Raw genomic sequence first — 56100 nt, 5'->3', positions numbered from 1 at the left:
CGCCGATCACGCGGAGCAGCCCTTCACGGTGGCGACGTACTCCGCCGCCACGCCGCGGGGCGGGACCGTCGCCCGCCTGGTGCCGGTCGGGGGCGACGATCCCGTCGGTCCCGCCGTGTCCGGCGCCGTCGCCGTGGTGGACCGGGCCGCCTTCGTACGGGGGTCCCTGCTGCGGGAGCTGACGGCGGCGGGCGCGCTCGGCCTCGTCACGGACGCGCCGTGCAAGGGCGGCGAACCGGACCCGCATGTCGGCCGCATCGAACTCCCCCCGGACAGCCGGCTGTTCGGCTTCAGCGTCACTCCGGCGATGTTCCGCGCGGCGCGCGCGGCCGCCGAGCGGGGCGCGACGGCCCGAGCCGAGGTCACAGTGGACCGTACGGCCGCCATGCCGGTCGTCAGCGGGTTGCTGCCCGGTGACGAGACGGCCGGGGAGATCTGGCTGACGGCCCACCTGTGCCATCCGCGACCCGGCTCCAACGACAACGCCTCCGGCGTGGCCGCCCTGCTCGGCATCGCCGCGGCCCTGTCCCGGGCCCGGCGCGCCGACTCCCGCCACGGCACGCGGCGCCCGATCCGGTTCTTCTGGGGCGCGGAGTTCCTGGGCAACGCGGCGGTGCTGCACGGGCGTTCCCAACCGGGCGGCGGCGGGCTGCCGGACGCGCTGATCAACCTGGACATGGTGGGTGAGGACCAGACGCTGTGCCGCTCACCGTTCGTCGTCGAGCGGCCGCCCGAGACCACGCCGACGCTGCTCGGGCCGCTCGCCGAGCACGTGGTGGAGCAGGTCTTCGCGGCCACCGCCGACAGCCCCGGCACCTGGAGCCCGTCACCGTTCCTCGGGTTCTCCGACCATGCGCTGTACGCCGATCCGTCGGTGGACCGCCCGGCCGTCCAGTTCTGTCATCCCGCGGACCGCTTCAACCACTCGGCGGGCGACTCGCCCGACAAGGTGTCCCCGGTGGAGATGACACGCTCCACGGTGGCCGGGGCCGCCCTGGCCCACCTGCTGGCATCGGACGGCCCCGATGCGGCCACCCGTTCCGCGGTCGTGGAGCGCTGGTACGGGCGAGAGCGGCAGGCGGTGTCGGAACTGCGCCGCGGCACGCCGGACGGGTGGGGGAGCGGCCTCGCCGAGCACGTGGCACGCCGGGGTGCCGCACTGCGCGCCCTGGCGGCCGGGGCGTCGGTGACGGAGGCCGGGGCCCTTTGCGAGCCCGACGGTGCGCGGGCCTCCGACGGCCGCGCGGTGCACCGACGCTGGCCGGGTCCCCTGAACCTGAGGGCGATGCTGGGCGAACTGCCGCCCGCCACCAGGACGGTCCTCACCGGGATGATCGCCGAGGACAAGCACCACCTGTCGGTCCTGTTCAACCTGGCGATCCGGGCGAACGGCCGGCGCGACCGTGACCGGATCATCACCGAGACGTCGTACGGCCTGCGCCGCCCTCTGGACCCGGACACCACGGCCCGCCTCTTCGACGCGTTGCTGGAGTCGGGCTGGCTGACGGAGTCCTGAACCCGGCGCGTCGTCAGGCCGGTCGAGGCACGGCCGCCGGCCTGCGCGCCGCATGCCCGGTGATCGCTTCCACCGCCGCCCCCACCCTGAGTACGGTCGCTTCGTCGAACGCGCGTCCCGCTATCTGCATCCCGAGCGGGAGGCCGGTGCCGGACAGCCCCGTCGGCAGGGCGAGAGCCGGGTGACCGGTGACGTTGAAGGGGATCGTCTGCATCGCGGTGAGCTCGCGCGGTGGCGGCCAGTCCGTCGGGAACGCGTCCAGCCGGGGCGCCGGGGACAAGCCGGTCGCGGTCACCAGCACGTCGTACCGGTCGAAGACGATCCGCTGCACGGCGTCCGCCAGCTCCTGCCGCAGCCGCAACGCCTGCACCAGGTCGGCCGCGCTCAGCCCGGCCGCGGGGGCGATGCGCTGGTAGGTGTAGCGCCCGTACGCGGTGGGGCGCCGCCTCAGTTCGGCCTCGTGGATCGCGTATGCCTCGGCGGCCATGATGACGCGCCCGCACGCGTTGAACCGCCCGTACGGCGGGAGTTCCACCTCGTCCACCAGGGCACCGCTCTCCCCGAGCTCCGCCAGGACCCGCTCGATGGCCGCCGTCACCTCCGGCGAGGTGGCCGGATCGTCCCGGAACCAGCCCGGCGAGTAGGCGATGCGCAGCCCGCGCACACCCTGCCCGAGCCCCGCCACCAGGTCGGGCACCGGCCGCCGGACACTGCCCGGGTCGAGAGGATCGTGCCCGGCGATCACCTGGGTGGCGAGCGCGGTGTCCGCCACCGTCCAGCCCAGCGGGCCGATGTGGTCCAGCGCGTACGACAGCGGGAACGCTCCCCGCCGTGAGACCAGACCGTACGTCGGCTTCAGCCCGACCGTCCCGCAGTGACAGGCCGGTCCGCGCACCGAACCGCTGGTGTCGGAGCCGATCGCGACCCGCACCAGCCCCGCCGCCACGGCCGCGCCGGCACCCGACGAGGACGCGCCGGTGAAGTGCTCGGTGTTCCAGGGGTTGCGGGCGGGCGGGAAGGGCAGCTCCGGGCTCGGACCGCCCAGCGCGAACTCGTGCGTGGCCAGCTTGCCGACCAGGACCCCGCCACCCGCGCGCAGCCGGGACTCTACCTCGGCGTCCTCGTCCGGCACATGCTCGGCCATCAGCCAGGAGTGGCTGGTGGTGCGGATGCCCCGGGTGTCGAAGATGTCCTTGAGCGCGTAGGGGATCCCGTGCAGCGGCCCCCGGTCGAGGCCGGACGCCAGCTCGTGGTCGGCGCGGTCCGCGTCCTTGAGGGCACGTTCCTCGGTGACCGTCACGAACGCGCGCAGCGTCGGGTTCAGCGCCGCGATCCGCTCCAGTGTGTACCGGGTCAGCTCGGCCGAGGTCAGGGCGCCCGAGCGCAAGCGCGCACCGGCCTCGGCGACGGACAGCTCGTGCAGGGCGCGCGGGTCAGACATCCTTCGTCCCCTCGTCGTCGCCCGCCCGCATCCGGTACACGGCCGAGGGCTCGCTGCCGACCGGTCGGTCAGCCATGCGCAACAAGGGGGTGAGCGCCATGAGTTCGGCGTACGAGGCGACGGTCCCGGCCCGCCACTCGGCAGGCACCGGCAACCCCGCGCGCGCCATCACCCGGTCGAACTCCGCGGCGTGATCCCGCCCGGCCGGCGCGTCCTGCCGGTCCTGCCCGGCCGGCCCGCTCACCGGCCCGGCCTCGCGAGGCCGAGGTGGTCGCGCAGCGTCGTCCCCGTGTACTCCGTGCGGAACAGGCCGCGCCGGCGCAGCTCGGGCACCACGAGGTCGACGAAGTCCTCCAGACCACCCGGCAGATACGGCGGCATCACGATGAAGCCGTCCACCGCCCCGCTGTGGAACCAGTCCGCGAGCTCGTCGGCGACCGACTCGGGCGTGCCCACGACCTGCCAGTGTCCCCGGGACCCGGCCACCCGCTTGTAGAGCTGCCGGACGGTGAGCCCCTCCTCCCGCGCCATCCGTACGAGCAGATCGCGCCGCGACCGACCCGAGTTGGACACCGGGATGTCCGGCAGCGGCCCGTCCAGGTCGCTACCGTCAAGGTCGGCATGGCCCAGCTCGCTGGAGAGCAGCCCGAGACCCACCTGAGGGTCGATCAGATCCTGCAGCCGCTCCACCTTCTCCTCCGCCTCGGCCCGGGTACGGCCCACGAAGGGGAAGACCCCGGCCAGGACCTTCACGCCCTCGGGATCGCGACCGAGTTTCTCCGCCCGCGCCCGCACGTCCTCGGTGAAGGCCAGCGCCTGCTCCCGGGAATGCTGCGCCGTGAACACCACGTCCGCGGTCGCGGCGGCCAGATCGCGGCCGGTGTCCGAGGACCCCGCCTGCAGCGTCACCGGGTGGCCCTGCGGGCAGCGCGGCATGTTGAGCGGTCCACGCACCGAGAAGTGCTCCCCGTGGTGGTCGAGCGGCCGGACCCCCGCGGGGTCGAAGAACCGCCCGGCCGCCTTGTCCCGCACCCAGGCGTCGTCACTCCAGGTGTCCCACAGGCCCTTGACCACCTGGGCGAACTCCTGCGCCCTGGCGTACCGGACGCCGTGCTCGGGATGCTCGGGCAGACCGAAGTTGTAGGCCTCGTACGGGTTCTGCGAGGTCACCAGGTTCCAGCCGGCCCGACCCCGGCTGATGTGGTCCAGCGAGGCGAGCATCCGGGCCGAGTGGTAGGGCTCGTTGTACGTGGCGGAGATCGTGGCCGTCAGCCCGATCCGCTCGGTGACGCCGGCCAGCGCGCCGAGCAGGGTGAGCGGCTCGAACTGGGCCACGTACCGGATGGCGGTACGGCTCAGCTCCGCCGTGTCCCCTCCGCGCATGGCCGAACTGTCCGGCAGGAAGAGGAAGTCCAGCTTGCCGCGCTCCGCGGTGCGCGCCAGCTCGGCGTAGTGCCCGATGTCCACCCCGGCGTCGGCGGGCACCTCGGGGTGCCGCCACGCCGCGACGTGATAGCCGGTCGGGTAGAGGAAGGCCCCGAGGCGCATATGAGGGTGCCGTGTCACTGCGTGGTCCGCCCTTCGGGATCAGGGGCTGTGGGATGGGGTGCGGCGGGGTCGGTTGCCGCCGGGGTGCGCGCGGGCGGGACCTGCGCCATGCGCTGCGCCGCCTCCTCGGCCCAGTCCGCGGCGACGGCGAGGACCGAGCTGTTGGAGAACGGCCGGGCGGCGCTCTGCTGGAAAACCCGGAGTCCTTCGGCGGGGGCACCGAGGAAGGTGAGCCGGGGTTCGGTCGAGCCGTCGGGGAGTACGGGGTGGAAGCGGTCGGTGAGGTCCAGCGCGCCCGGCACGAAGTCGTCGGTGCCGGCCGGGCCACGGTTGCGCCAGAGCCGTACCAGACCGGCGTCCAGCAGCGAGCGGTACAGCGGCAGCACGTCACGGCGGGGGTCGAAGGGGTGCACCCGGCCCTCCACCACGGCGTCCACCGACCGGATGACACCGGTGCACCCGCCCGTCACGGTGAACGCCGCGCCGTCCTCACTGCCCGGACGCACTGCGGGCTCCGGCCCGACCGACAGGTCGAGCAGCCCCGCGTCCAGCAGTGCCAGCACCTTGCGCATCGGCTCCAGGCCCGCGCCGTTGGAGAGCCGGTTGTAGTGGCGCAGATGGTTGCGGACGAAACGCCGGTGGGAGTCGGGGGTCAGCCCGCCGAAGTCCACGGCCGCCCCGAAGACGGCGCGCAGATCGCGCCAGACCCCGTCGCAGGCCGCCTTGACCGCGTTGCGCAGGTTGCCCTCCAGGGCGTCCCGGTGATCCCGGCGCAGATAGGCATCGACCCGTCGGGCCCAGTCGGCCCCGTCGTCCCCACGCCGGGCCGAACCGGCGGGCAACGGATCGAGCAGCACACGCCATGCGAACCGACCGGAGTCCTCGTCGGCCCCGTCGTTGCCGTCCCTCTCACCGAGCGGTCTCTCCAAGGCCCGGACCAGTGCGTCCGCGCCCTCCTCGCCCCACGGTCCGCGCCCCGCCAGGAAGTCGCGGTACGCCGGCGTGACCGCGTCGTACAGCTGCCGTACGGCCGCGTCACCGCGCACGGTGCGATGGTGCACCCATGCCATCTCCAGGCAGACCAGCGGGAAGAGATGCTCGTCGAAGTCGAGGGGACGGCGACCGTCCGGAAGGCGCACCCCGACCCGGGAGCGCAGAGCGCGTACCGCGTCGACCGTGAAGAAGACGCCGGTGTGCTCGAGCCGGGCCGGATCGCCCACCTTGGCGTTCAACGGGCGGCCCGAAACCGGCACCCCGCTGGGGCTGACGGCGACGATGACCGACGGCTCGCGGCCGGTCGGTACATAACGCAGCCCGTGCGGCGCCGCGTCCCCGTCGGCCACGAAGACACCGCCGCGCCCCTCGGTGAGCTGGAGGAAGACGTCGATGGCGGTCAGCCCGAGCCCGCGCACCAGTACCGGCCGGCCGGGCCGCACCGCCCGCTCGTCCAGCCGGTCGGCCAGGGGATACGGCGTCGGCACATACCCCGCGTGCGCCGCGAGCCGCTCCTCCTCGCTGCCCGGCGCGGGGGTGTTCCAGGAGTGGCCGGTGACGAACAGGATCTCGTCGGCGGCGAGTTCACGCCCGTCGGCGGATCGCAGCAGGAAACGGTCGCGGTCTTCGGCGCGGGCGCCGGTCCGCGTCACGTCCGTGACCTCGGTGCCGCGCAGTTCGACCGTGACCCCGGGCACGCCCCGCAGCCGCTCCACGTACCGCAGGAACAGCTCGCGCAGGGCCAGCCCGTGGACATAGCGACGGGGCACCTCGTGCGGGCGTAGCGCGAAGTCGGGGTGCTGGGTGCGGGCGTGGCGCTCGGCACACCACTCCTGGAAGGTGGGCCGCAGCCGGGCGGGCAGCAGCTTGCGGGGCGGGTCGCTCGACTCGTCAGGGGCGAAGGCGATCTGCCCGGCGACCCGGTTGAGATAGCCGGTCTGCGGCTGCGCATCGCTGTGCACCTCGCCCGCACCCGCCCGGCCACCCCGCTCGAAGACCACAAGCCGCACCCGCGCGGCCGGCGGCGCCTCGGGCAGAACGGCCGCCAGATGCGCCAGGGCGTAGGTGCACATGGGGCCACCGCCGACCACGACGACGCAGTGCGCGGTCATCTCCTTGCCGTCCCGCCCGGTCAGCCGGCGGTCGGCTGCGCGCCGCCGAGCATCTTCTGGAACCTGCGCAGCAGGGGAAAGGGAACGGTCCGCTCGACGTGGAAGCCGAGCTGCTCGTTGTACGTGTACTCGACCGGGTCCTTCATGCTGAGCTGCGACAGCCCGTGGGCGACCTGCTCCAGGTAGCCCGGGAACTGCGACTGAAGGGCGTAGACCACGCTGTAGTAGAGGTTGCGGCCGAGCGAGAAGCAGGGGTAGCGGGCGTCGTAGTTCTCCAGCGAGTACTTGGGGAAGCAGCCGTCGATGATGCGCTTGGGGCACAGCCACAGCGGCAGGACGAGCGTCGTGTCACCGATCTGCCGCTTCGGGAAGGCCGCCGGCTTCAAGCCCGTGGTGACCCGGAAGAGGTTCTCGCAGACGATGTCCTCGAGGTTCACTCCGGTCGCGATGTACGACGTGCCGATGTCCCGGGCCGCCTTGGACAGCGCGAGCCGGATCATCAGCGTGCCGAGGAACTCGAAGTCGTCGCCCTGGAACTCGCGCTCGAACCGGTCGATCAGATCCACCGAGTCGGCCGGAATGCCCAGCAGTTGCTTCACCTCATCGGCCTCGATCACGGTCAGTTCGAGACCGTATTTCTCGCACAGCGCCTGTGCGCGCGGCACTCCGGCGTCCCAGTCCGGAATTCCCTTGAGGATCACCGGATGGACGGTGATGCCGTGATCGGACAGCTGACTGAGGCCGTACAGCAGGGCATTGCTGTCACCGCCGCCGCTGACGCCGACGACCAGGTCGGCGCCCGCGGGCACGTTCGCGCGGACTGTGTCGCCCACCCGGTCGGCGATGATCTGCCGGCACTCCTCGGGGCTCAGTTTCTTCAGGAAGGACTCGGCGGTGCCGGTCTCGTTGTCGAGACGCTGGTAGATGTACTCAGTCGCCTCTTCACCCGGGTGGTCGCTCTCGATCGTCTTGAAATCCTCGATCGAGAAATTGAAGGGGTTCACGTTCCGATTGAAATAGAGCAGGATTTCGGATGTGTCCTCGAACTCGGCCAGGGTGCGGTCGAGTGACGGCGAAAGACGCAGGTCCCCGCCGGATTCCGGAACGGCATAGGCTGCGACCGCGGACCACGGGACGTGGTTCCGGCTGAGGATGTCGATGAGGCGCTCGTCGGCTGCGCCGCTCAGCGGCTGCCGGCCGTGCGAGGTCACAACAGAAACCGTGGGCAGCGCGCGGGACGAAGAGTCGGTCATGACCTTTTCCTATCCAGCAGTAAGGGTGGGCCGGTCCGCCGTTTTCGCGGGCGGTGTGAAAAGCGTGGATGCGGAACGAAAGGTGCCGGGTGGGACCGCCGGCGAATCGGCGGTCCCACCCGGCGTTTGATTACTGGGCGCCGGTCTCGCAGCTCGCGCCGGTGATGACCTCGAGGCCGTGCTTCGAGGCCGGCACGAAGGAACCGGCAGCGCGGAACGCCTCCAGCTCACGGACGCCCAGGACGGCGCGCTCGGCGGCAACCCCGGAAGGAATGAGCTCGACGACCTCATTCTTCAGGTTGAAGTTGCTGCTCTGCACAGCGGTGGAAACAGCGTTACGCATGTGGACCACCCTCCTTAATTCGATGGACGGGAGGAATTTCCCGCAGTCGGAGGTTAGCCGGATGCCGGTCGAGGCCGTCAAGGCTCAGAGTGGGCCGCCGAACACTTCTGACCTGGGAAATTTCTTTACCCATGACATCTTGACCAAGCGGGGGTGTGTCCGAATTGACCCTCGACGTCCTTTCCGGTGAGTGATCTCGGCGCATAATGCGGCGAACTTGTCTCGCCTGGAGGAGGGCTCGGGCTGCGATTCCAAAATCGCGTCTCACGTGATCCGGTCCTGAAATGTGAACCTGCTAGCATCCGGGCGACGGCAGCATTCGTAACCGGCACCGGGGGAAGGTTCGATGGCAACGCTCGACTGGTCGACGCTGACCCGCAGTCAGACCAAAAGAGATCTGTACGCCCGTGAGACCTACTTCCGTGAAGGTCTGTGCGACGCCGAGGAGGCGCTCGGCGCCGGGGGCCTCGCCACCGTACTGCGGGACACGGCCCTGCTGATGGTCAAGCCGGACGGCCTTGCGGCAGGCAAGCTGCCCCCGGTCCTGGAGTACCTGACCGAGCACGGCTTCACCCCCGTGGCCGTACGGGAGTTCCGCTTCCAGCCGTTCCACTGGCGCGAGCTGTGGCGCTACCAGCTCACGTCGGCCACGCTGGACCGGCTCGCGGTCAACGAGTCGCTGCTCGGGGCGGGCCCCGCGCTGTTCCTGCTGCTGCGCGGTGAGCCCGGCCATGAACTCCCCGGCACCGTACGGCTGTCCACGCTCAAGGGTTCGGCCACGCTGGAGGCCCAGAAGCCCGGCACGCTGCGCAGCCTGCTCGGCCAGCCGAACCGTGTCCTCAGCTATGTCCACGTCGCCGATGAACCGGCGGACCTGCTGCGCGAACTCGGCCTGCTCTTCGACGTCCCAGCCCGCCGGGCGCTGCTCGACAGCCTTGCGTGCGGCGCCCTCACCGCCCAGGACAAGGACGCCCTCGACCAGGCCCTGGAGCGCTTCGCCGCCCCCACCCGCTCCCTGGCCTCAGCCGACGCGCTGAGCAGGGTGGCCGAGTCGGTGGCAGCGGCCGCACCGGGCCCGGCTGCCGAGTCCGCGCGCCACGCTCTTCAGCGTATGGAACGGGGCGAGCGCATCGGGTGGCGCGCATTCCTGGCGGACCTCGACGCGGCGGGGGCATGCCCCGAGCGCTGGGACCTGGCCGTGCTCGGCACGTACTTCATCGTGTACGACGAGCCGGGGCACCCCAAGGTGCTGGCCAATCCCGAGCCCGAGTCGTGGAAGTCGGACGCCGGGTTTTGACGGCGCACGCAGACTGCGGCGACGCGCAGGGACGTGCGAGGGGGAGCGAAGCCGCCGCGCCGCGCCGCGCCGCCGGCCGCCGCGGCATGACGGCGGCGAAGCCCGTGGCCCCGAGACCATGACCGACAACCCGTAGTTCCTTGTTGTCCGTTCGCAGCGAGCCGGAAGAGAGAGACCGCATGACCAGCGCACCCCCCGCACGCGACAGCCGGATGCCGGGCGAGGAGCTGTGGCCCGCCCTGACCGTCTCGGCCACCAAGACCGAACTCTTCGCCGAGGACCTCTACTTCCGCGAGTGCTGGTCGGATGCGCTCGACGTCATCGGCGCGTCGGACGGCTCCGGATCCGCTGAAGCAGCCGCGACGACCGCCGCCGAGCTCGCGCCCCTCGGCCTGTTGAGCTTCAAGTGCGACGGCATGGCCGCCCGCCGCGCCGACCGGACCCTGCGCTACCTCGCCGACCAGGGCTTCAGCATCATCGGCAGCGCTCGAATCCGGCACAACCGGCACTCGATGCGCGAGCTGTGGCGTTACAACTGGCACGTCTACACCACCGACCGGCTTGCCCTGATGACGCTGATGCACAGCGTCACCGACTCCCTGCTGCTGATCGTCCGCGACGACCGGTACGACCCCGCGGTACCCGGCTCGGTCCGGCTGGCCGACCTCAAGGGCTCGGCCGACCCCGAGGCGCGGGGGCCCGAGCACCTCCGTACAGTGCTCGACCCGCCCAACAAGATCATCAACTTCGTCCATGTGGCCGACGAGCCGGCGGACATCGTCCGTGAGGTCGGCATCTTCCTGGACCGGACGGAGCGCCGCGCGCTGCTCACCGAGGTACGCCAGGCCGACGCGACGACGGCCACCCGGCGAGCCTTCGAGGAGGTGGCCCGGCTGGAGGCCACGTTCCCGTCGAACGACTTCGATCTTGACGCCGCCCTCAAGCGTGTCGGGGCGGCGACCGCCCCGGAGTCCCTCGCCCGCATTCGCTCCGCCGTCGCCACGGGCACCCGGCTCACCTGGGACGAGTTGTGCTCCCTCCTCGACCCGGCGGCGCCGGACGTCGACACCTGGGACTTCGTCCGCATCGCCACCGAGGTCCTCGACGCCGACCGCCCCGCCTCGGCGGACCTGCTGCCGCCGAGCTCGGCGGCCCAGTGGCGAGCCGCGGCCACCGGCTGACGGGACACACCGGTCCGCGCAGAGGCGGGTGAGGGGGCGCGGCAGCAACGGGGCCAGGCACGCCCGACCCGGGTGACCGGGCTCAGCCTGTACGGTGGTGTGTCCGGCGTCGACACCGCCCGACCGGGCACTGCCACCCGCGCTCACCGGGAGCGGTGCGGTGGTGGCCCTGGAGTAACGTCGGCTTTCATGACCGAACACCGGGGCACGTCGCGCAGCTGTGCACTCGGCGTCGACCTTCACCTGGAGCCGACCGGTCCCGGCCTGCGCAGGGGCCTGTCCGACGCCCTGCGGGAGGCAGTCCGAACGGGCCGTCTCGCCCCGGGCACCCGCCTGCCCTCCTCCCGTTCCCTCGCCGCCGACCTCGGCATCGCCCGCAACACGGTCGCCGAGGTGTACGCCGAACTGGTGGCCGAGGGCTGGCTCACCGCCCGCCAGGGCTCGGGCACACGGGTGGCCGAACGGACGGTGATCCCACCGACCGGCTCGGCACCGGCCCCGCGTGAAGGCGCCCGCCTCGCCCACGACCTGCGCCCCGGCACTCCCGACCTCGCCGCCTTCCCCCGCACGGACTGGCTCAAGGCCGCCCGCCGCGCCCTGGCCTCGGCCCCGCACGACGCCCTCGGCTACGGCGACCCGCGTGGCCGCCTGGAAGTGCGCACCGCCCTCGCCGGCTACCTCTCTCGCGCACGGGGCGTGCGCGCCGACCCCGAACGCATCGTGGTCTGCTCGGGTTTCGTGCATGGCCTGCAACTGCTCGGCAAGGTGCTGAAGGCGCGCGGGGCGCGGACAGTGGCGGTGGAGTCGTACGGCCTGGCGAGGCAGTGGAAACAGCTGACGGCGGCCGGTCTGGCCACCGTCCCCCTTCCCTTCGACGAACTGGGCACGAACCCTGAGGAGTTGACGCATGAGAGGGCCGGGACGGCCCGGGCGGTCCTCCTCACCCCCGCCCACCAGTTCCCCATGGGAGTGCCCCTGCATCGCGACCGCCGCACGACGGTGGTGGACTGGGCGCGCCACACCGGCGGACTGGTCCTGGAGGACGACTACGACGGGGAGTTCCGCTACGACCGCCAGCCCGTCGGCGCACTCCAGGGTCTGGACCCCGACCACGTCGTCTACCTGGGCACGGCGAGCAAGTCCCTCGCCCCCGGCCTGCGCCTGGCCTGGATGGTGCTGCCGCCGACGCTGGTGGAGGAGGTGACGGAGGCCAAGGGCGGCCTGGACACCTGCGGCGCCCTGGACCAGCTGACCCTGGCGGAGTTCCTCACGTCCGGTGCCTACGACCGCCATGTCCGCGCCGCCCGGCTGCGTTACCGGCGCCGCAGGGACGCCCTGGTCACTGCCCTGGCCACCCACGCCCCTCACCTCCAGGTCACCGGCATCGCGGCCGGCCTCCACGTCGTACTCCGCCTACCGCCCGGCAGGGAACAGTCCGTGGTCCAGGCGGCGACCTGGCAGGGCCTGGCCCTCCACGGCCTGACGTTCTACCGCCACGAGTCCGCCGCGGTGGAGCCCCTGGACGCGCTGGTCGTGGGGTACGGGACGCCGCCGGACCATGCGTGGGCGGGAACGCTGAGGGCGTTGTGCAGGGTGTTGCCGTGAAAAGCCTTTGGGTGGCAGCCCGCTGGCGGGGTCGAAGGCAGCCCCGTACCGGGTGGGGCCCTGCCCGGCCCGCTCCCAGCGATCTCTAGGCTGTCCCCCGAACGACAACCGGATCATCGGGGGAGATGCACATGGCGGAAACACGACGCAGGCTGCGCTCGAGCACGGTCGTGCTCGGCGGCATGGGAGTCGTAGCGGCGGCCCTGACCTCCTGCGGCTCGGAACCCGACCGCCGCTGCGTCGACCGCGACAGCTACACCTACGAGGGCTACAGGATCATCGCGGACAAGAACTGCAACTCCGGCAGCAGCTCCAACTCCTCGTACGCCAAGGGCGGCAAGAAGAAGACCACCGGCTCCGACGCCGCCTGGTACTACGACGCCGACACCGACGACGGCCGCGCCGACTTCGGCACCTTCAGCCGCAGCGAGGCCGTCGACCGCGGCGGCTTCGGCTGCTCGGGCTCGGGCAGCAGCGGCGGCTGAGCAGGAGCCGTACAGATGGAGCGCCGCACGATCGAGCCCCGCCCCGGCTGGCAACAGACCGTCGAGGAACAGGGGCTCATCTACCCCCTCACCCGCTACCCCGACAACTCCCTGCGCCCGTACTGGGACGAGAGCGCCCACTACGTCTTCTCCCTGGAGGAGATCGAGGCGCTGGAAGAGGTCGTCGAGGAACTCCACCGCATGTGCCTGACGGCGGCCGAACACATCGTCACCTCCCGCCGCTTCGCCGACCTCGGCATCACCGACCCGCGCGTCGCGGACGCCATCGCCGAGGCCTGGCGCCGGCGCGCCGAACTCCCCTCCGTCTACGGCCGCTTCGACCTGCACTACGACGGCACCGGCCCGGCGAAACTCCTGGAGTACAACGCCGACACCCCCACCTCGCTGGTCGAGGCCGCCTCGCCCCAGTGGTTCTGGATGGAGGAGCGCTTCCCCGGCGCCGACCAGTGGAACTCCCTCCACGAACGACTCGTCGCCGCCTGGAAGAAGCAGTCCGCCCTGCTCCCGCCCGGTGCTCCTCTCTACTTCGCCTACTCCTCCGCCGACGAACTCGGCGAGGACATGATGACGGTCGCCTATCTCAAGGAGACCGCGGAACAGGCGGGCCTGGACACCAGCTGGATCTCCATGGAGGAGATCGGCTGGGACCGTCTCTCCGGCCGCTTCGTCGACAACCAACTCCACTTCATCCGCAGCTGCTTCAAGCTCTATCCCTGGGAGTGGCTCACCACCGACCGCTTCGCCGACCACGTCCTCGACACCCTCGACAACGGCGGCGGCACCGGTACGACGCTGTGGATCGAGCCCGCCTGGAAGATGCTCCTCAGCAACAAGGCCCTCCTGGCCATCCTCTGGGAGCTCTACCCGGACCACCCGAACCTCCTCCCCTCCTACCTCGACGGACCGAGGGAGCTGGCGAGCACGACGGGCTATGTCGCCAAGCCCCTGCTGGGCCGGGAGGGCGCGGGCGTGACGGTCCACGAACCCGGCACCGAGGCAGCCCTCCGCGACGAGCCCTGCTGCTACCAGCAGTTGGCCCCACTCCCCGCCTTCGACGGCAACCACGTCGTCCTCGGCGCGTGGGTCGTCGAGGACGAGTCGGCCGGCCTCGGCATCCGCGAGTCGTCCGGCCTGATCACCGACGAGTACGCCCGTTTCCTGCCGCACGTGATCCTGTAACGGCCGTACGCGGAAGGCGAGTCGGGCGATTTCGGCTACGGGGCAAAGGCCGACGTCACGCCAGCTGTGGCGCGACCTGTGCCGCGGCCGGCCACCGCATCGACAGCCGCTCACAGCGCCACACCCCCGTCGCGCACACACCGGCCCCGCCCGTCGACCGGATGCTCGCCCAGCACCGTCAGCAGGCCTCTCGTCACGCGAGGTCGCAGACACACCGCCCGGCGCCGCGAACCGGTTCACATCCCGAGCACCCCCCGCAACTGCGCGAGCCCCCAGTCCAGATCCTCCTTCCCGATCACCAGCGGCGGCGCGATCCGGATCGTCGCCGTGGGGGCACCGCCCACGCCCTTGAGGCTGTGGGGGAGGGTGTCCTTGACCAGCACACCCCGGTCCATCAGCTTCTCCGACACCTCCCGCCCCGTCCCGTACTCCCGGGCGATGTCGACCCCGGCCCACAGACCGCGCCCCCGCACCGCCGTCACCCGCCCCGTCCCGGCCAACAGCCCCAGCTCCCGGTGCAGATGCTCGCCGAGCTCCGCCGCCCGCGCCTGGAACTCGCCCGTCCGCAGCATCGCGATCACCTCCAGCGCCACCGCACAGGCCAGCGGATTCCCGCCGAACGTCGAGCCGTGCTCGCCGGGCCGGAACACCCCGAGCACCGCGGCGCTGGACACCACCGCCGACACCGGCACGACCCCGCCCCCGAGCGCCTTGCCGAGCACATACACATCCGGCACCACCCCCTCGTGCTCGCACGCGAAGGTACGACCCGTGCGCCCCAGCCCCGACTGGATCTCGTCCGCCACGAACAGCACGTTCCGCTCCCGCGTCAGCTCCCGCACCGTCGGCAGATAGCCGGCCGGAGGGACGAGAACCCCCGCCTCGCCCTGGATCGGCTCCAGCAGCACGGCGACCGTGTTCTCCGTCATCGCCTCCCGCATCGCCGTGAGGTCCCCGTACGGCACGATCTCGAAGCCCGGCGTGTACGGACCGAAGTCCGCCCGCGCCTCCGGGTCGGTGGAGAAGCTGATGATCGTCGTCGTACGCCCGTGGAAGTTGTTCGTCGCGACCACGATCTTCGCCATCTCCGCCGGCACGCCCTTGACCCGGTACCCCCACTTCCGGGCGGTCTTCACCGCCGTCTCCACCGCCTCCGTCCCCGTGTTCATCGGCAGCACCATCTCCATGCCGCACAGCTCGGCGAGCTGCTCGCAGAACGCGGCGTACCGGTCGTGATGAAACGCCCGCGACGTCAGCGTCACCCGCTCCAGCTGCGCTTTCGCCGCGTCCAGGATCCGCCGGTTGCGGTGCCCGAAGTTGAGCGCCGAATACCCGGCCAGCAGATCCAGATACCGCCGCCCCTCCACATCCGTCATCCAGGCCCCGTCCGCCGTCGCCACCACGACCGGCAACGGGTGATAGGTGTGCGCGCTGTGCGCGTCGACCGCGGCGATCAGGGATTCGGTGGTGCTCGACGTACTCACGGGGCTCTCCGTTTCCGCCACCACGAGGGCTCGTGCTCCGGCAGTCACGAGGCTCGTGGCCACTGTCCATTTCCGGCCGTACGAGTGCTTTGCGGCCCCTTCCTATCGTTGCTCGCATGGTGGACGCGGGACCATGCGACGTCGGCGCGCCCGGTAGGCTGATCGGCGGGCCGTGACTGGCGCGCTGGGATGGAACAACCATCGGGGAGCGGCTCCTGGACCGAGTCCAGACCGAGTGCCGTGCGCCTGGGCCGTACCGTGATCGCTGCACACGACGTCCGGAGGTCCCCATGTCAGCCGAGCCCCTCTCCACCGAGTCCACCGCCTTCCGTGCCGCCCTCGACGTGATCCGCGCCGTCGAGCCGCGCGTGGCCGACGCCATCGGCCAGGAGGTCACCGACCAGCGCGAGATGCTCAAACTGATCGCCTCCGAGAACTACGCCTCCCCGGCCACCCTCCTCGCGATGGGCAACTGGTTCAGCGACAAGTACGCCGAGGGCACCGTCGGCCGCCGCTTCTACGCCGGCTGTCGCAACGTCGACACCGTCGAGTCCCTCGCCGCCGAGCACGCCCGCGAGCTCTTCGGCGCCCGCCACGCCTATGTCCAGCCCCACTCCGGCATCGACGCCAACCTCGTCGCCTTCTGGGCCGTCCTCGCCGCCCGCGTCGAGGCCCCCGCCCTGGAGAAGGCCGGTGTCCGCCAGGTCAACGACCTCGCCGAGGCCGACTGGGCCGAACTGCGCCGCGCCTTCGGCAACCAGCGCATGCTCGGCATGTCCCTGGACGCCGGCGGCCACCTCACCCACGGCTTCCGCCCGAACATCTCCGGCAAGATGTTCGACCAGCGCTCCTACGGCACCGACCCCACCACGGGCCTGATCGACTACGAGGCGCTGCGCGTGTCGGCCCGCGAGTTCAAGCCGCTGATCATCGTCGCCGGCTACTCCGCCTACCCCCGTCTCGTGAACTTCCGGATCATGCGCGAGATCGCCGACGAGGTCGGCGCCACGCTCATGGTCGACATGGCCCACTTCGCCGGTCTCGTCGCCGGCAAGGTCCTCACCGGCGACTTCGACCCGGTCCCGCACGCCCAGATCGTCACCACCACCACCCACAAGTCGCTGCGCGGCCCGCGCGGCGGCATGGTCCTGTGCGACGACTCCCTCAAGGACCAGGTCGACCGTGGCTGCCCGATGGTCCTCGGCGGCCCGCTCCCGCACGTCATGGCCGCCAAGGCCGTCGCCCTGGCCGAGGCCCGCCAGGAGTCCTTCCGCGACTACGCCCAGCGCATCGTCGACAACTCCCGGGCGCTGGCGGAAGGCCTGATGCGCCGGGGCGCGACCCTCGTGACCGGCGGTACGGACAACCACCTGAACCTGATCGACGTCGCCTCCTCCTACGGCCTCACCGGCCGCCAGGCCGAGGCCGCGCTCCTCGAGTCCGGCATCGTCACCAACCGCAACGCCATCCCGTCCGACCCCAACGGCGCCTGGTACACCTCCGGCATCCGCATCGGCACCCCCGCCCTGACCACCCGTGGCCTGGGCACCGCCGAGATGGACGAGGTCGCCGCCCTCATCGACCGCGTCCTCACCACCACCGAGCCCGGCACCACCAGCAAGGGCGCCCCGTCCAAGGCCCAGCACGTCCTCGACCCGAAGATCGCCGACGAGATCTCCCATCGCGCCACCGACCTCGTGGCCGGCTTCCCGCTGTACCCGGAGATCGACCTCGGCTGACAGTCGCACGATGCGCCAAGGACGTCACAGGTCCAGGTCGATCAACTCCTGTCGTGGCTCCTCCCGCGGCGGTCCGACTCCCGGTCGGGCCGCCGCGCGGCGTATCAGCAGCGTGCCGCCGACGCCGGTCGCGAACCCGACGGCCAGCCCTGCCACCGCCCACCCGGGATCACCCATGACCGGGCCGGGCCGGTCCCCGGCGGCAGCGACCTCGACCCGCCCGTCCTCCGTCTCACCGAGCAGTCCCGCCAGGTCCGGCCGCTCGAAGACGGAGCGCGGAGCCCGATGCCAGCGGATGTCGTCGTCCTCCACTTCCGGCGCGAGATCCGAGCGCACCCAGGGTGTGCCGTCCGCGGTCACGAACAGTTGGTCCTGGCGCTGGACGGCCACGTCCCCTCCCGGAGGCCGGTTCGTCTGCGGCCAGCCGCCGACCCCCGACAGTCCCCAGACCACGGTGATCCGCATCGGTGGATGACGTCCCTCGACCCAGTCCTGCGGCACTCGCTCCGTCCCGACGTAGGTCGGCTCCAACAGCTGCCACAGGCGGGCGAAGGCCTGCTCGCCGGAGCGCAACGCCGTCGTCCGTCCCGTGCCGCCCGCGACGACCATCGCCACATCGGGGACGTCGCTGCTCTGCGTCGGCGCCGCTGCGGCGGTCGCCGCCGCCCCGCACAAGGCCGTCACCGCCCCGCACAGGGCCAGCGTGGCCGACACCGGCCCGAGCAGCATGAGCCGCGCCCTTCCTCCTCCGGTCCTCTCTCTGCCTCGTGTCCCCATCGGTCCCCCTCCACGTCTCGTCAGCCCCATCCGTCCCCACACAGGTCCCATCCGTCCCCACACAGGTCCCATCCGTCCCCACGCCGGTCCCGTCTGTGCCCACGCCGGTCTTTATCCGTCCCTGCCGGGCCGTCCAGGCCTTCCCTGGTCGGCCTTCACACGTCGCGCAGCTCCTGCCTCGGCCCCGGCTCACCGCGCAGGCGGCCCAGCGGCAGGCGCGCGGTGAAGGGGCGCAGTAGCAGCGCAAGCACCGCCCCGGCCGCCGCGCCCGGCAGGGCCCACCACCAGTCGGTGCCGTCACCTGACCCTGACCTCGGCCCCGACGCCTGGGCCGGGGACGCCTCGGTCGCCTTGTCCGCAGCGTCGGCCGAGGCCTTCGCCCCCTCGCCCGTGCCGTACACCTCCCATGCCGGCGGGAAGATCGCTGCGCTTCCCCCAGCCGAGGTCTTTCCCATCAGGCCCAGCTTCTTGAGCAGGGCGCGCAGCTGGGCCGGGTGATCGGCGCGATGCCAGGTGCCGTTCGACGTCCGGTCCAGGTTGGCCGCCGTGTGTATCCAGACGTCCCGCCCGTCGTAGATCGGGAAGACCCGGTCGAGGCGCCAGGGCGTCACGTCGTGGAGCATCCAGGTGACGTTGACCTGGCGGGCTGCCGTCAGGCCGGCCTCGGGCGGCTTGTCACGGGTGCCCGTGCCCGGTGTGCCGAGCAGCTGCTCCAGCTCTGCGTACTCCTCGTCGGAGTAGTACAGCGAGGCCGTCTCCACGCTCTCCGGTGAGACCAGGAGCACGCTCGTCGGTCCTCCGGCCGACGCCGGCGCGGCACTCCACACCAGGAGGGCCAGAGCCGCCGCCAACGCTCCTGTCAGCGCCGCCAGTTCACGGCACCCGCCCCGCCAACCGGCCCTGCCCCCGCGTGCCCCGTCTCCCGAGCAGCCGGCCCGCTGTCCCCGCAGTCGGTCTCCCAAGCGGCCGACCCCATGTCCGCACATCCGAACCCCCAAGCCGAGCGATCCCCGTGCGGCCCGTCCCCGAGCCGCAATGTCACTTCTGGTACACCGCCCGACCCACCCGGGTTCCCATCCCGGTCCCGCTATTTTCCGGACCGGCCACGTTCGGACCGGCCACGTTCGGACCGGCCGCCTGGGGACCGCCCTCTCCGCACCAACTACTTCGAGGACACCTCGGACGGCCTCTCCAGCGACCGCGCGATCTCCACCGCCCGCTCCTTCGACGCCACCCCTTCCAGCCGCAGGGTCACCGTCTCGCCCTCGCTGCTGCGGGCCCACAGCAGCGTCGCCCCTGCCGTCCGCTCCTCGCGCGTGTAGCGCTCCCCGCTGCTGTCCACCAGCCAGAAGGTCAGCAGATGCGGTCGGGCAAACCACAGGGCCGGGTCGGGTGTGCCGCCGTCGGGGGCGTCGGTGTCCAGCGAGATCCATTCCGGCGGTTCGCGCACGGTCTTGGTGAAGCCGATGTCCAGGCTCGCCCGCCGCTCGTCCAGCCGTATCGTGCGCCCGTCCTCACGCCAGCACAGACTCACCATGAACCGTTCCCGCGGCTCACCGGTCACCGCGGCCGTGTCCGGCATGCCGAGCTCCTCGGGCACCAGCGGCTCGAACCCGGCCCGGCGCTCGGCCTGTGCGAGCGACACCGAGCGGCCGCAGCCGGGTACCTCGGCGCCGGGGGAGGGCACAGCCGACGGGTCGTACCGCACCTCGACACCGGCGAAGTCGAACCAGTCGAGGACCGCTGCCCGCACCGGGGGCGTGAGCACGAGCACCGTCAGCAGGCCGCACAGCGCCGCCGTCAGCGAGCGCCACCGCACCCGCGTCCACCGCCGCACCGCCCGCAGCCGCTCAGCGGCACCCGGCGGCTCGGCCACGGGAACCGGTACCTGCTCGGCGAGTATCTGCCCCAGCACCCGCTCGACCATCGTCTCGGCGTCGTCCGCCGCGCCCGGCGCGTCCAGGGAACGGCCGAGTGCCCGGAGCTCCCCCGGCAGCCGTGTCGCATCCGCACGCCGACCGCGATCACCGGCGCCGCCGTTGCCGGCGCGCCAACCTTTCCGATCGGGGCCTTCGCCGGCCCCGGCCCCGGCGCCGTCACGCCCGTATGCACGCCGTCCGTCACTCTCGTACGCCCCCGGCCCCTCACCGTCGTACGGCTTCCGTCCGTCACTCATGCTCATCACCCCCTTCCCGGGACTGAAAATCCGGCAGCAAGCGCCCCAGCTTCCGCAGCGCGCGGTTCAGCCGGGATTTCACCGTGCCCCGGGGCCAGCCCAGGGCCTGCGCCGTCTCCGACTCGTCCATTTCCAGGAGATAGCGGTAGGTGACGACCAGGCGGTGCTCCTCGCTCAGCTTCTCCAGGGCGGCCTGCAGCGCGGCACGGCGCTCTATCTCCAGCGCGGCCACCGCCGGGTCCGCCGATTCCGGTATCAGCGGCTCCGCCTCCACGAGGGCCGCCTCACGCCCGGCGAGGGTGCGCTGACGGGCCGCCGTGCGCACTGTGTTCCTCGTCTCATTGGCGACGATCGCCAGCAGCCATGGCTTGAACGCCGCGCCGTCCTTGAACCGGCCCAGCGTGCAGTACGCCTTGACGAAGGCCTGCTGCACCACGTCCTCCGCGTCCGCACCGGCCCCGAGCGCGGCGGCCGCCCTGAGCGCGATGCCCGTATGGGCCCGCACCAGCTGCGCGTACGCCTCCGGCTCCCCGGCTCGTACGCGTGCGATCACCGCGGCCTCATCGACGATGCGGCCCCCCTCCCGCGTTTTCACACTCTTGGTACACCGCTCGGACCGGATCGGTTCCCACCTGTGTCACATCTGTTTCCGAGCGGTTCCGGATCGGCCCCCGACACCTGAGAGAATGGTGGGCATGTCCTCTGATCGACCCCGCGTGCTCTCCGGAATCCAGCCCACCGCAGGCTCGTTCCACCTCGGCAACTACCTCGGCGCCGTCCGCCAGTGGGTGGCGCTGCAGGAGACCCACGACGCGTTCTACATGGTCGTCGACCTGCACGCGATCACGGTCCCGCAGGACCCGAAGGAGCTGCGCGCCAACACCCGCCTGGCCGCCGCACAGCTCCTCGCCGCCGGACTCGACCCCGAGCGCTGCACGCTCTTCGTCCAGAGCCACGTCCCCGAGCACGCCCAGCTCGCCTGGGTCATGAACTGCTTCACCGGCTTCGGTGAGGCGTCCCGCATGACCCAGTTCAAGGACAAGTCCGCCAAGCAGGGCGCCGAGCGGGCGTCGGTCGGCCTGTTCACGTACCCGATCCTGCAGGTCGCGGACATCCTGCTGTACCAGGCCAACGAGGTGCCGGTCGGCGAGGACCAGCGCCAGCACATCGAGCTCACGCGCGACCTCGCCGAGCGCTTCAACGGCCGCTTCGGCCCGACCTTCACCGTCCCGAAGCCGTACATCCTCAAGGAGACGGCGAAGATCTACGACCTCCAGGACCCGTCGATCAAGATGAGCAAGTCGGCGTCCACGCCGAAGGGCCTCATCAACCTTCTCGACGAGCCCAAGACCACCGCCAAGAAGGTCAAGAGCGCGGTCACCGACACCGAGACCGTCATCCGCTACGACGTCGAGAACAAGCCGGGCATCAGCAACCTGCTCAGCATCTACTCGACCCTCACGGGGACGGGAATCGCGGAACTGGAGCAGAAGTACGACGGCAAGGGCTACGGTGCGCTCAAGACGGACCTCGCCGAGGTCATGGTCGAGTTCGTGACGCCCTTCCGGGAGCGCACCCAGCAGTATCTGGACGACCCAGAGACGCTGGACTCGATCCTGGCCAAGGGCGCGGAGAAGGCGCGCGCAGTCGCCGCGGAGACGCTCTCCCAGGCGTACGCCAGGGTGGGTTTCCTGCCCGCGAAGCACTGAGCCCGTACAGCGCTGCATATCACTACGGTTGCGCCTGCCCGCAGCACGGCCGTAGCCGTACAGTCGATAGCCGAGTGGCTGCCACGGCGGCCGCTCACGCTCACCAACAGACGACAGGAGACGACGTGGGGACCGTAACGATCGGCGTGTCGATCGCGGTCCCGGAGCCTCACGGCAGCCTGCTCCAGGAGCGGCGCGCGGGCTTCGGCGACGCCGCGGCTCACGGCATCCCCACGCACGTCACACTGCTGCCGCCGACAGAGGTCGACGCCTCGCTGCTGCCCGCGATCGAGGACCATCTCTTCGAGGTCGCGGCCACCGGTCGTGCCTTCCCGATGCGGCTGTCCGGCACCGGCACCTTCCGGCCCCTCTCGCCGGTCGTCTTCGTCCAGGTCGTCGAGGGCGCCGAGGTCTGCACCTGGCTGCAGAAGCAGGTCCGCGACGCCTCCGGGCCCGTGGCGCGCGAACTGCAGTTCCCGTACCACCCGCATGTCACGGTCGCGCACGGAATCGACGAGGAGTCGATGGACCGTGCCTTCGAGGAGCTGGCCGACTACGGGGCCGAGTGGCCCTGCACCGGCTTCGCCCTCTACGAACAGGGTGCCGACGGCGTGTGGCGCAAGCTGAGGGACTTCACCTTCGGGACCACGGTGGTTCCGCCGCAGGCGGGCCATGTGGAGCGCGGGTCGATTTCCGCGAGTTAGCTCCGCTGGGTGGGCGCGAGGGGGTGCCTGCCGCGACGTGTTCTTGTTTGTCTGCGGGTGCGTCGTGGCTGGTCGCGCCCGCGCGGCGGAGCCGCATATCGATACAGCCCCGCGCCCCTTTGGGGCGCTGCCGAACTGCGACCTAGAGCGGCAACCGGCGGAACAGTGCCCGCGGCGCGTGCCGCAGGGCTGACATCACCACCCTGAGCGCGCCTGGCACCCACACCGTCTCCGAGCGTCGGCGCAGGCCCACTTCGATGGCCGTCGCGACCGCCTCCGGAGTGGTCGCGAGGGGCGCTTCCTCCAGACCGTTGGTCATCTTCGACCGTACGAATCCGGGGCGTACGACCATGACGTGCACGCCGGTGCCGTGCAGTGCGTCGCCCAGCCCCTGGGTGAAGGCGTCGAGGCCGGCCTTGCTGGAGCCGTAGATGAAGTTGGCGCGGCGGGCCCGCTCACCGGCTACGGAGGACAGGACGACCAGCGAGCCGTGGCCCTGGGACTGGAGGGTGCCGGCGCTGACCAGGCTCGCCGACACGGCGCCCGTGTAGTTGGTCTGGGCCACGCGTACCGCGTTCAGCGGCTCGCGCTCGTCGCGCGCCTGGTCGCCGAGAACTCCGAAGGCGAGGAGCACCATGTCGACGTCGCCCTCCGCGAAGACCTTGCCGAGCACCGCCTCGTGGGACTCGGGGTCGAGCGCGTCGAAGGCCACGGTGTGCACGGCGGCCCCCAGGGCGCGCAGATCGGCCGCGGACTGCTCCAGGGTGGGTGACGGGCGGCCCGCCAGCCAGACCGTGCGGGTACGGCGCGCGATCAGGCGGCGTGCGGTGGCCAGCGCGATCTCGGACGTACCGCCGAGGACGAGCAGGGACTGGGGGAGGCCGAAGGCGTCCTTCACTACAGCTCCTAGAGAGATCTGAGAGTCCGAGAGATCCGATGCGGGGTTACTGGTCGGGTTCGGGGTAGTGGGCGGGTTAAAGCCGTGTTCCAGCCGGTTTCTAGAGGCCGAGACGGCGGCCCAGGTCCGACACGAACACCCCGCGCGGGTCGAGCTCCGCGCGCAACGCGCGGAAGTCGTCCAGGCGGGGGTACATCGCGGCGAGCAGTTCGGGCCGCAGCCGGGAGTCCTTGGCGAGGTAGACGCGCCCGCCTGCCCCGGCCACCTCCTCGTCCAGCTCGTCGAGGAGGGCGGCGAGGCCGGGCAGGCCGGCCGGGATGTCCAGGGCCAGCGTCCAGCCGGGGACGGGGAAGGAGAGCCAGCCGGGGTCGGCGTCTCCGAAGCGCTTGAGGACGGCCAGGAAGGACGGGCAGCGGTGCTCGGAGATGCGCCGCACGATCCGGCGCAGGGCGTCCTCCTGGCCGTGTCCGACGGCGAACTGGTACTGCACGAAGCCGCCCCGGCCGTAGATCCGGTTCCAGTGGGGGACGCCGTCCAGCGGGTGGAAGAAGGCGGAGAGCTTTTGCAGTTCGCCGGTACGCGCGCGTGGAGCCTTGCGGTACCAGAGCTCGTTGAACCAGCCGACCGTACGGCGGCTCAGCAGTCCTTCCGGAAGGAAGGCGGGCGCGGCGGGCAGACGGGAGGGACGGAAGGCGAGCGGCTCTCTGCGCGCGCGCGTGCCTTCGCGCAGTGCCTCCACGGGCGCGTGGTCGCCACGCGTGAGCACCGCGCGGCCCGTCGCCGGGCCGCGTGCCAGCAGGTCGATCCACGCGACCGAGTAGCGGTAATGGTCGTCGGTGGCGACCAGACGTGCCATCAGGTCGTCGAGGTCCCGCGCGCGCTCCGTGTCGACCGACATCAGCGAGGTCTCCACCGGCTGGAGTTGGACTGTCGCGGTCAGGATCACGCCGGTCAGGCCCATGCCGCCGGTGGTGGCGTCGAACAGAGGCGTGCCGCGGCGGACGGTGTGGATCTCGCCGTCGGCGGTGAGGAGTTCCAAGGACAGCACGTGGCGGGAGAAGGAGCCCGAGACGTGGTGGTTCTTGCCGTGGATGTCGGCGCCCACCGCGCCGCCGACCGTCACATAGCGGGTGCCGGGCGTCACCGGCACGAACCATCCGAGCGGCAGCAGCACCTCCATCAGCCGGTGCAGGGAGACACCCGCGTCGCACAGCACGGTGCCGCCGTCGGCGTCGATCGCGTGGATGCGGTCCAGGCTCGTCATGTCGAGCACCGCGCCCCCGGCGTTCTGCGCCGCGTCCCCGTACGCCCGCCCCAGGCCCCTCGGGATGCCCCCGCGGGCCCCACAGCCCCGAACGGCTGCCGCGGCCTCCTCGTACGTCCGTGGGCGGATCAGACGGGCGGTGGTGGGGGCGGTGCGGCCCCATCCCGTGACGGAGACGGTGTCGGCAGGCATGTCGGCGACCGTAGCGCCCCTATATGAGCGATTAGTTCTGAAACATTCTCCCCTCCCCAAAATGGGTGATTAATGGGATGTCGCTCAATATTTTCGTAGTTCTGATGGTGTGGGCGTGAACAGTGAGTCCACATGGACCGCCTCGACGACATGAACCACCGAAGCCTGGGGGGCGCGGACCGACGAACCGCCCGGAGCATGGACCGCCGAATCCTTTCGGCGGTCCATGCCCGCGGCCGCGACCCACGCGTCGCCACCGCCGCGCGCGCCCTGTCCTGGGCCGGCGAGCACGGCGCGCTGTGGCTGGCGGCGGGCCTCGCCGGGGCCGCCGTGGACGGTGGCCGACGCGGCGCCTGGTTGCGCGGCACGGCGCTCACCGCGGGCGCGCACCTCGTCAGCATGGGGGTGAAAAGGGTGGTGCGCCGCCCGCGTCCGGCGCATGTCACGCCCCTCGTGCACACCGCCGGCTGGCACTCCTTCCCGAGCTCCCACGCGACCTCCGCCGCGGCAGCCGCCGTCGCCTACGGCGCGCTCGGCGCGTACGTGATCCCGCCGCTCGCCGCCGCGATGTGCGTGTCACGCCTGGTCGTCGGCGTGCACTACCCCTCGGACGTGGCGGCGGGCGCGGCCCTGGGGGCGCTCACGGCCTGCGTCGGGGCGGGCTGGATGAGGAGGGAGCAGCCATGACTGAAGCAGCGCCCCTCACGAGTGCCGCGCGCACCAGGGAAGCGATGCTCCACGAGCAGCGCACGCCCACGCGACAGGCCGCACCACCACCCCGCGAAGGTGGCCTCCGCGCGCTTGCGAAAGGCCTCATCAAAACCGCGCGCCCCAAGCAGTGGGTCAAGAACATCCTGGTCATCGCCGCTCCCGCCGCCGCCGGCGAACTCTTCTCGACCCGCGCCCTGGCCCAACTCGCGCTCGTCTTCGCCCTCTTCACCGCCTGTGCCGCCGCCGTCTATCTGATCAACGACGCCCGCGACGCCGAAGCGGACCGCGCGCACCCCACCAAGCGCCACCGTCCGGTCGCCGCCGGACAGGTCCCCGTGCCCGTCGCGTACGCCGTCGGAGGCGCCCTCGCCGTCCTCGCGCCGGCCGCCGCGGCCTGGCTGACCTCGCCCGCCGTCGCGGTCGTGCTCACGGCGTACCTCGGCATGCAACTGGCGTACTGCGTCAGCCTCAAGCACGTCCTGGTCGTCGACCTCGTCGTCGTCACGACCGGGTTCCTGATGCGGGCGATGGTCGGCGGGCTCGCACTCGGCATCCCGCTGTCGCGCTGGTTCCTCATCACGACCGGGTTCGGGGCGCTGTTCATGGTGTCGGCCAAGCGGTACTCCGAAGCCGTGCAGATGGCCGGGAAGGCGGGAGCCACGCGCGCGTTGCTCACCGAGTACACCACCGGCTATCTGCGCTTCGTCTGGCAGTTGGCGGCCGGGGTCGCCGTCCTCGCGTACTGCTTGTGGGCCCTGGAGGAGGGCGGCGTCCCGCACACCGGCGTGCTGCCCTGGCGCCAGCTGTCCATGGTCGCCTTCATCCTCGCGATCCTGCGCTACGCCGTCTTCGCCGACCGCGGCACGGCGGGCGAACCCGAGGACGTCGTCCTGCACGACCGCGCACTCGCCGTCATCGGCGTGGCGTGGCTGGCGATGTACGGGCTGGCGGTGGCCAATTGGTAGGCACGCGTGCGTGGGGCGACCGACGCGAACTCCTCGGCTTCGCCGCCGTCGGTCTCCTCGCCTACGCCGTGGACCTCGCCCTCTTCACCTGCCTGCGCGGCCCCGCCGACCTGGACCCCCTCACCGCCAAGGCCCTCTCCTTCGTCGCCGGCTGCACGGTCGCCTACGCCGGGAACGCACTCGGCACCTACCGCCACACCCACCCCAAAGGCCTGCGCCCCTACGCCGTCTTCTTCGTGGTGAACATCGCCGGCGCGGTCGTACAGCTTCTGTGTCTCGCCGTGAGTCACTACGGCCTCGGCCTCACCTCGCAGCGCGCGGACACCGTCTCCGGGGCAGGAATCGGGATGGCGCTGGCTACAGTCCTGCGGTTCTGGGGCACTCGGACATTGGTCTTCCGTACGGCGGGCAGAGTTGGATCATGGACTGGCTGAAGAAACTCCCCGGCGTCGGGCCGATGGTGGCCCGGCTGATGACCACGCACGCGTGGCGGTCGTACGAGCGCATGGACCGGGTGAAGTGGACACGGCTGGCCGCCGCGATGACGTTCACCAGTTTCGTCGCGCTGTTTCCGTTGTTCACCGTGGCCGCCGCGATCGCCGCCGCGACGCTCGGCACGGAGCAGCAGGACAAGCTGGAGGACAAGATCGCCGAGCAGGTGCCCGGCATCTCCGACCAGCTCAACATCGACGCCCTGGTCCAGAACGCCGGCACCGTCGGCCTCATCGCCGGCGCCCTCCTGCTGCTCACCGGCATCGGCTGGGTCGGCTCCATGCGCGAGTGCCTGCGTGCGGTGTGGGAGCTGCCCGACGACGAGGAGAACCCCCTCCTGCGCAAGGCCAAGGACGCGGGTGTCCTGGTCGGCCTGGGCGGAGCCGTGCTCGTCACGCTCGCCGCCTCGGCCGTCGCTTCCGCCATGGTCGGCTGGATCACCCGGCAGCTCGGCATCGACGAGGGCGGCTGGGGCGGGGTCCTGCTGCAGATCGCCGCGTTCCTCGTCGCCGTACTCGCCAACTTCCTGCTTCTGCTGTACGTCCTGACCCTGCTGCCCGGCGTCGAACCGCCGCGCCGCCGGCTGATGGTGGCCGCGCTGATCGGCGCGGTCGGGTTCGAACTGCTGAAGCTGCTGCTGAGCGGCTATATGCAGGGCGTGGCCACGAAGAGCATGTACGGCGCGTTCGGCGTGCCGGTCGCCCTGCTGCTGTGGATCAACTTCACCGCGAAACTGGTGGTGTTCTGCGCCGCCTGGACGGCGACGCAGGGCAAGGAGGTGGAACTCGCCGACGTGACCACGGAGTCCGGCGATTCCGCGGAGCCGGCGTCAGGCGAGTCCGACGGCGCGGGCGAGGCCGAGCAGCCCGGGGTACCGTCGAAGCCAGGTGTACCCGAGGAGCCAGGTGTACCCGAGAAGCCCGGGGTCAGGGGCGGCTCCGGCGGCGCACCAGGTCGGGCAGCGGCCACCGGCGGTTGATCAGGAACGCGCCCGCCGCGAGCAGCACCAGCACCCCGCCGGTGATCCCGAGCGCGACCCCGATGCCGGTCGAGCCGCTCGCGGCCGAGGCGCCCACTGCCGGCTTCGCGGACTTCTCCGCCTTCCCGGCGCCACCGGCTTCCCCGGAGTCGTTCGCACCCGGCTGCGCGCCGGCCTGCGTCGCGCTCTTCGGCGGCACCAGCTCACCCACCGGCTGCACCTTGCCGGCCGCCTGGAAACCCCAGTCGAAGAGCCTCGCGGTCTCCTTGTAGACCTCGTTGTGCTCGCTCTTCTCCGGGTTCATGACCGTGACGAGCAGCACCTTGCCGCCCCGCTCGGCCACGCCGGTGAAGGTGGCGCCGGCGTTGGTGGTGTTGCCGTTCTTGACGCCGGCGATGCCCTGGTAGACGGAGATGTCGGAGTCGCCGCTCAGCAGCCGGTTGGTGTTCTGGATCTCGAAGGACCCCCGGACGGACTTGCCCTTCTTGTTCTTCTTCGTCTCGCCCGGGAACTTCGCGGAGACGGTCGAGCAGTACTCGCGGAAGTCCTTCTTCTGCAGCCCGGAGCGGGCGATCAGGGTGAGGTCGTACGCCGACGAGACCTGGCGCGGAGCGTCGTAGCCGTCGGGGGACACCGCGTGCGTGTCGAGGGCCTGGAGCTCCTCGGCGTGCTCGTTCATCTCCTTGACGGTGTTGTTGATGCCGCCGTTCATCTTCGACAGGACGTGCACGGCGTCGTTGCCGGAGCGCAGGAAGACGCCGAGCCACAGGTCGTGGACGGAGTACGTCTCGCCTTCCTTTATCCCGACCATGCTGGAGCCGGACCCGATGTCCGCGAGGTCGGACGGGACGACCTTGTGCTCCATGGTCTTCGGGAACTTCGGCAGCACCGTGTCGGCGAACAGCATCTTCATGGTGCTCGCGGGCGCCAGCCGCCAGTGCGCATTGTGCGCCGCGAGCACCTGGCCGGACTCGGCGTCGGCGACGACCCAGGAACGGGCGGTCAGGTCCTTGGGCAGGACGGGGACGCCGCTCGCGAGGTTCACCTGGGTACCGGGCTGCCCCAGCCGCTCGCCGCCCACGGTCGACATGTTCGGCGGGGGAGTGGCCGAGGGGCTCGTACTCGGTGACGGCTTCGGAGCCGCCTGGGAGACGGGCGCGGTCAGCGCGAGGGACGACACGACGGCTGAGGTGACCAGCAGGGCTCGCCTGGCGGTCTTCTTGGAAGGTGCGGGCACGACCGAGAACGTACATGCCGTTGCCATGGAAGTCCCGCTTCTGTCCCCACCCCGCTCGGGGAACCGGACACGCGAAGGTGATACTGAACGTATGAAGCTCAGCCGCCCCGTCTCCTGGTTCCTGCTCGCCTTCGGGGTGTGGAGCTGGGTCATCTGGGTCACTTTCGTCAAAAACCTGATCAAGGACAGCAGCGGGCTCGCGTTCGACGACGGTCACCCGACGGCGTACTTCTGGGTGCACCTGCTGCTCGCCGTCGTCTCCTTCGTATTGGGGACGGTCGTCGGGGTCATCGGGTTGCGCGGAGTGCGCGCACTGCGCCGGACGTCATAGGAACTCGGTCGGTGCCCCGGGCGTTCAATCAGCACGCAAGGGAAAGGGAACGTCGGCGTGGTCATCGTCTTCGCGCTTGTCGCACTGCTCGTGTTGTCCGCCCTGGTGGCGGGCAACTGGTTCGTGTGGCGCCGCCTTTTCCGCGACACGACCCGCGGCCCCGGGTTCGTGCGCCGCGCGGGCGTGGTGGTGATCGCCGGCGGCTGGGCGCTGACGGTCGGTGCCCTCGTCGCCGAGCGCGCGGGCGCGCCCTTCCTGCTCCAGCAGATCCTGGCCTGGCCGGGCTTCCTGTGGCTGGCCCTGTCGATATACCTGCTGCTGGGTGTGCTGGCGGGTGAGGTCGTACGACCGCTGCTGCGGCGGTGGGTCGAACGGCGGGCGCGCGCCGGGGAAGCCGTGGCGGAGCAGCGGGAGCTCGTGCCGGCGGGAGCGTCGGCGGGCACGGCACTCGCCACGACGCCCGCCGCGACCCCCGCCACCAAGTCGGCCGAGACCCAGACGCTCCCGCCCGCGTCCGCCCCCGCTCCGGCAGGTACGACCGGCCCGGCTGCGACGAACACGACCGACCCGACCCCCGCCCCGGATTCCACGGACCCCTCGCGCCCCCTCGCCGTCCCCACCCGCCGCCTCTTCGTCTCCCGAGTCGTCGCCGGTGCCGCCGCCGCGGCCGCCGTGGGAACCGTAGGCTACGGCACCTATGACGTGCTGCGCGGTCCGAAGGTGAAGCGGGTCACCGTCCCGCTGTCCAAGCTGCCGCGCGCGGCGCACGGTTACCGGATCGCGGTCGTCAGCGACATCCACCTCGGACCGGTCCTGGGCCGGGGCTTCGCCCAGAAGGTCGTCGACACGATCAACGGCACCCAGCCCGACCTCATCGCGGTGGTCGGCGACCTGGTGGACGGCAGCGTGAAGGACCTCGGCCCGGCGGCGGCCCCGCTCGCCCAACTCCGGGCGAGACATGGCGCGTTCTTCGTCACCGGCAACCACGAGTACTTCTCGGGCGCCGAGCAGTGGGTGGACGAGGTACGCCGCCTGGGCCTGCGCCCGCTGGAGAACGCGCGCACCGAGTTGCCCCACTTCGACCTGGCCGGTGTCAACGACGTCGCGGGCGAGAGCGAGGGCCAGGGCCCCGACTTCGCCAAGGCCCTCGGCGACCGGGACACGGCACGCGCGTGTGTGCTCCTCGCCCACCAGCCGGTGCAGATTCACGACGCCGTGGACCACGGCGTCGACCTCCAGCTCTCCGGCCATACACACGGCGGCCAGCTCTGGCCCGGCAACCTCGTTGCGGGCCTGGCCAACCCGACCCTGGCCGGCCTGGAGCGCTACGGCGACACCCAGCTGTACGTCAGCCGGGGCGCGGGCGCCTGGGGTCCGCCGACGCGTGTGGGCGCCCCGTCGGACATCACGGTGATCGAGCTGGCGTCCCGTCAGGCCTGACGGGCCCCGTACACCCTGACCGCGTACACGAGCGGCAAGAAGGCCGTCCTCGAGCCCGACTCGCACTACAAGGGAGCCCTCAAGGACACCGGCCGACCCGTCGAACTGCGTTACTACGCCGACGCGGACGCCCTCGACAGCGCCCGGAAGGAGAAGCGGATCGACGTCGCCACCCGCACGCTGCCGCCCGAGGTCCTCGCCGGCATCCGGGCCAGCGCGTCTCCGAGGCCGACAGCTCCGAGATCCGCAACCTCTACTTCGACACCCGCGCGGGTTCGCCCCTGCACGACGTCCGGGTCCGGCAGGCCATGGCCTGGCTGATCGACCGCGAGAAGCTGGCCGCCACGGTGTCTACGCCACCGGCCGCGGCTCCGGAGGCGCGGAGGCCGCGGAGATCAGCGGCAACTGGAGGCGAGCGGCCTGTTCAAGGTGACCGTCAAGGGTTAAGAGTGGACCGACTTCCAAAAGCGCTGGGCGAGCGGCACGCTCGACGCGTACGCCGTCGGCTGGGTCGCCGACTTCCCCGACCCGGACACCTACGGTGGCCCGCTCGTCGGCACCAACGGCACCAACGGCACCATGAACACCGGGTACAGCAACAAGACCGTCGACCGGCTGATCACGTCCAGCCAGCAGTACGCCGACCACAGCGAGGCCGGCCGGGACTTCCGCTCGCTGCAGGAGGCCGTCGCCCGCGACGTCCCGGTGATCCCGCTGTGGCAGGCCAAGGAGTACGTCGTCACCAGCGAGGACGTCGGAGGTGGCCAGTATCTGTCGGACGGCACCGGTGTCTTCCGGCTCTGGCGCCTCACCTGGATCCAAAGCCTCACCTCGATCTGCGCGCCTCCCCTGGATCTGACGCGATCTCGCTGCCTTGACATGACATGCGGTGATGCCGGGGAGGCACTCGGCGCTGCACCATGTGACGGAGGTGTGCGCGGGGTGAGGAGCAAACGTGTTGAGACGCAACGCCTTCCGGCTGCCCCGGCACCCGGCGTCCGTCGGTCTCGCGCGGCACCGGGTCCGGGACCACCTGGCCGACTGGGGGCATGGACCACGTGATCCGGCACTGGAGGACGCGGTGCTGCTCGTCTCCGAGCTGGCCACCAACGTGGTACGCCACGGCCCTCTCCAGGAGCGCGAGTTCGAGGTCGCCGTGACCGCGCTCGCCGACGGCTCCTGCCTGATCGAGGTGTCGGACGAGGGGCAACTCGAGCCTCGGTTACGGCTGGTGGGGGAGTGGGAGGAGACCGGCCGCGGCCTGCATCTGGTCGAGAACCTGGCCGCGGCGTGGGGAGTGTGGAGCCGGGGCCGGCACGGAAAGACGGTGTGGGTGCTGATCCTCGCCCACGCCAACCCATGAGACGCGGCAAAGTTTTGCGACCGTGAAGGCGCCCCCCGTCGGTGGCATCACCGCGACGGCAGCGTCACCGTCACCGCCAGCCCCTCACCCGGCGCCGTCCGCACCGCGACCTCCCCGCCGTGCGCCTGAACCACCCCCTGCACGATCGCCATCCCGAGCCCGCTGCCCGCACCCCCGCCGGCCCGGAAGAACCGGTCGAAGACGCGCGCCGCGTCCTCCGCGCACAGCCCCGGCCCCTTGTCCTCGACACACAGCCGTACGACCCCGTTCGCCCGCTCCACCCCGAGCCGCACCGGCACATCGGTCGCCGTGTGCGTGCGGACGTTGCTCAGCAGATTGCCCAGCACCTGGCGCAGTCCCGACTCGTCGGCGTGCACGAGCAGCGCGCCGTCGGCGCCGACCGTGATGGGCCGTCCGGGCTGCTGCACCCGCAGATCTTCGGCGGCCTCGCGCATCAGACGGCTCAAGTCGACGTTGCGCAGGCGCAGTTCCGGCCGCTGGTCGAGACGGGCGAGGGTCAGTAGCTCGTCGACGAGGCGGCCCATGCGGTCGACCTCGCCGTTCATCCGGTCCCAGGCCCGTCTGCGCTCGGCCGGGTCGGTGAGCATCCCCTTGTCGTACAGCTGGAGGTAGCCGCGTATCGCGGACAGCGGGGTGCGCAGCTCGTGCGAGGCGTCGCCGACGAACTGGCGCAGCTGGGCGGCGCTGCGCTCGCGCGTGCGGTAGGCCGACTCCACCTGGTGGAGCATGGAGTTGAGGGCGACCCGGAGCTGTTCGACCTCCAGGGTCGGGTCCCGGTTGGAGGGGACGCGCCGGGTCAGATCGCCCTCGGCGATCGCCGACGAGGTCTCCACCATGTCCTCCAGCGGCCGCATCCGCCGGCGCACGCTGAACATCGTCAGACAGCCGAGCAGGGCCAGCAGCAGGGTGCCGACGGCGAAATCCATCCTCAGTGCCTTGCCCATGCCCTCGTGCAGGCCCTCGGTCGGCATGGCGATCAGTACGACGGTGCCGTCCGACAGCCGCGCGCCGACCATCCGGTGGCGGTCACCTTCGACCCGTACGTCCCGTGGCTCCTCGTCGGCGGCGAGGGCGACCGGGTTCTTCGCGGCCGCGGCGAGGGCGTGCTGGCGAGGGGTCGGCTTCAGCGGGCCGAGGGCCACCGGCTTTCCTGCGGCGTCGACCGCGACGTACACCATGGTCGGGCTCGGCAGCGGGTCCGTGTCCGTGGCTTTGCCGCCGGTGAACTTGTCCAGCGCGATGCCCAGTTCGCTGAGCGACTCGATCTGCCGGAGCGTGAATCCGGCGTTCCCCAAGGTGGTGCGGGCGTTCTTCAGTTCGGTGTCGACCTTGTCGAGCAGGTAGAACCGCGCGGTCATCAGACTGACGGCGGTCGCGACGACGATGCCGACGGCCAGCAGGGCCACGTTCGCCAGCGTCAGTTTGCCGCGCAGCGAGTGGATGCCGTGGTGGCGGGGGGCGCCGAAGAACCCGGGGATCCTCATGCCAGCCCGTATCCGACGCCCCGCCGTGTGGTGATCACCGGCGGTCCCAGGGCGTCCAGCTTGCGTCGCAGATAGCTGATGTAGGTCTCCACGACGGTCGACTCGGGCGGGGTGTGCTCGTACTGCCAGACGTGGCGCAGGAGTTGCTCCTTGGGCACGATCCGGCCGCCGTTGCGCACCAGGAAACGCAGCAGGGCGTACTCGGTCGGGGTGAGTTCGACGGTACGGCCCGCGCGGCGCACCGAGTACGTCGTCTCGTCCAGCTCCAGGTCGCCGTATCTGAGGGGTGGCCGCTGCGGCAGGACGTCGGCCGGGCGGGTGCGGCGCAGTACGGCCGTGATGCGGGCGATGACCACGTCGACGTCGAACGGCTTGGTGATGTAGTCGTCGCCGAAGCCGAGGGCGCCGACGATCTCGGCGGGCGAGTCGCGTGCGGTGAGGAAGACCAGAGCCAGGTCGGGGCGGCGCTCGCGCAGTTCACGGCCGAGGGCGCGGCCGTCGCCGTCCGGGAGCATGACGTCGAGCAGCGCCACGTCGGGCCGGGTGCGCTCGGAGAGGGCGAGCGCCTCGCGGACCGTGCCCGCGATCATGACCTCGAAGCGGTGGTAGCGCAGGGCGATCGCGAGGACGTCCGCGATGCTCTCCTCGTCCTCCACGACCAGCACGGTGCCGTAAGCCGTCGTCATGCCCCCAGTATCGGCGGGGCCACTGACAGTCGGTCGGGTTCGCCGCTTTGGAGTTCCTTGAGAGTCATGGCCGCCGCCTGCCACGCACGCGTGCCGCCGCCAATCCTGTTGCCCAGGACCTGGGGGACCAACCGAACCGAATAAGGAGCGTTGAGCGTGGCGGCATTGGCACGGTGGTGCTATCGGCACCGGCTGGTGGTCCTGTTGCTGTGGGTGGGGGCAGTGTTCGGCCTGGGCGCGGCGAGTTCGGCCGCCGGCACGAACTACGCGAACGTCTTCTCCCTCCCGAACACGGACTCCACGACGGCGTATGACCTGATGGAGAAGGCCTTCCCGGAGCGCGCGGGCGACACCGACACGGTGGTGTGGAAGGTGGACGACGGATCGGTACGTGACGAGTCCGTACGGTCCCGGATCGAGCCCGCGCTCGAGGAGATCGGGCGGATGAAGGGGGTCGGCGAGGTCACCGACCCGTACGCGGCACAAGGAGCCGCGCAGATCAGCCGGGACGGGCGGATCGCGTACGCCCAGATCACGTTCACCGAGCAGGCGAACGCCGTCCCGATAGACCTGGCCGAGGACGTCGTCGACACGGCACAGGCCGCCGAACGGGGCGGGCTGCAGGTCGAGCTGGGCGGTCAGGCCATCGCCCGCACCCAGGAGCCGCCGCAGGGCATCGCGGAAGCGGTCGGCATCCTCGCGGCGGCAGTCGTGCTGTTCCTCGCCTTCGGCTCGCTCTTCGCGATGCTGCTGCCGATCGTCGTGGCGATCGCGGGCGTCGGCACCGGCATGATCGCGACGATGCTGATGAGCCACGTCACGGACGTACCCGAAGTGGCCCCGCTGCTCGGCTCGTTGATCGGCCTCGGCGTCGGCATCGACTACGCTCTGTTCATCGTCACCCGGCACCGGCGCGGCATCCTGCGCGGGATGAAGCCGGAGGAGGCGGCCGTGACCGCCCTCAACACCTCCGGCCGCGCGGTGCTGTTCGCGGGCGGCACCGTGTGTATCGCGCTCGCCGGAATGCTGGTGATGAATATGCGGTTCCTGGACGGCGTGGTCGTCGCGACCTCGCTCACGGTCGTGCTGAGCGTGCTGGCCGCGATCACCCTGCTGCCCGCCCTCCTAGGCCTGCTCGGCATACGGGTGCTCAGCCGCCGGCAGCGGCGCCGGCTCGCCGCGGCGGGACCGGAGCCGGCGGAGGCGAGCGGACTGGCGGCGCGCTGGTCGTCGTACGTCCAAAGGCGCCCGCGCCCGGTCGCGGCGCTGGCCCTCGTAGTCATGGCGGTCCTCGCGATCCCCGTGCTGTCGATCCGCCTCGGCGCCACCGACCAGGGCAACCACCAGGAGTCGACCACGACCCGGCAGGCCTACGACCTGCTCGCCGAGGGCTTCGGGCCCGGCTTCAACGGCCCGCTCCAGGTGGTCGTCGAGGGCGATGCCCCCGCCGGTCTGGTCGACGGCATCCGGTCGACCGAGGGGGTCGCCCAGGTGGCCGCCGTCCCGCCCGCGAACGGCGTGACGGTCATCCAGGTCGTGCCGGACACGTCGCCCCAGTCCGAGCAGACGGACCAGCTGATCGACCGGCTGCGCGACGACGTGATCCCGCAGTCGGGTGCCGAGGCCCATGTCGGCGGTGTGACGGCGGTCTTCAAGGACTTCGCGGCGGTGACCGGCGAGCGCCTGCCGTACTTCGTCGCGACGATCATCGCGCTCGGCTTCCTGCTCCTGCTGGTGGCGTTCCGTTCGCTGGTGGTGCCGTTGACGGCCGCCCTGATGAACCTCATCGCGGCCGCCGCGTCCTTCGGTGTCCTGGTGGCGATCTTCCAGTGGGGCTGGGGCACCGAGCTCATCGGCGTCGGCAAGGAGGGCCCGATCACGTCCTTCCTGCCCGTCATCATGCTGTCCCTGCTGTTCGGCCTTTCCATGGACTACCAGGTGTTCCTGGTGAGCCGGATGCACGAGGAGTGGGTGCACACGCGCGACAACGCGCGCGCCGTCCGCGTCGGCCTCGCGGAGACCAGCCGGGTCATCAACTCCGCCGCCCTGATCATGATCTGCGTGTTCAGCGCGTTCGTGCTCAGCGGCGACATGGAGGGCGCGATGGCGGGCATCGGCCTCGCGGCGGCCGTCGCCCTGGACGCCTTCATCCTGCGTACGGCCCTGGTGCCGGCCGCGATGCACATGCTCGGTAACTCGAACTGGTGGCTGCCCAACTGGCTGGAGAGTCGGCTGCCGCATCTGGCGGTCGAGCCGAAGGAGGAGGCGCCGGTGGCCGAGGAGGAGCCGGTCGTGGCGGGCCGGGCCTCCGTCGTCCACGGCTTCATACGCACCGCGGACGGTGAGCCGGTCGAGGGCGCGGCGGTGACGCTGCTGACGAAGGGCGGGCGTCAGCTGGACCGCGTGACGTCCCTGGCCGACGGCTCGTACATCGTCTCGGTTCCGGCGTCGGGGACGTATCTGCTGGCGACGACCGCGGCGTCGTACGGGTCCCGGGCGGGGCAGGTGGTCGTGACGGACGGGCCGCTTGTGTACGACGTAGAGCTGGCGGAGGGCGAGCCGGCCGAGGGTGAGGTGGACGCCGTCAACTGAAGGCGGTTGAACGGTGTTTCAGGGGCGCTCGTCGGTCCTCGGCGGGCGCCCTTTCCGTGCCCGTCTAGCCTTCGGTTTTGCCCGCCTTATCCTTCTTCTCCTTCTTCTCCTTCGCCGGGTCCGGCACCGCGTTCGTCATCCCCGGCAGGAAGTCCGTGAACAGGTCGTGCACCTCGCGCACCAACGGCCGCAGCACCCGGAACCGCGCCAGCGAGACGCCCCGCGCGGTCAGCCGGGCGCTCCGCTCGGCGAGCCGGTAACTGCGCTCACGCCCCTCGGTCCGGTCGTAGACCCAGTACAGGACGAGCCCCATCTGGGCGAGCCACATCATCTCGGGCAGCAGGTCGCGGAGTTCCTCGGGCACCTTGGTCTTCGTCGCGCCCGCCAGCACCTGGCGATGGATGTTGATGGCCTCCACGCGCGCGTGCTCCGACTCGGCGGAGAAGGGGCTGAGGGGGCTCGCGGGATCGGCGGCGTTCTTGAAGAACTGCACCGCGAACTCGTGGTACGGCGTGGCGATGTCCAGCCACGCCCTGAGGACGCCGGCGAGCCGCGCCTCCAGGTCGGTCTCCCGGGCCAGGACGTCCCGGATCGCCACCTTGTGCTCGGTGGCGATCCGGTCGTAGAAGCCCTGGATCAGGTGTTCCTTGCCCTCGAAGTAGTAGTACGCGTTGCCGACGGAGACCCCGGCCTCCTGGGCGATCGCCCGCATGGTCGTCTTGTCGTAGCCGCGCTCCTGGAACAGCCGCATGGCGGTCTCCAGGATCAGCGCGCGGGTCTGCTCGGACTTGCTGGGCGCGTCGCCCTGTTCAGGGCTGTCGTTCTTCGAGGGCACGGGACGAGAGCCTAACGAGTGGTGTTTCGGTCGGACGTCAGGAGGTCTGCGCCGCCTGGTACAGGTTCTGGGCGTCGGCGCCGAAGTACGGGCCGTACATCCGGTTCGGCAGGAAGTTGTACTTGAAGCTGTTCACCGAGGACAGCAGGCCGGTGCCCGTGGACTCGTTGAACTGCGTGAACCAGGGGCCGCCGCTGGAGCCGCCGGTCATGTTGCAGTTCATACCGTGGTCGTTCGACAGCAGGAAGTCGCGGTCGGTGGTGCCGCTGCAGTAGATGAACTTCTCGCCGTCGTACGGAGCGGCGGCCGGGAAGCCGAAGGAGTACATGCGCAGGTTGTAGCCGGTGTTGAAGGCCAGCCCCTGCCCGCCGACGACGTCCGTGAGCAGCTTGCCGTCCAGCGGGGCGACGACGGCGGCGCCGACGTCGTAGTTAATGTCCTCGCTCGCCGTCCACTGCGGTGTGGACAGGGTCTTCGACGCGGTCCACCGGCCGTAGGGGGCCTGTCCGTCGTGGTAGCCGGGCACGAAGACCCAGTTGGTGTGCCAGGCGCCCTCCAGCTTCACGCAGTGGCCCGCCGTGATCACGGTGCTCTTGTTGGCGCTGGTGACGGCGTTGCCGGAACAGGACGCCGTACGCCCCTGGTAGCTGAAGAACACCCGCCCCGCCGTGGAGACGACCGCACCGCCGCCGCTCCACTGGCCGCCGGTGTTCGGGAAGGCCAGCAGGCCGATGTCGGAGAGGGCCTTGCCGACCTCCGCGGCCGGGCTGCTGGGTGCGACGGTGGTCGCTGGACCCTTGAGGGGCGCCGAGCCGCCGTCGACGTGACCGTTGACGGTCACCAGGTCGAGCGGGGTCGCCTCGCGCATCCGCTCCGACGTCCAGAAGTCACGGGCCTGCTGTTGTGCGCCGGCCGAGACCGCGCTGACGGCGGTCGAGGTGTCGGACCTCGGCGCGGCGCTCGCGGGCGTGGCCAGGGCGCCCGCGGTGAGCAGTGCGGTGACGCCGACCAGGGCGCCGAGGAGGGGGCGGGGTATACGGGTGACGCCGGGTATGCCTCTCACGCGTACTCCTTCTGCGATGGGGGGACCGGGCGACCGGTGGGCCGCCAGGCTGACAGACAGTCGATGCGAGTGCGGAGTGGAGAACCGGGAGGCAGCGTGCCAACCCGAGCACCGTTTTGGAAGGGCGCATGCCAAAACTGGGGCCCGAAATCGAGCAGTTCAGGACGGGTTGGGCCCTCTTGACCCGGGCACCTTCTTGGCCCCGGGACCTTCTTGGCCCCGTCTCACCCCGTGGCGCAGGTGCCGCTGTCGCAGCCTGGCGGTGTGTACGTCCAGCCCTGATGCGGGTCGTACGACCACCCGTCCACGTGCTGATAGACCCGGCCGCCCCCTCGCGCTCCGCCCTGCTGTGCCCCGTCCCGCTGCGCCCCGCGCCACTTGGCGGCGGCGAGTACGGCCCCCTTGGCGAGGCGTGCCCCCGACGGAGTGCTGAGGCGATGCGCGAGCGGGCGGTGCTCGCGCAGGGCCCACAGGGTGACGATCCAGGCGGCGGTGCCCCGGTAGACCTGCCCGGCGTCGCCGACGATGGTGATCTCTTCGAGGGTGGCGCCGTGGTCGAGGCCGGGGTAGCGCCGCCGTGCCTCGTCCGACCCGGCCTGGATCAGCTCCAACGGCACCAACTGCGGCTGCCGTACGAGCCAGTCGCGCAGGAACGTGCACAGGGAGCACTGCGCGTCGTAGAGGACGGTCAGTCGACGGACCGCGGCGGGCCCGGGGCGCGAGGGGCCCAGCCCGCCGACGGCGACGGCGTCGTCCGTCACGCCGGTCACGTCGTTCACGCCCCGGCCGACGGGGCGACCCAGTCCTGCGGGGCGACCGGCGGCATCTGCTCCCGCTCCATCACCCCGCGCCGCCGGATCTTGTTGAGCACGTAGACGTTGCCCAGGTGCATCACGCCGAGCACCAGCAGCACCACCCCGAGCTTGGTCGACAGGGCCTCGAAGATGCCGCGGGTGTCGAGGACGGTCCCGTCGTCGCTCAGGTACAGCGCGACGAAGCCGAGGTTGACGAGGTAGAAGCCGACCACCAGCAGGTGGTTCACGGCGTCCGCGAGCTTCTCGTTCCCGCGCAGCACGTCGGCGAGGAAGATCCGTCCGTTACGGCTGAGAGTGCGGGCCACCCAGATGGTCAGCGCGATGCTGACGACCAGGTAGATGACGTAGGCGATGACCGTGCGGTCCATTGCCCTCCCCCTTCTGAACACGTTCAAAATGCTGACGAGGAAGACTCTAGACCTCTGCTTTGAACATGTTCAACTCGGTTGAGTGAGGGCTGCGTCACGCCTTCGTCGGGCCTGCATCGCGCCTGCGCCACGCCTGTTTCATGGCCTGCGCCCGAGCTCCGGCCGCTTGGAGTAGTCCGTGAACCCGATGACGTTCCCCCAGGGGTCGGCCATCTCGACGGTCCAGCCGGTGGCCACCGGGAACGCCGCGTCGAGCGGTGCGATGCCCGCGTCGGTCAGCGCCCGCGCCGCCGCCCGCGCGTCCGGCACCTCCAGCCATACGTGCGGGGAGGGCCACGGCGGCGTCCGATGCCTCAACTCCTCCTCCTGCCGCAGCAGGATGCCCGGCGTCTCGCCCCCGACCTTCAGCAGCGCGATCCCGGCCTCGTCGAGCCGGAACCCGACCGTGAACCCGGCCCGCTCGTAGAACCGGAGGGCCTCACCGAGGTTGCCGACCGGCAGCAGCACGTTGTCGAACCCGAGCAGTTCGTAGGACTCGTCATCTGACATGCCGTCAGAATAAGGGGATGATCCGCCGGAACCGGTGATTGTCAGTGGTGGCTCGTACTGTCGGCGGCATGGGAATCGTGACGTTCGTCGACGAGACGACAAGCGGGGGCCGTAGCGACGGCTGGGGGCTCGAGATCGCCGAGGAGCGGCTCACCGTGCGCGAGTTGATCCGGCGCCGGGTGTTCCAGGAGGTTGCCGAGTACAACGCGCGCACGCCGGAGGTCTTCCAGGGACTCGTACAGCCCCAGGACGCGGAGCGCGTGCTGAACGGCTACGCCATTCGTGCGGCCCGCCGGATCGACGCCGAGGCGCAGACCGAGCTCGCCCTCGGGGCCTTCGCCGGCAACGGCTTCCTCGTGCTCGTGGGGGACCGTCAGGTCACCGGTCTCGACGACGAGATAGAGCTCGGGCTCGGCACCGAGATCACGTTCCTCAAGCTCGTACCGCTGGTGGGTGGCTGATGATCGACTCTCCGTCCGCGTACGCGCGGCTGGTCCGCGAGGTCGTCGACCTCGTCCAAGCCGAGGACACCGAACGGCTCGTTCCCGAACTGCTCACCCTCGCCGCGATGACCAACGACCACTGGGGCTGGGAGGGCCGCAAGGTCATCGACGCGGTCCTCGCCGCGGACGACCGGTTCCAGGCGGAGCTCGTGCACCGGCTGGCCGCCCGCTACCACGAGCTGGAACCCGGCACGCCCCCGCGCCGCAGCATCGTGGCCCTGCTCGCCGGCCTTCGCAAGATGCGGCCGGACGCCGTGGGAGAGCCGATCGACACCCGGTCCGCGCTGATCAGCCTGGCCGCGGAGCAGGACGTGCACCACGACACCCGTCTGCTGATCCGGCTCGCGGAACTGGAGCGCGCCGACGGGCGCGAGCTGCCCGGCGAGTTCGTCGCCGTGATCCGCCGCTCGCACCTGACGCTGTGGAACGGCAAGGACGAACTGGGGGCACTGGCCGCGCAGCTCCCCGCACCGGTCGTGAACCCAGGCGAGGCATGGTCCGACCGGGCTCTTGCGGAGTTGTCCGAGGTGTCCGAGGTTTCCGAGCTCGGCGACGACTGGCGGCGGCTGCTCGCCCACGCCGCCACCGCGACGGCGGCCCGCCCCTCCGCGAAGTGGGACAAGGCCGGCCGCGCACTCATCGCGTCGCTCGGCGCCGACGAGGTGCGCGAGCGCCTGCTGACCTGGCTGCGGCTGGTGGGCAGGCCACGCACCCGCCCCCTCCTCAACCAGGCTTACGGTGCGGATCCCAACGCGACCTTCGACGCGTACAACGCCGATGCGCTGCGGGGCCTGGCCTGGCTGCCCTCCCTGCTGCCCCCGCACCCCGAGACCGCCCGCACCCTGGGCGCGCTGGTCGAGACCTCCCTGCGCAAGGTGCCGGGCCTCGGACCGGTGAACCCCAAGGTCGCCAATGCCGGAGTCAACGCCCTGGCCCGCATCGACGGCGAGACGGCCCTCGCCGAACTGGCCCGCCTCGCCACCCGCGTCACCTACAAGGGCACGCTCAAGCTGCTGAACGCCGCCCTGGACGCCCGCGCGAAGGCGATGGGCCTCGGTCGCGAGGAGGTCGAGGAACTGGCCGTACCCGCGTACGGCCTGACAGCGGTGGGCCGCGCGGAGCACCGGCTCGGCGAGGCCACGGCGCTGCTCGACGTGCACGGCCCCAAGGTGGCGTTGAGCTGGCGCAACGCGGCCGGCAAGGCGGTCAGGAGCGTGCCCGCCGCCGTGCGACGCGACCACGCCGAGGAGCTCAAGGAGCTGAAGGCGGCGGCCAAGGACATCGACAAGATGCTCTCGGCCCAGAGCGAGCGCCTGGACCGCCAGTTCCTGGCCCGCCGCACCTGGCCTTATGCCACCTGGCGCGAGCGCTACCTCGATCACCCTCTGGTCGGCACGCTGGCCCGCCGCCTCCTGTGGACGGTCGACGGTACGACGGTCGGGTACGCGGACGGTGAACTGCGTACGTTGGCGGACGCACCGGTGACCGACGGCACGCACGTCGAACCCTGGCACCCGGTCGGCCACGAACCCGCCGAGATCCTCGCCTGGCGCGACTGGCTGGAGCGGCACGGCATCACCCAGCCCTTCAAGCAGGCCCACCGCGAGGTGTACCTGCTCACGGACGCCGAGCGTGCGACGGCGACGTACTCCAACCGCTTCGCCGCGCACATCCTCCGCCAGCACCAGTTCCACTCCCTGGCCGCGGTGCGGGGCTGGCACAACAAGCTGCGCCTGTCCGTCGACGACGAGGCGCCGCCCGCCGTCCGGGAGTTGCCCCAGTGGGGCCTGCGCGCCGAGTACTGGATCGAGGGCGACGGCGGCGAGAACTACGACGACATCACCGAGTCCGGCAGCTTCCTGCGGCTGCGCACCGACCAGGTCCGCTTCTACCCGATCGACGCCCCGCAGAACTCGGCGCACTGCTGCGGCGGCGAGTACCGCATGTGGCTGCGCGACGGCGTGGCTCCGGTCGAGCCACTGCCCCTCACTGACGTCCCGTCCCTGGTCCTGTCGGAAGTCCTGCGTGACATCGACCTGTTCGTCGGCGTGGCAAGCGTCGGCAACGACCCGACCTGGCAGGACGGCGGCCCGGACGGCCGCTTCCGCGAGTACTGGACGTCGTACGGCTTCGGTGAACTGGGTGTCGGCGCGGAAACCCGCCGCGCCCTGCTCGAACGCCTGATACCGAGGCTGGCGATCGCCGACCGCTGCACGATCGAGGGCCGCTTCCTGCACGTGAAGGGCGAACGCCACACGTACAAGATCCACCTCGGCTCGGGCAACATCCTCATGACCCCGAACGACCAGTACCTGTGCATCGTCCCCAAATCCAACCCGGCCGCCCCGCAGACGGGCTACCTGCCGTACGAGGGCGACCGGATGCTGGCGGTGATCCTGAGCAAGGCGATGATGCTGGCCGACGACACGAGGATCACGGACCCGACGATCCTGAGCCAGCTATGAGCAGGACACCCTCCGCGTACTCACCGCGATGTCGTCCATCCGGATGTCGTACGCCGACGGTGTCGGGTCGGCCTGATACAGCTGCCAGCCCAGCTTCAGCTTGTCGAAGGTCGGGAAGGTGAAGGGATCCGCCGTGCCGCCGTGCTGGTTCGTGGAGACCGTGAGGTCGGGCTGCTCGACGCCGTCGAAGTAGACCGTGACGCGGTTGTCGGCGGCGTCCAGGTGGAACTCCACGCACTGCCACTTGCCGGCGGCGGCCGGTGCGGAGGTCTTCCAGGACGTCCAGTCGCCCGTGGGGCCGAGGTCGGAGCCGACGCCCCAGAAGTTGCCGCGGTCGGTGGGGGCGTACTGGCCACCCAGGGGGCGGACCAGTGTGGGGGAGTCAGAACCGGATGCCTCGGCGATCGTCCAGTGGGCCCAGTCGGGGGCCGTCGGGAAGGCGTCGACGCGCAGGCGCAGGCGGGCCCAGTAGCTGTTGCCGGGGGCGGCCAGGTCGGGGAAGACGAGGAAGGCCCGGCCGTTGCCCTCGGTGTGGAGGCGGAGTTCGCGGCCGTAGCCGGTGCTGCTGGGAGCGACGGTCAGGGTGCCGTTGGAGGTGTCGGCGGTCCAGCCGTGTCCTTCGGAGACGGAGCCGAGGGGGAGGCGGTCGAAATTCTCCCGGGCCAGAGTTCCGTAGTACGTGGGGGCTGCGGAGGCAGTGGGGGGTATCGCGAGCAGTGCGGCCGCTGCGGCGGAGAGTGCGGCTGCGGCTTTCCTCAGGAGGGCCATGGGAGCAGTGTGCAACTGGAGTCACACAAGTAACAGGCACCGCAGGGGAGTTGGCTGGAGCAGGTGCGCTGCGTGTCTTGATCCCTTGAGCTCTCAACCCCCGTTCGACTGACCTGCCTTCAGGATCTCCGCCACGTCCAGGGTGACCTTGGCGCCGATGGAGTCGGGGAGGGCGACGATCTCGCCGGGGGCGTGGGGGCGGTGGTTCTCGTACTTGTCCCCGGCGGGGTCTGTGAGGACGTGGAGGCGCTGGTGCTTGCGGTCGACGATGACGTAGACGGGGACCTTGGCGTTGGCGTAGGCGGCGACCTTGGTGCGCAGGTCGGTCCTCCAGTTGCTGGAGGTGACCTCGACAACGAGGCGGAAGACGGCGGGGTCGTAGCAGTTGTTCTCGATGTAGTGGTCATCGATGTCGGCGTCCACGACGCACAGGTCGGGGGTGGCGAAGTCCTCGACGCCATCGGGGAGCCAGATGCTGACGTTCTGAAAGACCTCGGTTTCGCCGTCGTCCAGCCCGGCTGCGCGAAAGGGGCGGGACAGTCGGTCCAGGGCTCGGGCATGGGGAGCATCCGGGGACGGGGTCACGAGGATCTGGCCTCCGATGATCTCGACGCGGTACCCCGGATGGCGCTCCATGATCTCGTCGGCCAGGGCCGTCAGCGGCCGGTCGGGGTACGGCCGCTCGACAGGTGCTGTGGACATCACGTGCCTCCTGTGGGGTGGTGTCGAGAGCATCATCGTAGGCCGGACACCACCCGCACGTCCTTCACGATCACGTTCACTCGAACGTGTCTCCGCACGCCAGAGGGCCCCGCTCCCACCGGAAACGGGGCCCTCACAGCCGTACGCGAAGTCGTACCGAATACGCCCTCAGAACCGGCGCGTGATCAGTGCCTTCTTGACTTCCGCGATCGCCTTCGTGACCTCGATGCCGCGCGGGCAGGCGTCCGTGCAGTTGAAGGTCGTGCGGCAGCGCCAGACGCCGTCCTTGTCGTTGAGGATCTCGAGGCGCTGTTCGCCGGCCTCGTCGCGCGAGTCGAAGATGAAACGGTGCGCGTTGACGATGGCGGCCGGGCCGAAGTACTGGCCGTCGTTCCAGAACACCGGGCACGAGGAGGTGCACGCGGCGCAGAGGATGCACTTCGTGGTGTCGTCGAAGCGCTCGCGGTCCTCGGCGGTCTGGAAGCGCTCGCGCGTCGGCTCGTTCGTGTCCTTCGTGATGAGGAAGGGCATGACGTCCCGGTACGCCTGGAAGAACGGCTCCATGTCGACCACGAGGTCCTTGAGGACCGTCAGGCCCTTGATGGGCTCGACCGTGATCGGCTTCTCGGGGTTGATGTCCTTGATGAGGGTCTTGCAGGCAAGGCGGTTCTTGCCGTTGATCCGCATCGCGTCGGAGCCGCAGATGCCGTGGGCGCAGGAGCGGCGGAAGGTCAGCGTGCCGTCGAGCTCCCACTTGATCTTGTGGAGGCCGTCGAGGACGCGCTCCTTCGGGTCGATCTCCAGCTGGAAGTCTTCCCAGATCGCCTCGGCCGAGATCTCCGGGTTGAAGCGGCGGACCCGGAAGGTGACCGTGATGTAGGGGGACGCGGCGGACTCTGCCTCCACCTTGTCCATAACGGGGGTAGCCATCAGTACTTACGCTCCATCGGCTGGTAGCGGGTCTGGACGACCGGCTTGTAGTCGAGACGGATGGACTCGGCGCCGTCGTCGCCCACCTCGCGGTACGCCATGGTGTGGCGCATGAAGTTGACGTCGTCGCGGTTCGGGTAGTCCTCGCGGTAGTGACCACCGCGGGACTCCTTGCGGGCCAGCGCCGACACCGCCATGACCTCGGCCAGGTCGAGCAGGTTGCCCAGCTCGATGGCCTCCAGCAGGTCGGTGTTGAACCGCTTGCCCTTGTCCTGGATCGAGACGTTCCTGTAGCGCTCGCGCAGCTCCGCGATCTTCTCGACCGCCGTCTTGATCGTCTGCTCGGTGCGGAACACCATGACGTTCGCGTCCATGGTCTCCTGCAGCTCCTTGCGGAGCGTCGCCACCCGCTCGGTGCCGGTGGAGGTGCGCAGCCGCTCCACCTGCTCGACCACGAGCTCCGCCGGGTTCTCCGGGAGCTCGACGTAGTCCGCCCTCTGGCTGTACTCCGCCGCCGCGATGCCGGCCCGCTTGCCGAACACGTTGATGTCCAGGAGCGAGTTCGTGCCCAGGCGGTTGGCGCCGTGGACGGACACGCAGGCGACCTCGCCGGCCGCGTACAGGCCCGGGACCACCGTCGTGTTGTCCGCCAGGACCTCACCCTCGACGTTCGTCGGGATGCCGCCCATGGCGTAGTGCGCGGTCGGCTGGATCGGGATCGGGTCCGTGTACGGCTCGATACCGAGGTACGTCCGCGCGAACTCGGTGATGTCGGGCAGCTTGGCGTCCAGCTGCTCCGGCGGGAGGTGCGTGAGGTCCAGGTAGACGTGGTCGCCCTCGGGACCGCAGCCGCGGCCCTCGCGGATCTCGGTGTAGATGGAGCGCGAGACGACGTCACGGGACGCGAGGTCCTTCATGACCGGCGCGTACTTCTCCATGAAGCGCTCGCCGTCCTTGTTGCGGAGGATGCCGCCCTCACCGCGGGCGCCCTCCGTCAGCAGGATGCCCATGCGCCAGATGCCGGTCGGGTGGAACTGGAAGAACTCCATGTCCTCCAGCGGCAGGCCGCGACGGTAGACCGCCGCCTGGCCGTCGCCCGTCAGCGTGTGCGCGTTCGACGTCACCTTGAAGAACTTGCCGGTGCCGCCGGAGGCGTAGATCACGGCCTTCGCCTGGAAGACGTGGATCTCGCCGGTCGCCAGCTCGTACGCGACGACGCCCGCCGACTTCTTGACGCCGTCGACCTCGGTGATCAGCTGGTCCAGGACGTAGAACTCGTTGAAGAACTCCACGCCGTGCTTGACGCAGTTCTGGTACAGCGTCTGGAGGATCATGTGGCCGGTGCGGTCGGCCGCGTAGCAGGACCGGCGGACCGGGGCCTCACCGTGGTTACGGCTGTGACCGCCGAAGCGGCGCTGGTCGATCGTGCCGTTCGGCGTGCGGTTGAACGGCAGGCCCATCTTCTCCAGGTCGAGGACGGAGTCGATGGCCTCCTTCGCCAGGATCTCGGCGGCGTCCTGGTCGACCAGGTAGTCACCGCCCTTGACCGTGTCGAAGGTGTGCCACTCCCAGTTGTCCTCCTCCACGTTGGCCAGCGCGGCGGCCATACCGCCCTGCGCGGCGCCCGTGTGGGAGCGGGTGGGGTAGAGCTTGGTCAGCACGGCGGTGCGGCTGCGCTTCGTCGACTCGATGGCGGCGCGCATACCGGCGCCACCGGCGCCGACGATGACGGTGTCGTACTTGTGGATCTTCATGGGTGGATTACCTCAGCCCCGTGCCTAGCGGATGTTCGGGTCGAAGGTGAAGATCACCAGCGTGCCCAGCAGGATGGTGAACACCGTGGCGGTGTAGAGCAGGCCCTTGAGCCACAGGCGGGTGTTCGCGCGCTCCGCGTAGTCGTTGATGACCGTGCGCAGGCCGTTGGCGCCGTGCAGCATCGCGAGCCAGAGCATCAGCAGGTCCCAGACCTGCCAGAAGGGGCTCGCCCAGCGGCCCGCCACGAAGGCGAAGCCGATCTTCGACACGCCGCCGTCCAGCACGAGCTGGATCAGCAGGTGGCCGATGACCAGGACCACCAGCACGACGCCGGACAGTCGCATGAAGAGCCAGGCAGCCATCTCGAAGTTGCCCCGCGTGGCCTTCGGGGTCTTCTTGGTGCGCTTGCGCGGGGCCTCGATGAGGGGGGCCGGGTTGTCGACGTTGTAGAGGGACTCGCCCTCGACAGGGCCGATACCGGTCGCGGTCTTCTCAGTGGTGGACATGGGCGTCAGCTCCCGAACAGTTCACGAGCGGCGTGGCCGAGGACGGGGTAGATCGCCCCGAGCATCAGCACGACCCACAGGCCGACGACGGACCACAGCATCTGCTTCTGGTAGCGCGGGCCCTTCGACCAGAAGTCGACGGCGATGACACGCAGGCCGTTGAGCGCGTGGAAGAGGATGGCGGCGACGAGGCCGTACTCCAGCAGCGCGACGATCGGCGTCTTGTACGTGGCTACGACCTTGTCGTAGTCCTCGGGGGAGACACGGACGAGAGCAGTGTCCAGCACGTGAACGAACAGGAAGAAGAAAATGAGGACGCCGGTGACTCGGTGAGCCACCCAGGACCACATTCCTTCCCGGCCGCGGTACAGCGTTCCAGCCGGCACGGAAGTTCCTCCGGGAGCGGGGATTGGGGCCGCGCCGGCTTGTGCTGTCGGTCGGGCCCGGCCGGGTACGGTCCACCGGCCCTCAGCATCGTATCCACGTGTCGCCGCGCGGCTTAGCGGGGGGCTGGGTATGTGATCAAAGTGGCACGCGGATGGGGTATTGGCGGCTAATGGGGTGGGGTGTCCCGTTATTTGCCGGGTGCCGGTTCGTTGTGGCTGGTCGCGCAGTTCCCCGCGCCCCTCAGGTGCGTCAGCAGCCTGCCCCTTGCGAGGCGCCGGAGCTCCTCTGCTGCCACCACGCGTTCTTCCTCCGGATCGTTCGTCAATCGTGACCGGATGCCTGCCAGCACGTGGTCGAGCGCCTCGTTCGGCGCCAAGTGGTCCAGGCAGATGACGAATGCGTGTCCGAACTTGGCCTCGTATGCGGCGTTCGCGGCATCAAGTGCCGTATATGCCGCCCCGTACACACCCTCCGGCAGCGCCGGCAACGTTTCTCCTGCCAGGGCCTCCGCCAGATCGCCCGGCATCAGGTCGTACGCCGCCTCGTCGGACGCGGCGAGCAGGGAGTCGATGTCGGGGTACGGGCGGTGGTCCGCGATGCGGTCGGCCCAGCGGGGGCTGTGGAGGCAGGTCAGGAGCGTTCGCAGGATGTCGTCGTCGGGGGCAGAGTTGAAGGACTCCAGCGCTGTGGGTGACGGTGGAGTTCGGGTCTGCTCGGGCAGCGACGGTATGGCGACTCGGCCAGGAAGGTGTGTGGGCGTCACGTGGGTTTCGGCAGGGGAATCTGGGGCAGGAGTGGCGCCACGTTACCGAGTGTGGACGTGAGGTGTCCGACGGATGCCCGAATTTCAGCCGAACGGGAGAGTTTCGGAACGTGTGGTGGACGCCTGAGGGTGGTCACAGGGCCTAGGTTGGCGCCGTGAGCCAGCACAGGCGCCGGGCACCGGCGAAGAGGGCCGTGAAGCAGACGTGGGTGCTGATCGTCGTGGTGGTCCTCGTGACGGTCGCGGCCGGGGTGAGCCTCGGGCTCCTGGCCACCGGTGACGACGGAGGGCCGGGCGGGTCGCAGCAGGGTCGGTCGGCCGCGGGCACGTCCGAGGCCGCTTCGCCCTCCGCCCCGAGCAGGATGCCGAGCCCGACTCCGACGCCCACCCGGGCGTATCCGGTCTCGAAGGCCCCCCGCACCATCCCGGCCGTGGAGTCCCACACCGCCGCCCGCGGGCCCGGCTGGCGTCCGGCGCGCGGGCAGCGTGTCGTCGTGAGCGACGCAGAGCTTGCCGACGAGGGGCGGATCGTCGCCGGGGAGCTGGGGCTGACGTACGCCGGTGAGAAGGACGATGTGCGGGCCGGGGATCTGAGGCTGGCCCTGAACGACGACGAGGGCGCGGACCCGGAGTCATACACCATGACCGTGCGCGGCGGGCGCGTGACCATCAGCGGGCCGGGCGAGGCGGGGGTCTTCTACGGGACGCGGACGCTCAAGCAGGAGGTGCACGGCGGCGGAACGGCTCCGGAGGGGGTCGTACGGGACGAGCCGGCCAAGCCCGTGCGGGGGTTCATGCTCGACATCGCCCGCAAGCACTTCACCGCCGACTGGATCGAGGATCGGGTGCGGGAGCTGGGGGACCTGAAGTTCAACCAGCTGGGGCTGCACTTCTCCGACGACCAGGGGTTCCGGATCGAGTCCGATTCGCATCCCGAGGTCGTGTCGCAGCAGCATCTGACCAAGGCGCAGGTCAGGAAGATCGTCCAGCTGGCGGCCAGTCGGCACATCACCGTCGTGCCCGAGATCGACTCGCCCGGGCATCTGGGGGCGGTCATCGCCGCGCATCCGCAGTTGCAGTTGCGGAACGTCTCGGGCGTCGCCACGCGCGGAGCGATCGACATCTCCAACCCCGACTCCGCCACGATCGTCGACGACCTGCTCAATGAGTACGCCGGCCTCTTCCCCGGCGGTCAGTGGCATCTCGGCGGGGACGAGTACCAGGCGCTGACCGTGTCCGACCCGGAGGTGACCTACCCGCAGCTCGCCGCCGCCGCGCGGGAGGCCTACGGCTCCGGCGGGACCGTCGCCGACCTGACCACCGGATGGCTCAACGACCGCGCCGACACGGTCCGGGCGCACGACCGGGTTCCCCGCGCCTGGAACGACGGGTTCTTCCGGGGCACGTCCGTCCAGCCGGACAAGGAGATCCAGGTCGCGTACTGGACCGGCAAGGAGATCGGTGCGCGGCTGCCGGTGGAGTATCTGAGGGCCGGGCGTGAGCTGATCAATTACAACGACGAGTTCCTGTACTACGTGCTCGGGCAGCCGCAGACCTTCGTCTATCCCACGGGCGAGCGGATCTACGAGCAGTGGACGCCGCGGGTCGTGCGGGGGACGGTGGCCGTGCCGGCCGGCTACGACGAACAGATCCTGGGAGGGTCCTTCGCGGTGTGGTGCGACCTCGCGAACGCACAGACTCAGGCGCAGGTCGCGGCCGGGATCCGGATGCCGTTGCGGGCGACGGTGCAGAAGCTGTGGGACGCGGGGAAGCCGGAGCTGTCCTGGACGGAGTTCAGGGCGCTCGCCGACCGGCTGAACTGAGCTGAGCTGTGGAATTGGCCCATACGGCTGCGAACCCCCGTACGACTGTGGTGTATTCGGCCCGAGCCGAACCGAGCAGCCAGGGGGAACCGGGATGGGCTACTGGGGGTACTTCGTCGTGGGCCGCGGTGAGCGGCCGCTGGCGGAGCTGGACGCGCTGGCCGGCGCCGAGGGGATGACCCTGCGCGATCAGGCGCCGGGCGGCTGGCAGGTGTGGGAGTACCCGAGCGGGGACGGGGAGGTCGGGAACATGAACGCCCTGGCCGACGAGACCGGGGCGCCCGCGCTCTTCGGGTACGTCATGGACAGCGACTGCGTGGTCGTGGAGGCGGCGGCTCCGGAGAGCGGGGCGTGGACGACCTGTCTGGCGCGGGCCGCCATGGCCGGGTACCTCGGCGCGGGGGACGAGGGGCTCACGGTCGAGGACTACTTCCTCGAACCCGGTGACGCCGCCGAGCGGGCCGTCGCCTGGGCCGCCGAGGCCGGGCACGACGTGAACGCCGAGTCACTGATCGACGTACTCACCGCTGAAGCGGATCCTTTGGCCGAAAACCTCTTCTTCCGGCTGCTCGACCGGCTCGGCGTCGTGCCCCTGTGACACTCACGGGCCGTTGCACGCAGTAAGGGGAGGTGCGGGCTCCGTTAAGGAAGGAGCCTTCCAGGGGCCTGTGCGGGGACCCCGACCCTCATGACTGACCCGCTTAGGGAGGCGTGGATGAGCCTGGTGGAACTGATCGCTCAGGCCGACGAACGCGGACTGGCCGCCAGCGGGTTGGCTTGTTTGGATCGGTGTGTGCCCCTGCTGGGCGGTGACGACGAGGTGCTGCGGCCGCTGTGGGCGAACCTCGCGGCCGGCGGGGACCCGGCCGCGTGGGGTGAACTGCTGGACCAGGTGCGCGCGAAGCTGGGCGTCGCGGAGGCCGTGGACGACGAGGACGTCGAGGACGAGGCCGCGCTGCTCGCCCGGCGGATGCTGGCCGCCGCTCCTGCCGTACGGTCCGCCCCCGAGGCGCGCATATGGGCCGACGCCTGTTCGGTCGCCGCGCTGCAGATCCACCGGCTTCTCGACCCCGCGGCGGACGACGCGTCCTCGGCCGGTGCCCTGCCTCAGGCTCTCAACTCCGTACGAGCAGGTGGGGTTCCCGTCGAGGGCCGTGCGCAGGGCATGTCGCCGCTCGTCGCCGCCGAACTGCGCCGCCAGGTCGGCGTCCTGGAGCTCCTCGCCCAGCACGGTGCGGGCGGGCTGCGGCGGGCGCTGGAGGTGTCGACGGAGGGGCGGCGCGTGCTGCGGGCGGTGGTGTCGCGGCGGGCTCGGGGGAGGGGCTGACCTCCTCGGGCGGCCGTCAGCTCATCAGCCACTTCACCACCGCGTCGCCGTAGTCGGCCGTCTGCGCGTAGAAGGCGGTCAGGTCGCGGTGTGTCGCCGCGTAGAGGCCGCGCATTTCGGGTTCCGCGTCCGGCGCGCCGTACGGCCGCAGCAGTTGCACGCGCGCGTGCCGCCACAGGTCGTCGAAGTCGGCCGCCTTGAGGTAGTCGGCGACCCCGGCCACCTGGGACGCGGTGAGCACCAGGAACGGGGGCAGGGACGAGTGGGTGTGGAACACCGGGCGGCCGCCGAGGACCACACGGGTGCGGGGGCCTTCCGGTGCGTGGTTCGGGGGGATGCCGGAGTAGAGGAGCTCGACCTCGCCGTACAGCTTGTCGAGCACCTCCTCGCGATGCCGGCCGATCCGCTCCCGCACGGTGTCCCAGTCGTCCTCGAAAAGACGCTGGAACCAGGTTGCGCTGTTGCGCAGCGCCGAGGGCGGCACCGCGCGGAGATGGAAGTACATGCTCATCAGTGACTGGAGCGCACGGGAGCGGCGAAGCGTCACTCTCGCGTCAACCCGGGCTGCCGCGTAAACCTGGTTTCTGAGGGAGTCCTGTGCCCGTGCTGGGGTGGAGGTGCGATGGTCCTGCACCGGTCCCGGGCAGCCCGCGGATCCGGGTGACGAAACACTGTTCGGGCACGCTCTCAAGAATGTGACGACTCAGCAGGAAACCAGGCCCCCAGCCGCGACGAAGCCGGTGCGGTGGGCGGCGGACGCCGTGGCGACGATGCGCGAGGGGGCGCGGCTGCGGCTCGACTACTCGGCGCAGAGCCTGTGGCGGGTCGACCGGATGATCGACGGACTGCGCGGCGAGCGGACGCCGTACGCCGCCGTGGAGAACGTGCTGCGCGGTCTCGGTGCGTACGCCGGTGAGGTGATCGCCCGTCAGACCGGCGCCGAGTGGTGGACCTCGGGCGGCGACTTCTGGATCCGCACGCCCGACGGACGGCTGTGGGACCCGATCGACGAGGCCCGGCGGTGTTTCGCGGGCGACGGGTCGCTGCGGCTGCTGTGCCGGGACGCGACGCGTGGGGAGTCGCGGCGGTAGGGCGACGGCATGGGCATGGCTCGGCCGGGACCCTGTGAATGGGTGGGGTCCCGGCCGGGTCAGGGGCTTCTCGGCGGGTTGTGGCGCGTACGCCGGTGAGGTGATCGCCCGTCAGACCGGCGCCGCGTGGTGGACTTCGGGCGGCGACGCCCAGTGGCGGACAGTTCGATGCCTTGGGCTGAGGTCAGCCGATGGCGATGCGGGGATGGGCGGACGGTGTGATCCAGCTCATGATGCGGTCCATGGTGGCCCGGGGTACCGAGACGCAGCCCGCTGTGGCGCCGTTGCCGTTGACGTGGAGGAAGATGCCGGCGCCGCGGCCGGGTGTGGCGGGCCAGCGGTTGAAGTTGATGACGAGTGCCTTGGCGTACTGGGTGGGGTAGTTGATGAGGTGCTCGCTGCCGTGGTCGCCGGACTCGGTGAGCGGGAAGTCCGCGCCCGCTTCGCCGTGCATGGAGTTGTAGAACTTCGACTCGGGGTCCTCCACCCACCAGTCGTCGTCAGTGACCACGTGGTACGGCATCGCGGTGCCGCCTGCCACGTGGCCGAAGCCCTCGGTGATCGTGTAGGTGCCGGAGGGGGTGGTGTAGGTGCCCTGGCGGCGGGTTGCCCCGTCGGTCACGCCGTTGGAGCCGACGCGGCCCGCGGTTGTGCTGAACTGCGCCTTCCAGCCGGAGGAACCCTTGGCCCAGGCGGTGACGGTGGCGTAGGAGCCGCCGGCCTTGACGGTGATCAGCTGGGTGGCATCGCCGGCCTCGACCGGTACCGGGAAGTCGGGCGCGGCAGGGGCGGCGGACACGGTGTCCGCCGTACCGCCGGGCGACGCTCCCGCGTCGCTTGCCGCAGCACTGGTCTCCTTCGCGGCGTCGGATGCGGAGGCGGACGCCGAGGCCGAGGCGGACGCGTGGTCGGAGGCGGGCGGGCCGGCGGACGGGGACACGGAGGCGCTCGGCGACGTGGAGCCGGAGGTGTCGGCAGGGCTCTCCTCCGGCGTTTGCGACACCTCGACCGAGTGCGCGGCAGCCGCCTGTGAGTCGTCCTGCCCACCGCAGGCGGACGTCACTGCCAGAACACCGACGACGGTCGTGGTGATCAGAACTTGGCGGGGGAAGACTTGCACGCTGAGATCCTTACAAATGGGCGTGTTTCGGGGCGTGTTGGGGAGGAGCGGCAGGTGCAGGGGTTGGCCTGGCGGGCAGGGTGACGAAGCGCATGGGCGGTGTGGCACGGCACGGCGGCGGTGCGCCAGGGCGGCTCGACCTGCGCCGACGGTCGGCCGGGTCGCCGGTCGCCGGGTTTCGGGGCGCGATGTCAGCCTTCGGTCACGTCCGGACCGGGCAGGGAGCCCGAGCAGGTGGCACGGCCGAAGGTGCCGGTGGCGGTGGCGCTTTGGACGTGCCGGCCGCGGATGGCGAGGGTGCAGCGGGCCTGGCCGCCCTGTTCGGTGAGGATGATGCTGACGGTCGGGTCCTGGACGAGGGGGACGTCGACGGTCTTGCGCCAGGGCAGGGCGGCCGCCTTGACGACGGTGGCCTGACCGGTTTCGCTGCGGGCCTGGTAGGTGATGTCGGCGGTGCCGGTGCCCGTCACCTCGTAGGTCACCGCGGCGGTGGGAGTGCGGCGTTCCGGCTTCCCGTCATCCTCGCCCCCCGGGTCGAGCACTCCGTAGAGGACGAGGCCGGCGCAGGCGACCAGAGCGGCGCCGGCGATGAGTATCGCGGTGCGATCGCCGGTCGGTTTTCTCGGTCTTTCGACATCCGGTTCCACGGTTTCGGGTTCCCGGGTTTCGGTGCTCATGGGCGATTCCCCCCTCGAAATCAAAAGTGTTCAGGACCGATCCGGGCGGGTTATACACGATCCCCCAGGTCGATTACCAGCGAGCGGAAATATCGGACACCCAGCGGCCTCTTTGATGTCAACTGTCCACGATGTCCACTCGCTTGACATTGCATCAGCGAAACGAATAGAAACTCGGCGCCGCTACCCATGGCCACTGCGTCCGTGCAGGTAGACCCAGGTTCGGGGCGGCATGTTTGGACCAAGACGGACAAGGAAAGGTTTGACGTGAGACCCAGACTGGGCAGGCTTGTGGCGTGCCTTGTGGTGGCTGCGATAACAAGTACCGCGCTACCTCAGGTCGCTTATGCGGCGCCCGCTGATGAGGGTGACGGCAAGGGGATTGTCGACACCGTCAAGGGCTGGTTCGCGGATGACGATGATGATAGCGGCGGA

At 70.7% G+C, this 56100-nt stretch carries 54 protein-coding genes, 1 pseudogene and 1 riboswitch (1 of these 56 only partly in view); of the genes and pseudogenes, 24 read left to right on the top strand and 31 right to left on the bottom strand.

Features of this window, described 5'->3' with window-relative positions; all coding sequences use genetic code 11:
• Positions 1 to 1516 carry the 3' portion of a M28 family peptidase gene (locus ADL12_RS14730; RefSeq protein ID WP_159053169.1) on the top strand. It extends 299 nt beyond the left edge of the window, so 1516 of the gene's 1815 nt are visible here — the last part of the coding sequence; its start codon lies off the left edge, out of view; it ends in the stop codon at positions 1514 to 1516.
• A gap of 13 nt (positions 1517 to 1529) precedes the next feature.
• Here the strand turns inward: ADL12_RS14730 and ADL12_RS14725 are convergent, their stop codons facing one another.
• The 6 genes from ADL12_RS14725 to ADL12_RS14700 all read right to left on the bottom strand — a co-directional run bounded on the left by ADL12_RS14725 (position 1530) and on the right by ADL12_RS14700 (position 8206).
• A complete protein-coding gene (locus tag ADL12_RS14725) occupies positions 1530 to 2957 on the bottom strand; it encodes an amidase (protein WP_062702420.1) in 1428 nt (475 codons plus the stop codon).
• Positions 2950 to 3201: a hypothetical protein gene (locus ADL12_RS14720; protein WP_062702418.1), complete on the bottom strand. Its 252-nt coding sequence runs from the start codon at positions 3199 to 3201 to the stop codon at positions 2950 to 2952. The genes ADL12_RS14725 and ADL12_RS14720 overlap by 8 nt, the downstream gene beginning before the upstream one ends.
• A complete protein-coding gene (locus ADL12_RS14715) occupies positions 3198 to 4523 on the bottom strand; it encodes an LLM class flavin-dependent oxidoreductase (protein WP_244187905.1) in 1326 nt (441 codons plus the stop codon). Before ADL12_RS14715 ends, ADL12_RS14720 begins: the two co-directional genes overlap by 4 nt.
• Positions 4520 to 6610, bottom strand: a complete 2091-nt coding sequence (locus tag ADL12_RS14710; RefSeq protein ID WP_062702412.1) for an FAD/NAD(P)-binding protein — start codon at positions 6608 to 6610, stop codon at positions 4520 to 4522. Before ADL12_RS14710 ends, ADL12_RS14715 begins: the two co-directional genes overlap by 4 nt.
• Before the next feature lie 20 nt (positions 6611 to 6630).
• Complete coding sequence (locus tag ADL12_RS14705) at positions 6631 to 7863, bottom strand: tRNA lysidine(34) synthetase (RefSeq protein WP_062702410.1); 1233 nt, start codon at positions 7861 to 7863, stop codon at positions 6631 to 6633.
• Between the two features lie 130 nt (positions 7864 to 7993).
• Positions 7994 to 8206 (bottom strand): hypothetical protein, encoded by a 213-nt coding sequence (locus ADL12_RS14700; RefSeq protein ID WP_159053168.1) that lies wholly within the window; start codon positions 8204 to 8206, stop codon positions 7994 to 7996.
• A 346-nt stretch (positions 8207 to 8552) separates the two neighbouring features.
• Between ADL12_RS14700 and ADL12_RS14695 the strand changes: the two genes are divergently transcribed.
• From ADL12_RS14695 to ADL12_RS14675, 5 genes are all read left to right on the top strand, one after another.
• A complete protein-coding gene (locus tag ADL12_RS14695; protein ID WP_062702407.1) occupies positions 8553 to 9503 on the top strand; it encodes a nucleoside-diphosphate kinase in 951 nt (316 codons plus the stop codon).
• A 179-nt stretch (positions 9504 to 9682) separates the two neighbouring features.
• Entirely contained in the window at positions 9683 to 10684 is a 1002-nt protein-coding gene (locus tag ADL12_RS14690) for a nucleoside-diphosphate kinase (RefSeq protein ID WP_062702405.1), read from the top strand.
• Positions 10685 to 10873: 189 nt separating this feature from the next.
• On the top strand, positions 10874 to 12289 hold the full coding sequence (gene pdxR / locus ADL12_RS14685; RefSeq protein ID WP_062702403.1) for a MocR-like pyridoxine biosynthesis transcription factor PdxR: 1416 nt from the start codon (positions 10874 to 10876) through the stop codon (positions 12287 to 12289).
• A gap of 131 nt (positions 12290 to 12420) precedes the next feature.
• Entirely contained in the window at positions 12421 to 12774 is a 354-nt protein-coding gene (locus ADL12_RS14680) for a hypothetical protein (protein WP_062702401.1), read from the top strand.
• Between the two features lie 15 nt (positions 12775 to 12789).
• The gene (locus ADL12_RS14675) at positions 12790 to 13974 is read left to right on the top strand and encodes a glutathionylspermidine synthase family protein (protein WP_062702399.1); all 1185 of its coding nucleotides are present in this window, start codon (positions 12790 to 12792) and stop codon (positions 13972 to 13974) included.
• Positions 13975 to 14210: 236 nt separating this feature from the next.
• Here the strand turns inward: ADL12_RS14675 and rocD are convergent, their stop codons facing one another.
• Positions 14211 to 15458, bottom strand: coding sequence for an ornithine--oxo-acid transaminase (gene rocD / locus ADL12_RS14670; protein WP_062702397.1), 1248 nt, complete (start codon positions 15456 to 15458; stop codon positions 14211 to 14213).
• Between the two features lie 162 nt (positions 15459 to 15620).
• Positions 15621 to 15717: riboswitch (ZMP/ZTP riboswitch) on the top strand.
• 31 nt (positions 15718 to 15748) lie between these two features.
• Between rocD and ADL12_RS14665 the strand changes: the two genes are divergently transcribed.
• On the top strand, positions 15749 to 17197 hold the full coding sequence (locus ADL12_RS14665) for a glycine hydroxymethyltransferase (protein ID WP_062702394.1): 1449 nt from the start codon (positions 15749 to 15751) through the stop codon (positions 17195 to 17197).
• A 24-nt stretch (positions 17198 to 17221) separates the two neighbouring features.
• Here ADL12_RS14665 and ADL12_RS14660 read toward each other — a convergent pair whose 3' ends face one another.
• The 4 genes from ADL12_RS14660 to ADL12_RS14645 all read right to left on the bottom strand — a co-directional run bounded on the left by ADL12_RS14660 (position 17222) and on the right by ADL12_RS14645 (position 20745).
• Positions 17222 to 17926, bottom strand: coding sequence for a hypothetical protein (locus ADL12_RS14660; protein ID WP_062702392.1), 705 nt, complete (start codon positions 17924 to 17926; stop codon positions 17222 to 17224).
• Between the two features lie 203 nt (positions 17927 to 18129).
• Complete coding sequence (locus ADL12_RS14655; protein WP_244187904.1) at positions 18130 to 18759, bottom strand: hypothetical protein; 630 nt, start codon at positions 18757 to 18759, stop codon at positions 18130 to 18132.
• Between the two features lie 377 nt (positions 18760 to 19136).
• Positions 19137 to 20156 carry a hypothetical protein gene (locus ADL12_RS14650; RefSeq protein ID WP_107119914.1) on the bottom strand — a complete coding sequence of 340 codons (1020 nt, stop codon included), beginning with the start codon at positions 20154 to 20156 and terminating at the stop codon, positions 19137 to 19139.
• Positions 20143 to 20745 (bottom strand): RNA polymerase sigma factor, encoded by a 603-nt coding sequence (locus ADL12_RS14645; protein ID WP_208614544.1) that lies wholly within the window; start codon positions 20743 to 20745, stop codon positions 20143 to 20145. Before ADL12_RS14645 ends, ADL12_RS14650 begins: the two co-directional genes overlap by 14 nt.
• A gap of 100 nt (positions 20746 to 20845) precedes the next feature.
• Between ADL12_RS14645 and trpS the strand changes: the two genes are divergently transcribed.
• Together trpS and ADL12_RS14635 are read left to right on the top strand one after the other, a co-directional pair.
• Positions 20846 to 21859, top strand: coding sequence for a tryptophan--tRNA ligase (trpS, locus tag ADL12_RS14640; protein WP_062702533.1), 1014 nt, complete (start codon positions 20846 to 20848; stop codon positions 21857 to 21859).
• 125 nt (positions 21860 to 21984) lie between these two features.
• The gene (locus tag ADL12_RS14635) at positions 21985 to 22563 is read left to right on the top strand and encodes a 2'-5' RNA ligase family protein (protein ID WP_062702386.1); all 579 of its coding nucleotides are present in this window, start codon (positions 21985 to 21987) and stop codon (positions 22561 to 22563) included.
• A 142-nt stretch (positions 22564 to 22705) separates the two neighbouring features.
• On the opposite strand, the gene dprE2 is transcribed toward ADL12_RS14635, so the two are convergent.
• Both dprE2 and dprE1 read right to left on the bottom strand, forming a co-directional pair.
• Positions 22706 to 23461: a decaprenylphospho-beta-D-erythro-pentofuranosid-2-ulose 2-reductase gene (dprE2, locus tag ADL12_RS14630; protein ID WP_062702384.1), complete on the bottom strand. Its 756-nt coding sequence runs from the start codon at positions 23459 to 23461 to the stop codon at positions 22706 to 22708.
• Positions 23462 to 23561: 100 nt separating this feature from the next.
• Complete coding sequence (dprE1, locus tag ADL12_RS14625; RefSeq protein WP_062702382.1) at positions 23562 to 24917, bottom strand: decaprenylphosphoryl-beta-D-ribose oxidase; 1356 nt, start codon at positions 24915 to 24917, stop codon at positions 23562 to 23564.
• Positions 24918 to 25049: 132 nt separating this feature from the next.
• Between dprE1 and ADL12_RS14620 the strand changes: the two genes are divergently transcribed.
• The 4 genes from ADL12_RS14620 to ADL12_RS14605 are packed head-to-tail and all read left to right on the top strand — an operon-like array spanning position 25050 to position 28064.
• The gene (locus ADL12_RS14620; RefSeq protein WP_079052046.1) at positions 25050 to 25604 is read left to right on the top strand and encodes a phosphatase PAP2 family protein; all 555 of its coding nucleotides are present in this window, start codon (positions 25050 to 25052) and stop codon (positions 25602 to 25604) included.
• The gene (locus ADL12_RS14615) at positions 25601 to 26593 is read left to right on the top strand and encodes a decaprenyl-phosphate phosphoribosyltransferase (RefSeq protein WP_062702380.1); all 993 of its coding nucleotides are present in this window, start codon (positions 25601 to 25603) and stop codon (positions 26591 to 26593) included. Before ADL12_RS14620 ends, ADL12_RS14615 begins: the two co-directional genes overlap by 4 nt.
• Positions 26587 to 27027 (top strand): GtrA family protein, encoded by a 441-nt coding sequence (locus ADL12_RS14610; RefSeq protein WP_062702378.1) that lies wholly within the window; start codon positions 26587 to 26589, stop codon positions 27025 to 27027. Before ADL12_RS14615 ends, ADL12_RS14610 begins: the two co-directional genes overlap by 7 nt.
• Positions 27015 to 28064: a YihY/virulence factor BrkB family protein gene (locus tag ADL12_RS14605; protein WP_062702376.1), complete on the top strand. Its 1050-nt coding sequence runs from the start codon at positions 27015 to 27017 to the stop codon at positions 28062 to 28064. Before ADL12_RS14610 ends, ADL12_RS14605 begins: the two co-directional genes overlap by 13 nt.
• On the opposite strand, the gene ADL12_RS14600 is transcribed toward ADL12_RS14605, so the two are convergent.
• Positions 28012 to 29301: a D-alanyl-D-alanine carboxypeptidase family protein gene (locus tag ADL12_RS14600; RefSeq protein WP_062702374.1), complete on the bottom strand. Its 1290-nt coding sequence runs from the start codon at positions 29299 to 29301 to the stop codon at positions 28012 to 28014. The two genes, ADL12_RS14605 and ADL12_RS14600, sit on opposite strands and share 53 nt — an antisense overlap.
• 91 nt (positions 29302 to 29392) lie before the next feature.
• On the opposite strand from ADL12_RS14600, the gene ADL12_RS14595 reads away from it, so the two are divergent.
• The 4 genes and pseudogenes from ADL12_RS14595 (at position 29393) to ADL12_RS14580 (ending at position 32435) form a co-directional block, all read left to right on the top strand.
• The gene (locus tag ADL12_RS14595) at positions 29393 to 29632 is read left to right on the top strand and encodes an SCO4848 family membrane protein (RefSeq protein WP_062702372.1); all 240 of its coding nucleotides are present in this window, start codon (positions 29393 to 29395) and stop codon (positions 29630 to 29632) included.
• 57 nt (positions 29633 to 29689) lie between these two features.
• Positions 29690 to 31072 carry a metallophosphoesterase gene (locus ADL12_RS14590; RefSeq protein ID WP_062702370.1) on the top strand — a complete coding sequence of 461 codons (1383 nt, stop codon included), beginning with the start codon at positions 29690 to 29692 and terminating at the stop codon, positions 31070 to 31072.
• A 6-nt stretch (positions 31073 to 31078) separates the two neighbouring features.
• Positions 31079 to 31891: pseudogene (locus ADL12_RS56445) on the top strand (ABC transporter substrate-binding protein); the annotation flags it as partial.
• A 136-nt stretch (positions 31892 to 32027) separates the two neighbouring features.
• The gene (locus ADL12_RS14580; RefSeq protein WP_062702365.1) at positions 32028 to 32435 is read left to right on the top strand and encodes an ATP-binding protein; all 408 of its coding nucleotides are present in this window, start codon (positions 32028 to 32030) and stop codon (positions 32433 to 32435) included.
• Positions 32436 to 32482: 47 nt separating this feature from the next.
• On the opposite strand, the gene ADL12_RS14575 is transcribed toward ADL12_RS14580, so the two are convergent.
• Together ADL12_RS14575 and ADL12_RS14570 are read right to left on the bottom strand one after the other, a co-directional pair.
• On the bottom strand, positions 32483 to 33940 hold the full coding sequence (locus ADL12_RS14575) for a sensor histidine kinase (protein WP_062702363.1): 1458 nt from the start codon (positions 33938 to 33940) through the stop codon (positions 32483 to 32485).
• On the bottom strand, positions 33937 to 34626 hold the full coding sequence (locus ADL12_RS14570) for a response regulator transcription factor (RefSeq protein WP_062702361.1): 690 nt from the start codon (positions 34624 to 34626) through the stop codon (positions 33937 to 33939). The genes ADL12_RS14575 and ADL12_RS14570 overlap by 4 nt, the downstream gene beginning before the upstream one ends.
• A 165-nt stretch (positions 34627 to 34791) precedes the next feature.
• Between ADL12_RS14570 and ADL12_RS14565 the strand changes: the two genes are divergently transcribed.
• Positions 34792 to 37218 carry an MMPL family transporter gene (locus ADL12_RS14565; protein WP_062702530.1) on the top strand — a complete coding sequence of 809 codons (2427 nt, stop codon included), beginning with the start codon at positions 34792 to 34794 and terminating at the stop codon, positions 37216 to 37218.
• 64 nt (positions 37219 to 37282) lie between these two features.
• Here ADL12_RS14565 and ADL12_RS14560 read toward each other — a convergent pair whose 3' ends face one another.
• The 5 genes from ADL12_RS14560 to ADL12_RS14540 all read right to left on the bottom strand — a co-directional run bounded on the left by ADL12_RS14560 (position 37283) and on the right by ADL12_RS14540 (position 40848).
• Positions 37283 to 38053, bottom strand: a complete 771-nt coding sequence (locus tag ADL12_RS14560; protein ID WP_062702359.1) for a TetR/AcrR family transcriptional regulator — start codon at positions 38051 to 38053, stop codon at positions 37283 to 37285.
• A 37-nt stretch (positions 38054 to 38090) separates the two neighbouring features.
• The gene (locus ADL12_RS14555; protein ID WP_062702357.1) at positions 38091 to 39116 is read right to left on the bottom strand and encodes a trypsin-like serine peptidase; all 1026 of its coding nucleotides are present in this window, start codon (positions 39114 to 39116) and stop codon (positions 38091 to 38093) included.
• Positions 39117 to 39340: 224 nt separating this feature from the next.
• Positions 39341 to 39877, bottom strand: a complete 537-nt coding sequence (locus tag ADL12_RS14550) for a thiol-disulfide oxidoreductase DCC family protein (RefSeq protein WP_425265099.1) — start codon at positions 39875 to 39877, stop codon at positions 39341 to 39343.
• Between the two features lie 14 nt (positions 39878 to 39891).
• Positions 39892 to 40299, bottom strand: coding sequence for a hypothetical protein (locus ADL12_RS14545; RefSeq protein WP_062702355.1), 408 nt, complete (start codon positions 40297 to 40299; stop codon positions 39892 to 39894).
• 138 nt (positions 40300 to 40437) lie between these two features.
• Positions 40438 to 40848 carry a VOC family protein gene (locus ADL12_RS14540; protein ID WP_062702353.1) on the bottom strand — a complete coding sequence of 137 codons (411 nt, stop codon included), beginning with the start codon at positions 40846 to 40848 and terminating at the stop codon, positions 40438 to 40440.
• Positions 40849 to 40916: 68 nt separating this feature from the next.
• On the opposite strand from ADL12_RS14540, the gene ADL12_RS14535 reads away from it, so the two are divergent.
• Together ADL12_RS14535 and ADL12_RS14530 are read left to right on the top strand one after the other, a co-directional pair.
• Positions 40917 to 41309, top strand: coding sequence for a hypothetical protein (locus tag ADL12_RS14535; protein ID WP_062702351.1), 393 nt, complete (start codon positions 40917 to 40919; stop codon positions 41307 to 41309).
• On the top strand, positions 41309 to 43816 hold the full coding sequence (locus ADL12_RS14530; protein ID WP_062702349.1) for a DUF4132 domain-containing protein: 2508 nt from the start codon (positions 41309 to 41311) through the stop codon (positions 43814 to 43816). The genes ADL12_RS14535 and ADL12_RS14530 overlap by 1 nt, the downstream gene beginning before the upstream one ends.
• Here the strand turns inward: ADL12_RS14530 and ADL12_RS14525 are convergent.
• The 7 genes from ADL12_RS14525 to ADL12_RS14495 all read right to left on the bottom strand — a co-directional run bounded on the left by ADL12_RS14525 (position 43811) and on the right by ADL12_RS14495 (position 49627).
• Complete coding sequence (locus tag ADL12_RS14525) at positions 43811 to 44584, bottom strand: LamG domain-containing protein (protein ID WP_062702347.1); 774 nt, start codon at positions 44582 to 44584, stop codon at positions 43811 to 43813. The two genes, ADL12_RS14530 and ADL12_RS14525, sit on opposite strands and share 6 nt — an antisense overlap.
• 93 nt (positions 44585 to 44677) lie before the next feature.
• Positions 44678 to 45286, bottom strand: coding sequence for a Uma2 family endonuclease (locus tag ADL12_RS14520; protein ID WP_062702345.1), 609 nt, complete (start codon positions 45284 to 45286; stop codon positions 44678 to 44680).
• A 168-nt stretch (positions 45287 to 45454) separates the two neighbouring features.
• On the bottom strand, positions 45455 to 46216 hold the full coding sequence (locus ADL12_RS14515) for a succinate dehydrogenase iron-sulfur subunit (protein WP_062702343.1): 762 nt from the start codon (positions 46214 to 46216) through the stop codon (positions 45455 to 45457).
• Positions 46216 to 47970, bottom strand: coding sequence for a succinate dehydrogenase flavoprotein subunit (gene sdhA / locus ADL12_RS14510; RefSeq protein WP_062702340.1), 1755 nt, complete (start codon positions 47968 to 47970; stop codon positions 46216 to 46218). Before sdhA ends, ADL12_RS14515 begins: the two co-directional genes overlap by 1 nt.
• Before the next feature lie 24 nt (positions 47971 to 47994).
• Entirely contained in the window at positions 47995 to 48477 is a 483-nt protein-coding gene (locus ADL12_RS14505; protein ID WP_062702338.1) for a succinate dehydrogenase hydrophobic membrane anchor subunit, read from the bottom strand.
• Positions 48478 to 48482: 5 nt separating this feature from the next.
• Positions 48483 to 48863 (bottom strand): succinate dehydrogenase, cytochrome b556 subunit, encoded by a 381-nt coding sequence (gene sdhC, locus ADL12_RS14500; protein ID WP_079052045.1) that lies wholly within the window; start codon positions 48861 to 48863, stop codon positions 48483 to 48485.
• Between the two features lie 188 nt (positions 48864 to 49051).
• Positions 49052 to 49627 carry a 2-oxo-4-hydroxy-4-carboxy-5-ureidoimidazoline decarboxylase gene (locus ADL12_RS14495; RefSeq protein WP_062702334.1) on the bottom strand — a complete coding sequence of 192 codons (576 nt, stop codon included), beginning with the start codon at positions 49625 to 49627 and terminating at the stop codon, positions 49052 to 49054.
• A gap of 209 nt (positions 49628 to 49836) precedes the next feature.
• Here ADL12_RS14495 and ADL12_RS14490 point away from each other — a divergent pair, with 209 nt between their 5' ends.
• From ADL12_RS14490 to ADL12_RS14480, 3 genes are all read left to right on the top strand, one after another.
• Entirely contained in the window at positions 49837 to 51450 is a 1614-nt protein-coding gene (locus ADL12_RS14490) for a beta-N-acetylhexosaminidase (protein ID WP_062702525.1), read from the top strand.
• 94 nt (positions 51451 to 51544) lie between these two features.
• Positions 51545 to 52048, top strand: a complete 504-nt coding sequence (locus ADL12_RS14485) for a hypothetical protein (protein WP_062702332.1) — start codon at positions 51545 to 51547, stop codon at positions 52046 to 52048.
• Positions 52049 to 52165: 117 nt separating this feature from the next.
• Positions 52166 to 52777, top strand: coding sequence for a hypothetical protein (locus ADL12_RS14480; RefSeq protein WP_062702330.1), 612 nt, complete (start codon positions 52166 to 52168; stop codon positions 52775 to 52777).
• Positions 52778 to 52793: 16 nt separating this feature from the next.
• Here the strand turns inward: ADL12_RS14480 and ADL12_RS14475 are convergent, their stop codons facing one another.
• Positions 52794 to 53288 (bottom strand): DUF1877 family protein, encoded by a 495-nt coding sequence (locus ADL12_RS14475; protein ID WP_062702328.1) that lies wholly within the window; start codon positions 53286 to 53288, stop codon positions 52794 to 52796.
• Between the two features lie 229 nt (positions 53289 to 53517).
• On the opposite strand from ADL12_RS14475, the gene ADL12_RS14470 reads away from it, so the two are divergent.
• Complete coding sequence (locus ADL12_RS14470; RefSeq protein WP_425265098.1) at positions 53518 to 53868, top strand: hypothetical protein; 351 nt, start codon at positions 53518 to 53520, stop codon at positions 53866 to 53868.
• 184 nt (positions 53869 to 54052) lie between these two features.
• Here the strand turns inward: ADL12_RS14470 and ADL12_RS14465 are convergent, their stop codons facing one another.
• Both ADL12_RS14465 and ADL12_RS14460 read right to left on the bottom strand, forming a co-directional pair.
• Positions 54053 to 54988, bottom strand: a complete 936-nt coding sequence (locus tag ADL12_RS14465; protein ID WP_062702325.1) for a L,D-transpeptidase family protein — start codon at positions 54986 to 54988, stop codon at positions 54053 to 54055.
• Between the two features lie 191 nt (positions 54989 to 55179).
• Positions 55180 to 55665, bottom strand: coding sequence for a hypothetical protein (locus ADL12_RS14460; RefSeq protein ID WP_244187903.1), 486 nt, complete (start codon positions 55663 to 55665; stop codon positions 55180 to 55182).
• Positions 55666 to 56100: the final 435 nt, after the last annotated feature.

Source organism: Streptomyces regalis (genome assembly GCF_001509475.1).
Classification (GTDB): Bacteria; Actinomycetota; Actinomycetes; order Streptomycetales; family Streptomycetaceae; genus Streptomyces; species Streptomyces regalis.
Note: the sequence above shows the minus strand (reverse complement) of the source record. Positions and strands in the feature narration are given on the sequence as shown.

Bases quoted from the DNA above. Each gene is read 5' to 3' on its own strand.
- ADL12_RS14725 (WP_062702420.1), bottom strand. From the start codon at position 2,957: ATGTCTGACCCGCGCGCCCTGCACGAGCTGTCCGTCGCCGAGGCCGGT.
- ADL12_RS14710 (WP_062702412.1), bottom strand. From the start codon at position 6,610: ATGACCGCGCACTGCGTCGTCGTGGTCGGCGGTGGCCCCATGTGCACC.
- ADL12_RS14705 (WP_062702410.1), bottom strand. From the start codon at position 7,863: ATGACCGACTCTTCGTCCCGCGCGCTGCCCACGGTTTCTGTTGTGACC.
- ADL12_RS14700 (WP_159053168.1), bottom strand. From the start codon at position 8,206: ATGCGTAACGCTGTTTCCACCGCTGTGCAGAGCAGCAACTTCAACCTG.
- ADL12_RS14695 (WP_062702407.1), top strand. From the start codon at position 8,553: ATGGCAACGCTCGACTGGTCGACGCTGACCCGCAGTCAGACCAAAAGA.
- ADL12_RS14690 (WP_062702405.1), top strand. From the start codon at position 9,683: ATGACCAGCGCACCCCCCGCACGCGACAGCCGGATGCCGGGCGAGGAG.
- pdxR (WP_062702403.1), top strand. From the start codon at position 10,874: ATGACCGAACACCGGGGCACGTCGCGCAGCTGTGCACTCGGCGTCGAC.
- ADL12_RS14680 (WP_062702401.1), top strand. From the start codon at position 12,421: ATGGCGGAAACACGACGCAGGCTGCGCTCGAGCACGGTCGTGCTCGGC.
- ADL12_RS14675 (WP_062702399.1), top strand. From the start codon at position 12,790: ATGGAGCGCCGCACGATCGAGCCCCGCCCCGGCTGGCAACAGACCGTC.
- ADL12_RS14665 (WP_062702394.1), top strand. From the start codon at position 15,749: ATGTCAGCCGAGCCCCTCTCCACCGAGTCCACCGCCTTCCGTGCCGCC.
- ADL12_RS14660 (WP_062702392.1), bottom strand. From the start codon at position 17,926: ATGCTGCTCGGGCCGGTGTCGGCCACGCTGGCCCTGTGCGGGGCGGTG.
- ADL12_RS14650 (WP_107119914.1), bottom strand. From the start codon at position 20,156: ATGAGCATGAGTGACGGACGGAAGCCGTACGACGGTGAGGGGCCGGGG.
- trpS (WP_062702533.1), top strand. From the start codon at position 20,846: ATGTCCTCTGATCGACCCCGCGTGCTCTCCGGAATCCAGCCCACCGCA.
- dprE1 (WP_062702382.1), bottom strand. From the start codon at position 24,917: ATGCCTGCCGACACCGTCTCCGTCACGGGATGGGGCCGCACCGCCCCC.
- ADL12_RS14620 (WP_079052046.1), top strand. From the start codon at position 25,050: ATGGACCGCCTCGACGACATGAACCACCGAAGCCTGGGGGGCGCGGAC.
- ADL12_RS14615 (WP_062702380.1), top strand. From the start codon at position 25,601: ATGACTGAAGCAGCGCCCCTCACGAGTGCCGCGCGCACCAGGGAAGCG.
- ADL12_RS14605 (WP_062702376.1), top strand. From the start codon at position 27,015: ATGGACTGGCTGAAGAAACTCCCCGGCGTCGGGCCGATGGTGGCCCGG.
- ADL12_RS14595 (WP_062702372.1), top strand. From the start codon at position 29,393: ATGAAGCTCAGCCGCCCCGTCTCCTGGTTCCTGCTCGCCTTCGGGGTG.
- ADL12_RS14575 (WP_062702363.1), bottom strand. From the start codon at position 33,940: ATGAGGATCCCCGGGTTCTTCGGCGCCCCCCGCCACCACGGCATCCAC.
- ADL12_RS14570 (WP_062702361.1), bottom strand. From the start codon at position 34,626: ATGACGACGGCTTACGGCACCGTGCTGGTCGTGGAGGACGAGGAGAGC.
- ADL12_RS14545 (WP_062702355.1), bottom strand. From the start codon at position 40,299: ATGGACCGCACGGTCATCGCCTACGTCATCTACCTGGTCGTCAGCATC.
- ADL12_RS14540 (WP_062702353.1), bottom strand. From the start codon at position 40,848: ATGTCAGATGACGAGTCCTACGAACTGCTCGGGTTCGACAACGTGCTG.
- ADL12_RS14535 (WP_062702351.1), top strand. From the start codon at position 40,917: ATGGGAATCGTGACGTTCGTCGACGAGACGACAAGCGGGGGCCGTAGC.
- ADL12_RS14530 (WP_062702349.1), top strand. From the start codon at position 41,309: ATGATCGACTCTCCGTCCGCGTACGCGCGGCTGGTCCGCGAGGTCGTC.
- ADL12_RS14525 (WP_062702347.1), bottom strand. From the start codon at position 44,584: ATGGCCCTCCTGAGGAAAGCCGCAGCCGCACTCTCCGCCGCAGCGGCC.
- ADL12_RS14520 (WP_062702345.1), bottom strand. From the start codon at position 45,286: ATGTCCACAGCACCTGTCGAGCGGCCGTACCCCGACCGGCCGCTGACG.
- ADL12_RS14515 (WP_062702343.1), bottom strand. From the start codon at position 46,216: ATGGCTACCCCCGTTATGGACAAGGTGGAGGCAGAGTCCGCCGCGTCC.
- sdhA (WP_062702340.1), bottom strand. From the start codon at position 47,970: ATGAAGATCCACAAGTACGACACCGTCATCGTCGGCGCCGGTGGCGCC.
- ADL12_RS14505 (WP_062702338.1), bottom strand. From the start codon at position 48,477: ATGTCCACCACTGAGAAGACCGCGACCGGTATCGGCCCTGTCGAGGGC.
- ADL12_RS14485 (WP_062702332.1), top strand. From the start codon at position 51,545: ATGGGCTACTGGGGGTACTTCGTCGTGGGCCGCGGTGAGCGGCCGCTG.
- ADL12_RS14480 (WP_062702330.1), top strand. From the start codon at position 52,166: ATGAGCCTGGTGGAACTGATCGCTCAGGCCGACGAACGCGGACTGGCC.
- ADL12_RS14475 (WP_062702328.1), bottom strand. From the start codon at position 53,288: ATGAGCATGTACTTCCATCTCCGCGCGGTGCCGCCCTCGGCGCTGCGC.
- ADL12_RS14460 (WP_244187903.1), bottom strand. From the start codon at position 55,665: ATGAGCACCGAAACCCGGGAACCCGAAACCGTGGAACCGGATGTCGAA.